Here is a 51,699-nt window from a genome sequence, read left to right as displayed (position 1 = left end):
GGCGGCGTGGAGAGTTCAGAGTTCGTACTCGCCGTTGCGGATGGCGGAGACGAGGTCACGCCACTCGCCGGGGGTGAGGTGGGCGACGGCGTCGGGCACGAGGGAGCTGCGGACGTAGACGGCCTCCGAGGTGATGGCCACCTCAGGGCAGCTCGCACCCTCGCCGCATGCCTCGGGGCGCTTCCAGCGAAGTATCTCCATGGCCCTAGATCTCTTTCTTGATGGCCCTGATGGCGTCGCGAGACTGGCTCTCGGTGAGCGATCCCTCGGTCATCCTGTCGATGATGTGGCGGTAGTTCTAGGACCCGGGCGGCGTGGAGAGTTCAGAGTTCGTACTCGCCGTTGCGGATGGCGGAGACGAGGTCACGCCACTCGCCGGGGGTGAGGTGGGCGACGGCGTCGGGCCGGAGGCTGCTGCGGACGTAGACGGCGTCGGGGGCGATGGCTACCTCCGGGCAGTTGCCCGCGTTGGAGCATGCACTCGGCCGGATCCAGGAGCGGTTCTTCATCGGCTATATCTCCTTCTTGATCTTCGCGATCAGATCGCGGGAGTCCTCAACCGAGAGAGACCTGGCAGTCATCTGTGCAACGACCGCGCGGTACTCCTCCAGATGCCCGGCCAGGTGGAGGAAGACGGGCCCCTCCATGGAGTCGTAACTGACGGTGTCGAGCCTGGGCACGGGCCCGTTCGCGTAGTAGATCGCCTGGCCGGGCCCCTTGAAGCCTCCAGCTGCGAAGCTGATCACTCGAAGCGTGACATGTGGCAGCTGGGACAACTCGACCATCCAGTCCAGTTGTTCCCGCGCGACGTCACGGCCGCCGAACTGCATGCGGAGAGCTGCCTCGTGGACGATCGCCGTGTAGGAGTGCGTGCCTTTCGCCATCAACATCTCGGATCGCCGCATCCGTTGCTCGACACGCGTCTCCACGATGCGCGGAGTCAGCGGGACCTGGCTGTCCTGGAAGATCGCGCGACTGTAGCGCTCCGACTGCATGGGGCCCGGCGGATGGCAGATCTGGTACGAGTACATGCCCTTCGCGTGGTGCTCGAACTCGCAGATGTCGAGGAAGCCCTGCGGAACGAAGCCCCGGTACTCGTCCCACCAACCCCTGCGCCTGTCCTCGGCCATGGCTGCGAGAGCCTCGACGTACGCGGCATCGGTCTCGCCGAAGGCTTCGGCGAGGGTGCGGACCCGCTCCGCCGTGATCGGGTAGTGCCCCTTCTCAACCTGAGTGATCTTCGTCCGATCGAGTCCGAAGACGGCTGCGGCCTGGGCAGTCGTTTGACGGGCGTCGTCGCGCATCTTCCGCAGCTCGATGCCCAACCGTTCCTGCCGGGCCGTCGGGGTGGTACGTGGTGGCATGGCCCAAGCATCTACGTCTGCCCGTGATTGGTCCAGCGGCCACAGGTGGACCATGTTTCCTGATCTGGTGGCACATGTGAGTCGCAATGCCCTACAGTCTGTGATGCACCGATTACCGAACGGATCGTCAGTAGCGCCGCTCGGGCACCGCAGAACACCCATGCCCAGTGGACTCGTTCACGGCGACGCATCCGCCGGTCTCACCCTTCCCCCTTCGGGAGACCCCTGTGCGCAACCTCAACTCCCCCTCCCTCACGCTCTCCCGCGAAGCCCTCCGCGACGCGATGACCCGCGCCGGCTGGGCGCCCCCGATCATCGCCGATGCCGAGCTCGCCCTCGTCGAACTCATCGTCAACGCCTGGCGCCACGGCGGGACCGCCGCCCCCGTCGTCCTCATCCTCTTCCTCGACAACACCCTGCGGGTCACCGTCGCGGACCGCTCCTCCGCCCTCCCCGAACAGCGAACGGCCTCCGCGCTCGCCGAATCCGGCCGGGGCCTCCAGCTCGTCGACGGTCTCACGCACCGCTGGGGCGTCGACCCGCAGACGCTCGGCAAGGCCGTCTGGTTCGAGCTGGACGGTGCCGCGTGAGCGCCCACCACCCGATCCACCCGGCCGATCCGGCGCTCCTCCACCTCACCGTCCGCGAGCTCACCGAACTCGTCGTCGAACTCCGGACCGAGGGGCGCGAGTTCGGTCTCCTCTGGCCGTCCGCCAGGGCCGGTGACGCCGATCTCCGCGGCCGCCGCCTGGTCTCCGTCGGCAGCATCCCGGCCAGCACCCTGATCAACCTCCTCGCACTCCTCCGCGAGTACAAGCGAAGCCGGGACGCGCCCCACTGATGCTCGGACTCCTGACGTTCGACCTCGTGGCCTTCAACCTCCTCGCCGCCCTTCTCGGTGCTCTCTGCGAGGCCCGGGCCGGTCGCCTCGACCGCTACCGGAAGTCCTCCGCGTGGTCACGGACCCAGGAGCGGAAGGTTCGTGAGGGCCGGCCGAGCACCCGTTCCACGGTGTCGGTGACCCGTTCGGGTTGGTGCGTGAACGACTCCCAGGCGCGCAGGCTGGAGTCCACGAAGGCGGCGTCGCCCCAGGCCGCGGTCAACTGCTCGCGGGCGGCCGCGGGGGCGAGCTCCTCCCAGCGCAGCTCGATGCCGAGTTCCTCGCCGATGAGCCGTACCAGCTCGGCGTGGGCGATCGACTCGGGACCGGTGACCACGTGCCGGGCACCGTCGTGGCCGTCCTCGGTGAGGGCCCGCACGGCGACGTCCGCGATGTCGCGTTCGTGGACGAGTGATCGGCGGGCCCGGCCGTAGGGCCAGCGGACGACTCCCTGCCGGACCTGGTCGGCCCAGCCGAGGGTGTTGCCGGCGAAGTCGATCGCGCGCACGAAGGTCCAGCGGACGCCCGACTTCCTGATCAGCCGCTCGATCTCCTGGTGGAAGATCACGGCCGGTTCGTCGTCGGCGAGGTCGGCCACGTCCGCCGAGAGGTACACGACCCGCTCGGCGTGCGAGGCGATCAGTTCGACCACCCGCGGTTCCACCGGGAGCCCCGGCCACATCAGGTAGACCCGGTCCACCCCGCGCAGCGCCGCCGCCAGCGTCTCCGGCGCCGACAGGTCACCCCGGACGGCCTCGACCCCCTCGGGCAGCGGGACCCTCCCGGGATCCCGCACCAGCGCCCTCACCCCGTACCCGCCCTCCGCCAGGGCGGACACCACGTGCCGCCCCACACTGCCGGTGGCGCCGATCACCAGAATCACGGTCATGCCGCACCCAACGCCCCTGCCGTCCGAACCATGCCGCCCGGGTCGCCCGGGTCGCCCGAGCCGACCGCCCGTCACGCCATGTGCGGGAAGGGCTGGTCGAACCGCCGGTGGGCCCCGCACGAGAAGTCGGCCGGGCCGACTTCACGCGCGGAGTCCGGGCGTCGGCCCGGTCGCGGGGTCAGAGAACCTCGATCTCCTGCGGGGTCACGCTGCGGGTGCATCCGTCCACGTCGACGGTGTAGCCCTTCGGGGGTTCAAGGGCGGTGGTCCACCAGAGGCCGGTGATCCGTCCGATCCGTCCGACGGCTTCGACGGCTTCGACGGCTTCGGCGGGCCCGCCTGGCCGCTCGGGCTCGTCGCGGATCCGCACCCGGGTGCCTTCGGGCAGGTCGCTGCGGTGGCGGGGCGGCATGCCGGGGTGCAGCCGCCCCAGGGAGGAGAGGAACTCCGGCCGCAGGCGCCAGGGGCTCCCGTCCTCGGTCTCCACCGAGTAGACCGGGCCGGGTCGGCCGTCGTGGTCGTCCCGTTCGACGAGGCACTCGACGACGACCCCCCGGGTGCCCAGCAGGTCCGGACCGAGGAAGCCCAGCTCGGGGACCGGCGGCTCCGGGGTGGTCAGCTCCACCATCTCGCCGTGCGCCAGCGTCGCCTCGGCGGGCCAGGGGGTCTCGTCCAGCGGCCACCGGTGCCCGGCCGTCATGTGTGCGCTCCTGTCCCCGGCCTCCGTGGATCAGTCCACGGTATCTCGGCCCCGAGGCTGCCGGCCGGGGCGGCCCTGGCAGGCCGGGCCCGCCCCGGCCTGCGGGGGTGGTCAACCCGCCACGCGCACCACGTACTTGCCCAGGGCGCGGCCCTGTTCCATGGCGTCGTGGGCGGCCGCGACGGAGTCCAGGCCGGGGAGTTCGGTGACGGGCAGGGCGAGGCCTCCGCCGGACATCAGGCCGAGCACCTTGCCGATCGCCCGGCCGAGCCGCTCGGGGGCGGTGGCGGCCAGTCCGCGGTGGCTGAAGCCGGTGACGGTGAGGTTGCCGGCCATCAGGCGGGCGAGCGGCGGCAGGTCGGCGACGGCGCCGCCGCCCGCGTTGCCGAACAGGACGATCCGGCCGCCGGGCGCGGCCACGTCGAGGTCGAGCTCCAGGGCGTCGGTGCCGAGCGGGTCGAGGACGAGGTCGACACCCCGGCCGCCGGCGGCGGCCCGGACGGCCTCGGCCAGGCCCTCGCCGCGGGCGAAGGCGGCGTCGTACCCGGCGGCGACGGCAGCCTCCGCCTTCTCCGGGCGCCCCACCGTGCCGATCAGCCGGCCGCCGCCGAGCAGCGGGACGAGCCGGGCGATCGCACTGCCGATGCCGCCGCCGGCGGAGTGCACCAGGACGGTGTCCCCGGCGGTGAACCGGCCCGCGTCGTCCAGCAGCAGCATCGCGGTGGCCAGGCCGAGCGGGACGGCGGCGGCCTCGGCGAGGGCGACCCCGTCCGGCACGGGTGCGGTGAGCGCCGCCTCGGCGAGGACCACCTCGGCCAGCCCGGCACCGACCGGTGCGGCGGCCACCCGGTCGCCCACGGCCAGACCGGTGACGCCCTCGCCGACCGCCCGGACGGTGCCCGACACCTCCTTGCCCGGCCGGTACGGCCAGTCGGCGGCGTAGGCGCTGTCGCCGCGCCGGGTCATCACGTCCACGAAGTTCAGGCCGGCGTAGGCCACGTCGACGGAGACCTGCCCGGGGCCGGGGAGCGGTGCCCCGACCTCCCGGATCTCCGTGTGCTCGGCTCCGCCGGGTGCGGTCATCACCAGTGCGCGCATGTCGGTCCCCCTCGACTACGATGTTCGACGAACGACGAAATTGTCGTGGGTCAGTGGTACCACGCCGTTTCGAGACCTGTCGAACATCGCAGATCAGAGAGGCTGGACCGTGCCCCGAAGCACCCGGCGCCGACCGGCGCTCGCCCACCCCGAAACCCAGGAGATCGACCTCCTCGACGTCCTGCACGCGCTCGCCGACCCGACCCGGATGACCATCGTGCGGGTCCTGCGCACCGAGCCCGAACGGGCCTGCGGCACCTTCCCGGTGGACGTCGCGCCCTCCACCCTCAGCCACCACTTCAAGGTGCTGCGCGAGTCCGGCGTGATCCGCCAGCGCGAGGAGGCCAACCGCCGGTTCTCCGCCCTTCGCGCCACCGACCTCGAACAGCGCTTCCCCGGACTCCTCGACACCGTCCTCGCCGCGTACGCGCGCACCGCCGCCGAGGCGTAGCCGGGGCTCGGTTCACCGCCTGGTCGGTGTCGGTGTCGGCGGAGGCGTCCGCGTCGGGGTCGTCGGCGCTGGTTCGGGCGTCGGGGCCGAGGGCGGGAACGTCCACCACGCCGCGAACGGCGTCCACAGGCAGACCAGCCCCGTACCCGCCGCGCCAGCCCGCGACCAGTGCCAGGCGCCACAGGCCCGACGGCAGTGCGGTCACCGCGGCGGCGTGCGCGGCGCCGCCGACTCCCCCGGGCGGGGGAGCGGCGCGTGCTCCGGAGTGCGGAGCGGCGGCCCGGTGGCCATGCGTCCGGTGGCCGGCAACCCGACCGTCGGTCCGGCGTCCGGTGGCCGGCAACCCGACCTTTGGTCCGGCGTCCGTCGGCCCGTCCGCCCGTCAGCCCGTCCGTCGGCCCGTCAGCGCAGGCGTGAGGAGGACAGGATCGACGCGAGGTGAGCCACCACCATGCCCCAGGTGATCACCGCGATGCCCGCGACCGTCGCCCGCGTCGCGTCCAGGTTGCCGAGCGCCGCGTCCACCACGGCCGCCGCCAGCAGGACCAGCGAGGCCTCGATGCCGTTCGTCACCCGGTGGATCTTGAACACGGAGGCGAGCCGGCGCGCGGTCGCGATGCCCTGCGACCGGGGCTGCGTGGACTCCTCGTCCGCCGGGGCCTGCCCGCTGCGGGCACGGGCCACGTCCACCAGGTCCGTCGAGGCCTTGAGGAGCACCACGCCCAGCGCCGCCGCCAGACCCACCGAGATCCACAGCTCCGAACCGCCGCGGGCCGCCCGGACCCCGGCGCCGATCATCAGCGCGGCGTCGGCCAGGTAGGCGCCCAGCCGGTCCACGTACACCCCGGCCATGCTGAACTGGCGCTTCCAGCGCGCCACCTCGCCGTCGACGCAGTCGAAGAGCAGGAACAGCTGGAACAGCACCGCGGCCAGCACGGCACCGGTCAGGCCCGGGATCAGCAGGGCCGCCCCGCCGCCGACCCCGCAGACCACCATCACCCAGGTCAGGGTGTTCGGCGACACCGAGGTCCGCACCAGTTGCCGGGTCGTCCGCAGCGAGAGGCGCCGCATGTACATCCGCCCCGCCCAGTGCTCACCGTTGCGGCTCTGCAGCTTGGCCTGCGGCTGGCACACCTCGCGCAGATCCGCGAGTGCCGGAGCAGCCACCATGACGACATCCCTCCACCTGTCCCGGAACGATCACCACAGGATCGATCACCACAGGCTAACGGCCCTCCGCGGACCGCTCCGACCGGCCCTTCCCCCGGCCGGCGCGGGCGAAAACCGGTGGGCCCGCGAACAGCCCGTGGATAGGCTGCGCGGGTTCGCCGGAACCGGAAGCGCCGGGCCCGATCACCCTCCCCCGCAAGCCGGTTGAGGCGGCCCGGAGCAGAACGAGGAGTGCTGATCATGGTGACCACGGGCGGCCTGCCGCAGAGCCCCGACCTGCCCCGACTGCTGGCCGACCACCTGCCCCAGGGCGCGGCGGAGACGGCCGACCACGAGCGGGTCCGCCGCCTCGTGGCGGCCGCCGGAGAGGGCGCCGGTGCCGCCGAGACCGGCGCGACCGGCACGACCGGCGCGGCGCCTGCCGCGGGCCTCTGGGACCGCAGCACCCCGCTCCACCTCACCGCCTCCGCGCTGATCGTCCACCCGCCCACCCGCCGCGTCCTGCTGCGCTGGCACGTCCGCCAGCAGGCCTGGCTGCAGATCGGCGGGCACGGCGACCCGGGGGAGACCGTCCCGCTGGACATCGCCCTGCGCGAGGGCCGCGAGGAGACCGGGCTCACCGACCTCGCGCCCTGGCCCGACGCCGCCCTCCTCCACCTCGTCGTCGTCCCCGTCGCGGCGTCCGCCACCGAACCGGCCCACCAGCACGCCGACCTGCGGTTCCTGCTCGCCACCGCCGAGCCGGACCGGGCCCGACCGGAGAACCCCGCCTCCCCGCTGGATTGGCTCACCCTCGCCGAGGCCCGGCAGCGGACCAGCGAGGAGAACCTGCGCGAGACCCTCGACCGGGCCGCCCGCCTGCTCGACGCGGCGCCCGCGCCCCGCGCCTGACCACCGCCCCGCGCCCGGCCGTCGGACCGCGCCCGGCCGTCGCCTCCGGCCCCCTCCCGCCCGTGTTCTCAGACCACGTCTTCAGACCCCGTTGGAGCAGACCCGATGCACACCGACCAGACCCTGATCTTCGACGCCGACGACACCCTCTGGGAGAACAACGTCCTCTTCGAGCGGGTCATCGACGGCTTCCTGGACTGGGTCGCCGCCCCGGCCGACCGGGACGGCGCCAGGGCCGTCCTCGACCGCATCGAGGCCGAGAACTCCGCGGCCCTCGGCTACGGCGCGACGGTGTTCCGGCAGAGCCTCGCCGACTGCGTGCGCGTCCTCAACGGCGACCGCGCCCTCACCGAGGCCGAGGACGCCCGGATCACCGAGCTCCTCACCCCGCTCACCGCCCGCGACGTCGAACTCATCGCCGGCGTCGCCACCACCGTCGCCGCCCTCGCCGACCGCCACCACCTGCTGCTGCTCACCAAGGGCGACCTCGACGAGCAGCAGCGGAAGGTGGCGGCCTCCACGATCGACCACCACTTCCGCGGCGTCCACATCGTGGCCGAGAAGTCCGTCGACACCTACCTGCAGCTCGTCGCCGACCTCGGCCTCGACCCCGACCGGACGTGGATGATCGGCAACTCGCCCAAGTCCGACATCGCCCCCGCCCGCGGGGCCGGGCTGCGGACCGTCTTCATCCCGCACGAGCACACCTGGGTGCTGGAGCACCAGGACCTCGGCCCGGACGAGGCCACCCTGCAGCTCAGGACCTTCCCCGAGCTGCTCGAGCACTTCTGACCGGCGGCGGCCGGCGGCGCCCGGGGCTACGGTGCCCGGCCGGGCACCCGGTGGCCGGCCGAACGGCTGGCCGACCGGGCGCCCCGCACCCCCGCGTCCCCCGGGCGTCAGAGCGCCAGCGCCGTCGCCGGCGCCGGCATACCGTCCCGGTGCAGCCAGGCCCGCTCCGCCGCCGACCAGACGCTCGTGGTCACCAGGTAGAGCGCGGCCGCCACCGGCACCAGCATCGCGAACAGCACCGAACCGAAGGACAGGTACGGCAGCAGGCCCGCCCCCGGCTGCGGGGTGGTCTGCGCCGCCGCCGCACGCCGCGCCCGGCGGAAGTTGACGTACCCGACGGCCGCCAGCCCGGCGTACAGCAGCCCGAACACCGCGAGCTGCCCGGCACCGTGCGCGCCCCCCACGTGCAGGCCGAGCGGCACGCCGAACAGGGTGTGGTCCAGCAGGCCGTTCGGGGTGGTGAAGAGCCGGTACATCACGGAGAAGAACGGGATCTGCACCAGCAGCGGCAGGCACCCGGCGAACGGCGAGGCCTGCTCCTCCCGGTACAGCTCGGCCAGCGCCTCCCGGAGCTTCTCCGGTCGGTCCTTGAACTTCTTGTTCAGCGCGGCGACCTTCGGCGCCAGCCGGGCACGGGACTTCTCCCCGCGCGCCGCGGCCCGCGCCAGCGGGTGCAGCGCCAGCCGGACGGCGACGGTGAACAGGACGATCGCCAGCGCGGTCGGCAGGACCTCGGCGAGTGCGGCGACGGCGGCGTGGGCGACGGCGACGGCCGGGTCGAGAACAGCGAGAACGGACATGGTGAAGCGAGCCCTCCGGGGTCTCAGAACATGAGTGATCGGCGGAGGACGGCCGCGTCGTACGGCGGAACGGAAGGACTACGCGGCCGCCGGGGCCGCACCCGGTGCCCTCGGGCGTCGCCTGCCCCGGGCATCCGGATCACGCTGCGGCAGGAAGGCCGTGCCGAACGCACGACGCCGCAACACCCCGCTGCGCACCGCGGCGGGCGCCCGCGCCCCGAGCAGCCGCGCCCCGGCCAGCGTCCCGGCGACCGCACCGGCCACCAGCACCACGGCCGCGACCGCCGCCACCGAGGCGAACGACCCGCCCTCGGTGACCAGCTCCCCGGTCAGCACCCGGAGCAGCCCGATCAACATCGCCACGATGCCCACGCGCCACTCCTCTCGATGCTCCGGACCCACCTGACGTACAGGAGCCCGATCCTACGGCCTGCACCCACCCGCCCGACAGCCGCTCGGGGAATCTCCCTCGCGGACACCCGCACCCGATCCGTGCCGTCCTGCCCGGGGAGGTGGGTCCGGGGTGTTCGGGGTGTAGCGAGTGGGGCTACGCGGGGCTACCTTGGGGAGCATGAAGACGATTACCCAGCGGGAGTTCCGGAACAACTCCGCCGCGGTGATGGACGCGGTGGAGGCGGGGGAGACCTTCCACATCACCAGGAACGGGGTCGAGGTCGCGGAGCTGCGGCCGGTGGCGGGGCGGCGGCGGCTCACGGCGGAGGAGCTGGTGGCGCGGCACGTGAAGCTGCCGCGGGTGGACTACCAGGAGATGCGCAAGGAGGCCGAGGAGTACTTCGGTCCGGAGGAGCTGGTGGGGGACGACGGCGACGACCCGTTCGAGCGGCCGCGTGGCTGAGCGCCGACGGGCGTCCCGGCGGCGGCCGGCCGGGGTGCTGGACACCTGCGTGTACATCGATCTGGCGCTGCTCTCCCCGGCGGACCTGCCGGCCGTGCCGGAGCTGACCGCGATCACCTTCGCCGAGCTGCAGCAGGGCGTGTCGATGGCGCGCGACCCGGTCAGCCGGGCGGCCCGGCTGGAGGTGCTGGGCGCGGCGATGGCCGACTTCGACCCGCTGCCGTTCGACGCGGCGGCCGCGGCCCGGTACGGGACGCTGGTGACCCTGACGATCGCCGCCGGGCGCCAGCCCCGGCCGCGACGGATCGATCTGATGATCGCCGCCGTCGCCTCCGCGCACGGCCTGCCGCTCTACACCCGCAACGTCGCCGACTTCCGGGGCCTGGGCTCGGCGGTCGAGGTCATCGGGGTGTGAGGGCCGCGACCCCGTCGCGTTCGACCCGGTCGGCCAGCGCCGCCGCGGCCAGCAGGGCCGGCCGCCGGCTCGGGGTGCGCCGCAGGACGAGGTTGCGCCCGCGGGTGCCGATGTCGGGGCCCGCGGCGGCGGCGACGGCCCAGCAGGGGCGGCCCGTCAGCCGCAGGAACGACCAGCGGACCGCGAAGTCCAAAAGGACGAGGAGGGCGAACGGGACGAGCAGGAGGAGTCCGTCCCCGCCGTCCGGCTGGACGTGCCGCAGCGGGTTGTAGTCGTTCAGCGGCCTGGTGGTGGCCCGGAAGCGGCCGAGCCACACCACCGCGATCCGCACCGGGACGCCGTCCGGCCCGGTCACGTCGAGGTGGCCGACCTGCCCGGCCCGTCTGCCCCGGGTCCAGGCCGCCCGTTCCGACTCCGCGGCGCGGGCGGCCTGGCGCTCGCGCTCCTGTGCCTGCCAGGCCTTCTGCTGCGCCTCGTGCCGGGCGTTCCAGGCGGCTTCCCGCTCCTGCTGCCCGGCCGACCAGGCCCGTTCGCGCTGCAGTCGTTCCTCGCCGCTGACCGGTCGCCCCCGCCGACTGTCCATCCGGCCACTCTAGGGTCCGCGGGGTGGGGGCGACAGTCTCGGGGACGTGCGGGGGCGACGGGCCCGGCGCGGGTTCAGTCCAGCCGGACGGTGGTGCCGGTGGCGGCGGAGGTGCGTGCGGCCTCCAGGACGGTCAGGGTGGCCACCGCGTCGTGCGGGTCGACCGGCGGCGGGGTGCCGGGGGAGGCCAGCGAGGCGGCGATGCCGGCGTAGTAGGCGGGGTAGTCGCCGGGGTCGGTGGGCAGGGTGATCAGGGACTCGTCGGTGCCGAGGGTGCCGTACTGCGCGGGCTGGTCGGCGCCCCAGGGCCGGCTGCCGTCCGGCCGGTGCCCCGCGCGCAGGTCGGCCTCCTGCGGGTCCATGCCGGGCTTTACGTACCCGGCGGTGTCGCCGAGGACGCGCAGCCGGGGGCCGATCAGCGGGGCGATGGCGCTGGTCCACAGGTGCGAGCGGGTGCCGGAGGCGTGGGTGAGGGCGAGGAAGGCGTCGTCGTCGACGACCGCGCCGTCCCGGCGGACGTCGATCTCCGCATACACGGTCTCGACCGGTCCGAACAGGGTGAGCGCCTGGTCGACGAGGTGGCTGCCGAGGTCGTACAGGGTGCCGCCGACCTCGGCCGGGTCGGCGAGTTCGCGCCAGCCGGGCTTGGGCTTGGGCCGGAAGCGCTCGAAGCGGGACTCGAAGCGGTGCACCCGGCCGAGCGCGCCGCCCCGCACGAGCCGGGCGGTGGTGAGGAAGTCGCCGTCCCAGCGCCGGTTCTGGAACACGGAGAGCAGGGTGCCGCGGGACTCGGCGAGGCGGCAGAGCTCCAGCGCCTCGGCGGCGGTGCCGGCCAGCGGCTTGTCGACGACGGTGGCGAGCCCGGCGCGCAGGGCGGCGCGGGCGAGCGGGGCGTGGGTGCGGTTGGGGGAGGCGATGACGACGAGGTCGAGCGCGTCCGGGTCGGCGAGCAGGTGTTCCGGGGTGTCCACGGCGCGGGCGCCGGGGTGTTCGCGCTGCAGCTGCTCGCGGCGCTCGGGGTTGGCGGTGACCACGGCGTCCAGGCGCAGCCCCGGGGTGGTGGCGATGAGCGGGGCGTGGAAGGCGGAACCGGCCAGGCCGTAGCCGATCAGGCCGACGCGGAACGGGCGGGAGGTCTCGGGGCTCATGGGGCCCACTCAATCATGAGGCGCCCGGTTGCTCCTGGTTTGCTGCGGGGCCACCCGCCCGGGCCGGTGGGTCACGCCGGAGGGGACGGCAGCGGGGACGGGGGCTGCGGCGGAGTTCCGCTGCGCGGGACGTGCTGCCGTCGGGCAGGCGTGCGGATTAGGCTGTGCCGCGTCAGGGCCCACCGCACGACGTTGCAACACTCGGGAGACACGCACGTGGCAGACCGCAAGCCCATCGAGTCCTGGCTGACCGACATGGACGGTGTCCTCATCCACGAGGGCACGCCGATCCCCGGGGCGGAGGAGTTCCTGCGCAGGCTGCGGGAGTCCGGCAAGCCGTTCCTGGTGCTCACCAACAACTCCATCTACACCCCGCGCGACCTCAGCGCCCGCCTGGCCGGCATGGGCCTGGAGGTGCCCGAGGAGTGCATCTGGACCTCCGCCCTGGCCACCGCCAAGTTCCTCAAGGGCCAGCGCCCCGGCGGCACCGCGTACGTGATCGGCGAGGCGGGCCTGACCACCGCGCTGTACCAGGCCGGCTACGTGCTGACCGACAACAACCCGGACTACGTCGTCCTCGGCGAGACCCGCACCTACAGCTTCGAGGCGCTCACCAAGGCGATCCGCCTGATCAACCAGGGCGCCCGGTTCATCTGCACCAACCCGGACGAGACCGGCCCCTCCACCGAGGGCGTGCTGCCGGCCACCGGTTCGGTCGCGGCGCTGATCACCAAGGCGACCGGCGTCGAGCCGTACTTCGTCGGCAAGCCCAACCCGCTGATGATGCGGGAGGCGCTGAACACCGCGGGCGCCCACTCCGAGACGGCCGTGATGATCGGCGACCGGATGGACACCGACATCGTCGCGGGCATGGAGGCGGGCATGGAGACCATCCTTGTCCTCACCGGTCTCACCGCCGCCGCCGACGTGGAGCGCTTCCCGTACCGGCCGACCCGGGTGGTCAAGTCGATCGCGGACCTGGTCGACCTGGTCTAGCCTCTGCGGTGCTGTCGTGGGCCCCGTTCCGGCCGGTCGCCGGGGCGGGGCCCGCTTCGTACCTGGGGAGAGGCAACGGCGGGATGAGTGCGACGGGGGACGTCGGAGCGGTGGTTGCCGCGGCAGGGGACGTCAGGGCGGTCGACGTCGGAACGGTGGACGTCGGAACGGTGGACGTCGGGGCGGTGGACGTCGGGGCGGTGGACGTCGGAACGCCGGACGGCGGCGCGGCGGGAGGCGGCGGGGCGGCCGAGGAGAAGCGGGTCACCTGGGCCGAGCTCTACTTCGACCTGGTCTTCGTCTTCGCGATCACCCAGGTCTCCGGGCTGCTGCACCACCACCACGACGGGGCCGGCCTCGTCCGGGCGCTCGTGGTGTTCGTGCCGGTCTACTGGTGCTGGGTGGGCACCACGGTGCAGGCCAACATCCGGGACGTGGACAACCCGCGGGACCGCCTCGGCATCCTGTCGGTGGGGCTGGCCGGCCTGTTCATGGCGCTGGCCGTCCCGGGCGCGTACGGCGGCCGGGGCGTGCTGCTCGGCCTCGGGTACTGGCTGGCCAGGGTGGTGCTGCTGCTCCTGCTGATCCGGGTGCCGGGGGTCTGGCGCGGCCCGTACGGCGCGGGCGTGCTGGTCAGCGGACCGCTGCTGGTGCTGGGCGGGTTGCTGCCGGACGGCCCGCGGCTGGGGCTGTGGGCGGCGGCGGCGTTCTGCGACCTCGCGGCCCCGCTGGTGTTCCGGCGGCGGCTGGCCGCGGTGGCCTACCACCCCTCGCACATGCCCGAGCGGTTCGCGCTGTTCCTGCTGGTGGCGCTCGGCGAGTCGATCGTCGGGATCGGCGGGACGGCGGCCGGCGCGCGGCTGGACGCGGCCGAACTGGTCGTCGTGGCGGCCGCGTTCACCATCTCGGCGGGCCTGTGGTGGCAGTACTTCGTCTACGCGGCGGACGCGATGCGGCACGCCGTCGAGGTCGCCGACTCCCGGCGCGACGTCATCCGGCGGATCTTCCAGTACGGGCACCTGGCGCTGGTCGCCGGGGTGATCGGGGTGGCGGTCGGCTTCGGGGAGACGGTCGCGGACCCGTGGCGGGCGCTCGGCCCGGGAGCGGTGGCGTTGCTGTACGGCGGATGCGGGCTCTACCTGCTGACCTTCGGGTACACCCGCTGGATGATGTTCCGGCAGGTGGCGAGCACCCGGATCGGCGCCGCGGCGCTGGTGCTGGGGCTGGCGCCCGCGATGGTGCGGCTGCCGGCGCTGGCGGTGCTGGTGACGTTGGCGGTGCTGCTGGTGGGGCTCAACGTGCTGGAGCACGTGCGGGTGGCGCGGGCGGCCGCCGCGGCCGCTCCGGCTCCGGGGGAGTGAGTTGTCGGTGGGGCTGTGTAGCGTTCGGGGTGAAAGAGGGCGTGCGGCGCAACAGCCGCGGTGTGGGAGGTGGATGTCGTGACGGACACTGTCGAGGCGGGCGTCGTCGAGGCCGGTGCGGGCGGCGGGCTGGAGCTGCCCGAGTCCTGGCGCGCGGTGCTGGGTGCCGAGACGGAGAAGCCGTACTTCGGCGAGCTGGCGGCCTTCGTGGCGGCCCAGCGCGCGGAGCACGAGGTGTTCCCGCCGAGCGGCCAGGAGTTCGCCGCGCTGGAGGCCACCCCGTACGACAAGGTCCGGGTGCTCGTCCTCGGCCAGGACCCGTACCACGACAACGGCCAGGCGCACGGCATGAGCTTCTCGGTGCTGCCCGGCACCAGGACGCCGCCGTCGCTGCGCAACATCTTCAAGGAGCTGGACGCCGACCTCGGCATCCCCGCCCCGGACAACGGCTACCTGATGCACTGGGCCGAGCAGGGCGTGCTGCTGCTCAACGCGGTGCTCACGGTGCGCGCGCACGAGGCCAACTCGCACAAGGCCAAGGGCTGGGAGAAGTTCACCGACGCCGTGATCAAGGCGGTGAGCGAGCGCGAGGAGCCGGTGGTCTTCGTGCTGTGGGGGAACTACGCGAAGAAGAAGCTGCCGCTGATCGACACCTCCAAGCACGTGGTGGTGCAGGGCGCGCACCCGTCGCCGCTGTCGGCCAAGCTGTTCTTCGGGAGCCGGCCGTTCTCGCAGATCAACGCGGCGCTGGACGGCTTCGGCGGCGAGCCGATCGACTGGCAGGTGCCCGACCTCAAGCAGGGCTGAGCGCCCGGGGGTTGAGCGCCCGAGGGCGTTCGGGCTCGAACGCCGGGGGCGTCGGGGTGGGGCCCCCGGCGGCGTCGGGGTGGCTCGGCGGACGGTCCGGGCGGGCGGTCGCCCGCTGGCCGCTCCACGGCCACCCTCCGTTCACCGGGCGTGGCGGGCGGTCGGTACCCGGTGTGCTTAGCTGGTGCCGACCGGTCGCCGGACCGGCTCTGGGGAGGGGCGGAACGTGCGCCGGGTGGGACGGGTAGGGGCATTCCGACGGGTCGCGGGGGCGGCCCTGGTGGGACTGTTGGTGGGGGCCGCGGCAGGCTGCGGCGGTTCGACCGGGGGGTCGGGGGGATCGACCGGCCGGACGCCCGGCGCCGCGCCGACCGCCGTGCCCACCGCCCCGAGCCCGGGTGCCGCGAGCGGGGGTGCCGGTACGGGAGGTGCGGGAGGCATCGGCCCCGGCGGGCTCGCCCAACTCCCCGGCCAGGCCTTCTACGTGTCCGACCGGACCAACGCCGCCCGCCAGGTGACCGCCCTGCGCGGCCAGGGCCGGACGGCGGAGGCCGACACCCTGCTGCGGATCGCCGCCCAGCCCTCCGCGCAGTGGCTCGGCGAGCAGGGCGCCAGGGAGATCGCCGAACAGGTCAGCAAGCGTGCCGCCGAAGCCGACCGGACGGCCGTCTTCGTCGCCTACAACATCCCGCACCGTGACTGCGGCCTCTACTCGGCCGGCGGCGCCACCGACGCCGCGGCCTACCGGGCCTGGATCAGCGGCGTCGCGGAGGCCCTCGGCGACCGCAGGGCCTGGGTGGTGCTGGAGCCGGACGCCGTCGCGCACACCCTCGACACCTGTGGGATCAAGGGCGACGTCGCGGCCGAGCGCTACGGTCTGCTGGCCTTCGCCGTCCAGGAGTTGAAGAAGCGCCCACAGGTGCGGGTCTACCTGGACGCGGGCAACCCCGGCTGGTCACAGGACCCGGCCGAACTGTCCACCGCCCTGCGCAAGTCCGGGATCGCCGCGGCCGACGGGTTCGCCGTGAACGTCGCCAACTTCTACGCCACCGACCGGAACGCGGCGTACGGCGCCCAGCTCTCCGCCGCCCTCGGCGGCAAACCCTTCGTGATCGACACCAGCCGCAACGGCAACGGCCCGCTGGGCGGCGACGCCTGGTGCAACCCGCCGGGCCGCGCGCTCGGCGAACGGCCGTCCGCCGACACCGGCCGGCCCGGGGTCGACGCCTACCTGTGGATCAAGAACCCTGGGGAGTCCGACGGCGAGTGCGGGCGCGGCGAGCCCCGGGCGGGCGAGTTCTGGCTGCCCTACGCGCTGGGTCTGGCGCAGGCCGCGCCCTGACGGGCCGGGCGGTGGCGGCCTCCCGCTGAGGGGGCGGCTGCCGACGGGCCGGGCGGCGAGGGACCGCCCAGGGCTCGCCGGTTCGGGTTCGGGCCCTCCGGGGGGGGCGAGCCGGCGAGGCCTTGGCCGTCGAGGGCCCCGGTCAGCGCGTCACCTGGATCCAGCGGGCGACCGACGGCGTGCCGGCGGTGTCCGTCACGAAGAGCATGTACCAGCCGGGTGGCAGCAGGTCGGGGTTGGCGGGGAGGGTGAGGGCGAGGCCGTCGGCCGTGCGCGCGCCGATGTCCAGGGCCACCGACCGCTGCTCGACGTCGGTCACGTGGGTGACGGAGCTGGGCCGGATCAGCTTGGCGGTGGTGACCGCCTCCGGCCGGGTGCTGCCGATCCGGACGGTGCCGCCGAGCTTCGCCCGCTCCGGCGCGGCGCCGACCTGCGGACGCTCGCCGCGGAACAGGTAGGGCGGCGTGTACACCTCGATGCGCTGCTCGAAACCGCCCGGGGTGGTCTCGGCCTTGTCCGCGAACAGGGGGTTCGAGCCGAGCACGGCCACCCGGCCGTCCGGCAGCAGCAGCGCCTCGGAGTGGTAGTCGCGGCCGACGGTGGGCTCGGCCGCGGCCGTGAAGGTGTTGCTGTCCGGGTGGTACACCTGCGCCCTGAGCAGGTCGCTGCCGCCCCGGCCGCGGTACCCGCTGGAGCCGCCGGTGGTGAGGACGGTGTCGTCCGGGAGGATCACGCTGTTGAGGTAGCGGGTGCCGCCGGCCGGCAGGTCCGGGCCCGGGGTGAAGGCGGGTGTGGCGGCGGACAGGTCGGCGATGTCGGTGCGCGCGGTGGACGACGGGGACTCGCCGACGCCCCCGCCGCCGAGCACCATCACCTTCTGCGCCTGCGCGGGCGGCAGCAGCACCGAGGAGGACGTCTCGGTGAGGTCCGGGTCGCGCAGGCCGGGGACGGGCTGGAAGCCGTTGGTGGCGAGGTCCCAGACCCCGGGCTCGCGGCCCTTGTCGGCCGGGCCGTAGCCGGCGTTGGAGCCGGAGTAGAAGAGCTTGCCGGCGGCGGTCAGGAAGATCGACGGGTACGTCGGGAAGTAGCGGTCCGGGCCCTTGGACCAGGTCCTGCTCCCCGGGTCGTAGATCTCGTTGTCGTTGCCGTTGAGGATCTCCCCGGTGTCGTCCAGGCCGGAGACGGTGAGCACCCGGCCGTCGCCGAGTCCGGTGAGCGTCGGGTACCAGCGGGCCGAGGCCATGTCGGTGACCTGCTCGTAGAGCTCGGTGTCCGGGTTGAACTCGAAGGCCGAGCGGATGCCCTGGTACTCCTGCTTGTCCAGGGTCAGCTTGGCGCTCTGCCCGTACAGGTCGTGCGCGTCGGCCCCGTCCAGGCCCTTGATCCGGTACTGGGCGGGGGAGCCGGCGACCCAGTCGGGGCCCTCGCCGACCGCCTCGACGAACACGTGCTGCTCGCCGGCGGTGACGACGGTCTGCCGGCCGGAGCCGCTCTTCACCGCGGCCGGGACGGTCACCGGGGCGGTGGAGGTGTACTCGCGTCCGTTCGGGCCGACGAAGACGGTGCCCCTGGGGAACGTCCGGGCGCCGGCCGGGCTCTCGTTGCGCACCCGCATGACGCCGGCCGCCCGCTTCACCGCGCCCACCAGCTTCTCGTACCGCTGGGTGCCGCCGGCGAGCAGCAGCCGACCGTCCGGCAGGGAGGCGTGGCCGCCGCAGAACATGTCGGCGGGGGTGGGCACCAGCTTGTAGGTGTTGTCGGCGGGGTTCCAGAGCAGGCTCCGGAAGGTGCCCGCGTCGAAGTGCTTCTCGTCGTTGCCCGAGCCGGCCACGATGAGCACCTTGCCGGTGCGCAGCAGGGAGGCGTGGACGGCGTTGACCCGGAACCCGGCGGGCAGGGTGAGGGTCTGCCAGTGCCCGTACTCCGCCTTGTACTCGGGGCGGTTGATCACGTACTGGTGGTACTGGTGGGTGGCGAACCCGAGGACGGCCGGCGCGTTCATCCCGGCGACGGCCAGGGCCACGGTGCTGCCGAGGGCGAAGCGCTTGGTCCGGCCGGTCTTGTGGATCTTCACGGTGGTTGGTCCCCTCGGGAAGCTCTGCCTGGTCTGCTCGGTCGTCCTGGTCTTCGTGGTCTTCGTGGTCGTCTCGGGCTGGTCGGGCTGGTCGGGCTGCCGGCTCCGTCGGTTCCGGCGGGTTCCGACCGGGTTCTGCCGGGGCGGGTTCAGCGCCCGGTGGTGCTCCCCCTCCGGTCCGGCGCGGCCCGGGGGAACGGTGCCGGCGGGGGGAACAGCGCGGGCGGGCCCCCTTCCGGGCCGCCGCCCCCCGGCCGGCGGGCGTGCCGGGGGCGGCGCTTCTCCAGCAGCACCTTCGGTGTCGCCGCAGGGCCGCCGGTGACGGTGAGGGTGGCCGTGGGGCGGGTGCGACGGCGGCGGACGGCGTCACCGGCCAGCACCAGCACCGGCAGCAGGGTCAGGAGCAGGGCGATCCAGGCCCAGGTGCGCATCGCGACGTGGTCGTGCCCGGTGACGAAGGAGGCGGCGATCGCCCCGCCGAACACCAGTGCCCAGAAGAGGTGGAAGCGGAAGGTGCCGACCCGGTCCGTACTGGCCGAACGGCCCTTCGGCGTCACCACGAACCGGCTGCGCCGCCGCAGCAGCGCCTGCACCAGGGAGGCGGCGTAGACCGGGCCGCAGAGCGCCGACATCAGCATGCCCGCCACCCCGGAGGAACCGGCCGGCTCGTGCGGGCTCACGTTGTGCTTGCGGTTCCAGGTGTAGAGCAGCAGCTGGAGGGCGGCGGCGTCGCTGTACAGCATCATCCAGATCTCGGAGGACACGTGCACGCCCGAGGCGCCGAACACCAGGTAGAGGACGCTGGACGCACCGCCGAGCAGCCAGGTGAGCGCCGCCATCGGGTAGAAGCCCACCATCAGCGAGTAGTTGAGCAGACGGCCGGGCGACAGCTGCCAGAGCACCCGCCAGTACCGGGTGAGCAGGGTCTCGTAGGTGCCGCGGCTCCAGCGGAGTTGCTGGGAGAAGAAGTCGGTCCAGGAGGACGGGCCCTCGCCGACCGCGAGCACGTCCGGCGTGTACACGGACTTCCAGCGTTCACCGGTCCCGGGGTTCCGGCTCCGGTGGAACTCCAGGCCGGTCGCCATGTCCTCCGTGACGGAGTCGGACAGTCCGCCGATCGACTGGAGCGCACAGATCCTGACGGCGTTGTTGGTGCCGACGAACATGGGCGCGCCGTACCGGTTCCCGGCGCGCTGGACGAGGGCGTGGAAGAGGTACTGCTGGCTCTCGGAGAACCTGGTGACGGCCGATCCCGAGCTCCGGTAGTTCCCGTACACCTGGGGGCCGACCACGAACGCCACGTCCGGGTCGCGGAAGTAGCCGAGCATCCGCTCGCAGAAGTCGGGCAGCGGGGCGTGGTCGGTGTCGACCGAGACCCAGAAGTCGTAGTCGTCGCCGTGCGCCTGCAGCCAGGCGTTGTAGTTGCCGTGCTTGGTGTGGGCGCGGAACCGGCCCTCGGGCCGGTTCCAGTGCGGTTGGCCGGACCGGCTGAAGTGGCGCACGCCCAGCTCGGCGCAGAGGGCCCGCATCGCCGGGTCGTTCCCCTCGTCCAGCAGCCACAGGTCGTACGGTCCGTCGTGCCGCACGGCGCGCGCCGCGACGAGCGTGGCCCGGACCATCTCCGGCGGCTCCTTGCCCGGCACGCAGGTGGTCAGGAAGGCGACCCGGGTGCCCGGTTGCGGTGTCACCGGCACCGGGTCGCGGGCGACCAGGGTCGCGTGGGTGTTGGAGACCACGTTGACCAGCCGGAAGAGCTCGACCACGGCGATGATCCCGATCATCACCCTGTCGCCGAGCAGCACCAGCGTGTCCGTCTCGCCGGGGCGCTCGGGCCAGTGCTCCGGCAGGAGCAGCCAGACCAGCAGCACGGCCTCCACCAACGGGGCCGCCACCAGCAGCAGCACCGCGCGGACCCGGTGCGGCTCGCGGCGCAACAGGCTGCGGTACTGCACCCGGTAGGGGGCGGGGGCGGTCGGCTCCGCCGTGCGGTCCGGAGGCAGGTCCCCGGGGAGGTCCCCGGGCAGGTCCGCGAGCCGCGCCCCGGGGGGAGCGCCGTGGTCCGGCCCGTGGGGGGCGGGCTCGGGCCAGTGGGGAACGGACTCGGGCCGGTAGACGCCACCGCCGAGGTCGTCTTCCTCGTCCGGGTCGTGGGCCGGGCCGGCGAGCCGGCTGAAGTGGCCGTAGTCGTAGGGGGCTTCGGGAGCCGGGACGGAGGCCAGTTCCTCGTCGAGCCGCCGTCGGGCGCCCCGCCCGCGGGCCGTTCCGGCATCCCTCTGCCGTGCGAACGGCGTGGTCATCGTCAGCTCCCCCCAGCGGGGCCGGCCGTGTCGGCGGGCCTGTTGGTGCGTGTCCGGAACGGGAGTATGCGACCTGCCGCGTCGTGCTGCGCCCCGGTGCGCCGGCGGTCGCGTTCGGCGGGGCCGGTCCGCGCCCCCCGGAGCCTTGCTGCGCTCCGTGTCCCGCTCTGTGCTTGGTTACGCCCTGCTGCGTCGTGCTTCGTCCTGCTGCGTCGTGCTGCGCCCGAAACCCGGTCCGGTGGAAGTCCGCCGGGTGAACTGCGGCGTTCCGGGCCGATCTCCGGCCGCCACGCGCGCCATGCGTCCGCGCGCCGAGCGTCCCCGGGTCAGCTGTCCGCGGGTCATGCGGCCGCGGGTCGTCTGTCCGCGGGTCATGCGTCCGCGAGCGGAATTCGTCGAGCGCCTGCAGGGGAGTCCACGTGCGGATCCCGTGACGCGTCCCGGCTTCCCCTCCCGGGTGCGGGATCCACTGCGCCCCAACTCTCCCGGAGCGCAACCGTGATCGCAACCGATCCGGGGGATGAGCGCCGTGCCCGGGTGAGGATCCCACGGTTCTCGGCCATTCCGGGCCTCGCCGGTGCCGATGCGGTGAATCCGGCGTGTGCGCCGGCACGAGGGGCGGCCGGCGGTGCTACGGGCCGGGCGAACGGCCGGAGCACCGCGAGGCGTCCGGCCGTCCCGTCGGGCTCTCCTGTTCCTCGTTCCGCTTCTCCGTTCCCCTTCTCCGCTCGGGCTCGCCGTGCCGGTGCCCCGGCAGCCTCAGAGCGGGGGCAGCAGGGTCGCGGCCGTCGCGGCCCTGACCGCCGCGAACTCCACACCCGGGGCGGTCTCCACCAGCCGCAGCCCGTCCGGGGTCACGTCGATCACGGCCAGATCGGTCACGATGCGGTCCACCACCGCCCGCCCGGTGGCGGGGAGCGAGAGCTCCTCGACGATCTTCGGAGACCCGTCCCGGGCGGTGTGCTCCATCACGACGATCAGTCGGCGGGCGCCGTGCACGAGGTCCATCGCGCCGCCCATGCCCTTGACCATCCGGCCGGGGATCGTCCAGTTGGCGAGGTCGCCGCCGGCCGACACCTGCATCGCGCCGAGCACCGAGACGTCGATCCGGCCGGCCCGGACCATGCCGAAGGAGAAGGCCGAGTCGAAGTACGAGGCACCGGGGGCGACCGTCACCGTCTCCTTCCCGGCGTTGACCAGGTCGGCGTGCTCGGCGCCCCCGACCGGGTACGGCCCCACGCCCAGGACGCCGTTCTCCGAGTGCAGCACCACCTGGACGCCCGGCGGGAGGTGACCGGGGATCAGGGTGGGCAGGCCGATGCCCAGGTTCACGTACTGTCCGTCGCGCAGCTCCCGGGCGGCGCGGGCCGCCAGGGCGTTGCGCGCGTCGAGGACGGGCGGCGGCCCCGCGGGGCCGGCCGGTCCGGCGTTCGCCGGGGAGGGCGCGGCCGGTTCGGGGCGGACGGTCCGGCGCTCGATGCGGCGGTCCCCGGGGTCGGCGGCCACCACCCGGTCCACGTGGACCCCGGGCAGGTGCACGGCGTCCGGGGCGAGCTCGCCCGGTTCGACGATCCGGTCGGCCTCGACCACGGTGATCCGGCCGGCCGCCGCGCACAGCGGGTTGAAGTTGCGGGCGGCCGCGTGGAACACGCAGTTGCCGTGCCGGTCCGCCACCTCGGCCCGGATCAGTGCGAAGTCGGCCGTGATCGCCTCCTCCAGCAGGTACCGGCGACCGCCGAACTCCCGGACCTCCTTGGCCGGGGAGGCCAGGGCCACCGAGCCGTCCGCCGCGTAGCGCCAGGGCAGCCCGCCCTCCTCGACCTGGGTGCCCACACCGGCGGGGGTGTAGAAGGCGGGGACGCCGGCGCCGCCCGCCCTCAGCCGTTCGGCCAGGGTGCCCTGCGGGGTCAGCTCCACCTCCAGCTCACCGGCCAGGTACTGCCGGGCGAACTCCTTGTTCTCGCCGACGTAGGAGGAGGTCATCCGGGCGATCCGGCCCGCCCGCAGCAGCAGGCCCAGCCCCCAGTCGTCCACTCCGCAGTTGTTGGAGACCACGCGCAGGCCGGTGGTGCCGGTGTCCACCAGGGCGCCGATCAGCGTGCTCGGGATGCCGCAGAGGCCGAAGCCGCCGACGGCCAGCACCGCGCCGTCGGGGATGTCCCCGACGGCGTCGGCGGGGGAGTCCAGGACCTTGTCCAAGGGATCACCTCGTGAGGAGTGGGAGAGGGAGGAAGGGGTCGCTCCGGGGGGAGGTGGTGGTGCGCGTCGGAGGGGGTAGGGGAGACGGAGCGGCACCCTGAGGGGAGGGACGCGCAGCCGCGACGGGCCGGGTGGCCGGCCGTGCCCGGTCGGCCGACGTGCCGCCTCCACCGTCACCGGGCGCGGGCCGCCGCAGCCATGGCCGCCGCCGCCATGCCCGGGTGCCGGGGCGTGGCGCGCGGCCACACCCCGGCACCCGGGGAGCCGCGCGGACCGGGCGGTATGGCGGCCGCAGCCACATCGCGGTGGGCCGATGCGTCGCCCGGTCACATGTCGCCCGGCCCACCGCACACCTACGGTTCCGGCATCCAGCCGCCGCACCCCCAGGAGTCGGCCACCATGCGCAGCTCGACAGCACCCACCGGGACCGCCTCCGGTGCCCGCCCGGGTGCGGGCCCGACCGGTGGCCCCGCCCGGCGGCTCGCCGTCCTCGCGGTGGTCCACCTGCTGCCCGGCGGCCTCGCCCGTCGTCCGGGGCGCGTCCGCGCCGCCCGGTTCGCCCGCCCGGTCCGGACGCCGACCGGTGTCCGGCCCGCCCGCCCCTTCGGAGGTACCCCCGCATGAGCCAGTCCCCCCTGCACCCGGAGGAGGCGGCCGTCCCCGTGCCCGGCGGTGAGCTGGCGGTGCTGCGCTGGCCGGCCGACCGCCCGGACGCCCCGACCGTCGTGGCGGTGCACGGCATCACCGCCAACGGCCTCGCCTGGTACGAGGTCGCCCGCCGGCTCGCCGGGCGGGTCACCCTGCTCGCGCCCGACCTGCGGGGGCGCGGTGGAAGCCGGGCGGTCGCCGGGCCGTACGGGCTGGCCCGGCACGCCGACGACGTGGCCGCGGTGATCTCGGCGCTCGGCGCGGGGCCCGTCACCGTGGTCGGCCACTCGATGGGGGCCTGGGTCACCGCCCTGGCCGCGGTGCGGCATCCGGACCTCGTCCGCCGGGTGCTGCTGGTGGACGGTGCGCTGACCTTCCCGCTGCCGGAGGGCGTCCGCGAGGAGGACGCCCTGGCCGCGGTACTCGGCCCGGCCCTGGCGCGGCTGTCGATGACCTTCCCGGACCGGGCCGCCTACCGGGAGTTCTGGCAGCGCCACCCGGCCTTCGGGAAGGTCTGGTCGGCGGAGCTCGACGCCTACACCGGGCGCGACCTGGTCGGGGTGGAGCCCGACCTCCGCTCATCCTGCGTGCTGGAGGCCGTGCAGGCCGACGGCGCCCAGGTGCTGCTGGACCGGGAGGCGGCGGCCGCCGTGCACCGGCTTTCCTGCCCGGCCGAACTCATCTGGGCCGAGCGCGGTCTGCTCGACGAGCCGCAGGGGCTCTACGACCACCGGCGGATCGGGCTCGCCGGGCTCGATCCGGCCCGGGTGCCCGCCTCGCCGGTGCCGGGCACCAATCACTACTCGATCCTCTGGGGCGAGCGGGGGGCCGAGCGCATCGTCCGCGGCCTGCTCGCGGACGCCGGCGTCGGGTGACCGACCGGGCGGCACCGGCCCGGTCGCCGCAACGGGTGCCCGCCGACGGGGCCGCCGGCGCCCGGGTCGGCCGTCCGGCCGGGACTCAGCCCGCCGCGCCGAGGAACGTCTCCCAGCCCCCGGCCGGCGCCTGGCCGACGTTGAGGGTGCGCAGCTTGCGCAGGGTGGACTGGTCCTGGACCTCGAGCCATTCGACGAGCTGCCGGAAGGAGACCAGCCGGACGTCCGGCTTGCCTGCGATCGTCTTGAGGGTCTCCTCGACGGCGTCCATGTAGATGCCGCCGTTCCACTGCTCGAAGTGGTTCCCGATGAAGAACGGTGCGCGGTTGCTGTTGTAGGCGCGGTCGAAGCCGGCGAGGTAGGCGTCCTTGGCCTGGGTGCGCCAGTCGTTGTACTTGGCCGGGTCGCCCTTGGTGCTGCCGGCGGACTGGTTGGCCAGGATGTTGTAGTCCATCGAGAGCACCTGGAAGGTGTGCCCGGGGAACGGGATGGACTGCAGCGGGAAGTCCCAGACCTTGCCGTCCTGCACCTTCTGCGGCCATATCTGGAGGCCACCGGAGGAGCTGGCGTCGTACTTCCAGCCCAGCTTCGCGGCCGTGGGCAGCAGTGCCTTCTGGCCCTCCAGGCAGGGGGTGCGGCCGCCGATGAGCTCCTTCTTGTAGTCGAAGGGGAGCGGGTCGACGTCGGTGAAGCCGGTGTTGGTCCGCCACTGGGTGACGAAGCCGATCGCCTGGTCGATCTCGCTCTGCCAGTCGTCGGGGGTCCACATGTTGACCCCGTTCTTGTCGGGGCGGCTGGAGCAGAAGTGCCCGTTGAAGTGGGTGCCGATCTCGTGCCCGGCCAGCCAGGCCTGGCTGACGAGCTTGAGCGTGGCCTTGACCGCGCCGTCCGACAGGTACGGGATGTCGGAGGCCCCCACCGAGTGCTTCGGCGGGTGGTACAGGTCGGCCTTGCCCTTGGGCAGGGCGTATATACCGGAGAGGAAGAAGGTCATGGTGGCCTTGTACTGCTCCGCCAGCTTGAGGAAGCGGGGGAACTGGCCGTCGTCGGTGCCGCCCGCGCCGTCCCAGGAGAAGACCACGAACTGCGGGGGCCGCTCGCCGGGCTTGAGCTTCTCGGGCTTGGGCTGGTTCGGCTGCGGACCGGTGTCGGCGGTGGAGCCGTCACCGATCGGGGTGCCCTTGGGGACGGTGGTCCTGGTCGGGTCGGCGGTGTCGGCCGAGGTGGTGCCCGGGCTGCCGCCGGCACCGGGGGAGGACGTGGAGCCGTGGCTCGAACCGGATCCGCCGCTGGAACAGGCCGCGACCGCGCCGAGGGCCGCGGTCGCAGCGGTCGCACTGAGCACCGTCCTGCGCGAGATGCTGGTCATGGTCTCCCCTGGGTGCCGATGCCGGTGGTGAGGGCGGGTCGGGTCCGCAGCCGGTCAAATCGGGCAATTGATGTATTTTCCGCTGTAAGCATGTCATGTGGTCGCAGCGGCGACCAAGGCCGCCGATGTCCGACGTAGGACAACACGTCGACCGCACCGAGCCGGGCTGCAGGAATTTCTCATCTGTTGCCGTCCTGTGACGCTTCGCACCTCGCGCCGTCGGGGCAGTACGGTACCCCCGGTTCGGCCGTGTGATCGGAGTTCGTCAGCGCGCGGTCCGGCCGGTCGCCCGTCCGGGCGGACGGCACTCGCCGAGGGGTCGGTCCGGCCGGGTCGGGGGTCGGAGGGGGGCGCGCTCGCCGGGAGACTTCGGCGAGCGGTCAGAGCGCGGCCAGCCGCCGGTTGCGGCGGACTATTCGGGCGATCGCGGTGCTGACGAAGGTGGCGGCGGTGCAGGAGACCGCCAGGCTCAGCCAGGCGGTGTCGAACCAGTGGCTGTTCAGCCAGCCCAGCGTCACGATGTAGGCGGCCCAGACCAGCGCGGCCAGCGCCGACCAGTGCAGGAAGCGGTGCGGATGGGCGGGCGAGTGGCCGATGGCCACGTCCAGGACGGTCCGGCCGGCCGGGACGAACCGGGCGATCACCACCATCGCCGCGGCCGCCCCGTGGGGGCGTTCGACCAGGGCCTGCTGGACCCTCGCCACGCTGGCGGCCAGCTTCGGCCGCCGGGCGAGCCGCCGTTGCAGGACGGGCGCACCGCGCCGGGCGAGGTGGAGCAGCAGCAGGTCGCCCAGGAACGAGGCGACGGCCACGCCCAGGCCGAGCAGTATCGGGGCGCCGTCGATCCGCGCCGTCTTGAGGACGGCCAGGATGACCAGCGTGCCGCTGGGGATGAAGGGGAGGAGGGCGTCTCCGAGTACGGCGAAGAGCGCCAGGGCGCAGATCCACGAGGATCCGATCGCCGCCACGAAGTTCAAGGCCCGTACTCCCTCCACGCCGCCCGGGGGAGCAGGTGGCTGCTGGGGTCAACGCTAGCGCCTCGACTTTTCATGCCATGAAGCACCCCGGTATGCCGCGGATCACAGGAGGTGGGCGGTTTGCCGGGAATTGGCGCGAGCCCCCGGAGCGGTGTGCCGCTCCGGGGGCTCGCTGGGATCGGTCGGCACTGGTCCAGCCCGCCGATCTTGTTCGCGGAGGACGGATCCCGTCGGGTCGTCCGCTCCTGATCACCAGCCTGCCGGAGGCCGCCGCCGATCGCGAGCCCTGGGCCTGGCGACTTCCGGCTCTGGCGTGAAGTCGCCATCCGGGCAGCGGTGCTGTCCCTCCGTCAGGTGACCGGACGGGTGGGCCCGGGGCGGCTCCGGCGGCAGCGCCGGGGCGGATCCCGCCGGAGCACGGGAACAGCAGGCCCGGCGGCGTGGTTGACCCCGGTCGGCAACAGCGATCGCCGGGCGTTCGACACCGGCGGTCGACCACGACGGGCCGGCTCAGGGAAGGCCAGGAGGGCGGACGGCATGACCACCGAGGACCAGCAGGAGCACGGGGCCGGACCGGGGCCCGGCGCGGCGGTCCGCGGCACCGCCCGCGGTACCGCACCCGCCCCGCTCTCCATCCTCGACCTCGCGACCGTGGGCGTCGGCTACACGCCCGCCGAGGCCCTGGCCGCGACCACCGCGCTGGCCCGCAGCGCCGAGCAGTGGGGGTACCACCGCTTCTGGGTCGCCGAGCACCACGGCATGCCCGGCGTCGCCAGCTCCACCCCGGCCGTCCTGCTCGCCCACCTCGGGGCCCACACCACGACGCTGCGGCTCGGCTCGGGCGGCGTCATGCTCCCCAACCACGCCCCGCTCGCCGTCGCCGAGCAGTTCGGCCTGCTGGAGGCACTGCACCCGGGCCGGATCGACCTCGGGCTCGGCCGCGCCCCCGGGACGGACCCGGCCACGGCCCGGGCACTGCGCCGGGGCCTCTCCGAGGGGGCGGACGACTTCCCGCAGCAGCTCGCCGAGCTGACCCACTTCCTCGACGCGGACTTCCCCGACGGGCACCCGTACGCGCGGCTGACCGCCGTCCCCCGCGGGGACGGCCGCCCGCCGGTCTGGCTGCTCGGGTCCTCCGGCTTCAGCGCCCGGCTGGCCGGTCGGCTCGGTCTGCCGTTCGCCTTCGCGCACCACTTCAGCAGCGTCAACACCGTTCCGGCCCTCGACCTCTACCGGGAGTCCTTCCGGCCCTCGGAGGTGCTCGCCGAGCCGTACGCGCTGATCGGGGTGAGCGCGGTCGCCGCCGACGACCGGGCCTCGGCCCGCCGCCTCGCGCGCTCCGCGGCCCTCGGGATGCTCCGGCTGCGGCGGGGCAACCCCGGCCCGATCCCCACCCCGGAGGAGGCCGAGGCCCACCCGTACAGCCCGGCCGAGGCGGAGTTCATCGACGGCTGGCTCGAGAACGTGGTGCTGGGCGCGCCGGGCGAGGTCGCGGACGGCCTGGAGGCCCTGCGCAAGCGGACCGGGGTGGACGAGCTGATGGTGACCTCGCACATCCACGGCCACGAGGCTCGGCTGCGCTCCTACGGTCTGATCGCCGAGGCCTACGGCCTGACCGCCAGCGCCTGACCGCCGGGGCCCGACCGCCGAGGTGACCGTCGGGGCCTGACGGCCCCGGCCCACCGCCCGAGCCCGCCCCGGGTCAGCGGCCGGCGCCCCGGCCGGTGCGGCCCTCGCGCAGTATGGCCGCGACCAGCTCGGCCTCCCCGGGCCGGGCGAAGTACCAGCCCTGAGCCGTGTCGCAGCCGGTCAGCCGCAGCCGCTCGGCCTGGGCGGCGCTCTCGATGCCCTCAGCGGTGACGGTCAGGCCGAGCGTGTGGGCCAGCTGCACCATCGCGCCGACGATCTGCTCGTCGGCGTCGCTGCGGCGGGAGCCGAGCTCCGGGCGCTCCGGGCGGCCGCCGCCGGCCGGGGCCGGGTCGCGGAAGCCCTCGATGAAGGTGCCGTCGAGCTTCAGCACGTGCACCGGCAGCCGGGAGAGGTAGGCCAGGTTGGAGTAGCCGGTGCCGAAGTCGTCGATCGCGATCCGCACGCCCATGTCGGCCAGGGCCTGCAGGGCCTGCAGCGGTCGGCCGCCGGGGCCGAGCAGGGCGCTCTCGGTGATCTCCAGCTGGAGCAGCCGGGCCGGCAGTCCGGTGCGTTCGAGCGCCCGGGCGACGTCCGCGACCACGTCGGAGTCCCAGATCTGGCGGGCCGCCAGGTTGACGCTCACGAAGGTCTCGGTCTCGGGGAACTCGGTGAGCCACCGCTTGGCCTGGCGGCAGGACTCCTCCAGGACCCAGGTGCCGAGCGGCACGATCGCACCGGACTCCTCGGCGAGCGGGATGAAACGGTCCGGCGAGAGCTTCCCGTACCGCGGGTGGTGCCAGCGGACGAGGGCCTCGGCGCCGTGCACGGCGCCGTCGGCCAGGCCGACCAGCGGCTGGTACTCGATGGTGAACTCGCCGCGCTCCAGGGCGGGCCGCAGTGCGGTGGCGAGCAGCTGGCGGGTCAGCTGGTGGGCGCCGCGGTCCGGGTCGTAGAGGGTCCAGCGGGCGCGGCCGTCGGCCTTGGACCAGTAGAGGGTGGCGTCGGCGTCCTTGACCAGGTCGGTCGGGGTGGTCTCGTGCACGGACCGCTCGACGACGCCCACGCTGGCGGTGACCACCAGGCGGTGCCCGGCGACGTCGAAGGGGCGTTCCAGCTCCCGGAGGATCCGGGCGGCCAGCTCGGTCAGCTGCTCGCTGCCCCGGCTGTCGGTGACCAGGACGGCGAACTCGTCGCCGCCCATCCGGGCGACCAGGTGGGCGTCGCGACCGGAGAACCCGCGGCGCAGCCGGGTGGCGACGGCGATCAGCAGCTGGTCCCCGATGTGGTGGCCGAGCGTCTCGTTGATCGCCGCGAAGCCGTCGAGGTCCAGGTAGCAGACGCCCACCCGGCGCCCGTCCGCCGGCGGGAGGGCCGCCTCGGCGGCCTGGAGGACGTCGGCGGCCTGCACGGCGGCGTCGAGGGCGAGGGCGGCGGAGGGGGTGACGGTGGCGGTGGCCGTGAGGCAGGCGGCGTCGAGCCGCTCGAAGAAGAGGGTCCGGTTGGGGAGCCGGGTCAGCGGGTCGTGCAGGGCCTGGTACTCGAGGCGGTCGCCGAGCCGGCGCTGCTCGGTGATGTCCTCCACCAGCGCCAGGGTGTAGAGCGGTCGCCCGGCGCCGTCCCGGATCAGCGAGACGGTGACCTTGCTCCACACCGTGCGGCCCTCACGGTGCTTGAGCTGCTTCTCCACGCGGAACCGCTCGCGGCCGCCGTGGACGAGTTCGGGGAAGAGCCGGTGCGGCATGCCCTCGGGGTCGATGATCTCGTGCAGGTGGGTGCGGACCAGCTCGCCGACGCCGCGTCCGATGAGGGCCGCGAAGGCGGGGTTGACCTCGATGATCCGGTCCTCGGGGTCGATCAGGGCCATGCCGATGACCGCGTCGCAGAAGGCGGCCCGGAACCGGGACTCGCTGGCCCGCAGGGCGGCGAGCGGACGGTCCGTCCCGCCGTCCTCCGGGTCGGCGCCGCCGGTGGGGCCCCGGTGCGCGCCGTCGTTCAGCGGCTTCGAGCAGGTGGGGCAGAGGAGCGCGCCGGGGTCGGCCGGGGAGATGCCCGCCGGTCCCGCCGTTCCGGACGGGTCGATCGGACCGGCGGAAGCGACCGACCCGACCGGGTCGACGGTGCCGACCGCCGCGCCGACCGCCGTGCCGACGGAGCCGACGGCCGGCCGCCGGGCCGGTGCCGTGAGGTGACGGTGGTGCGGTGAGTCCTCGTGCCGCACGCCCGGGTGGTGTGCGTCGGCCCCCTCGTTCTGGCCCGGCACGGCATGCTCCCGTCCGCTGCTGACGCCTGATGCTGGTCCGGCCGGCCACTCGGGACTCCGGCGGCCGGCTCCGCACTCTGTCGCGGTCCTCGGAGTCGGTCCGGTGCGGGGCGCCCGGCGTGGGGCGCTGTCGCGCGGAGACCCGCGTGAAGGACAGGGCGCTGCGGCCGATCATAGGCCGCGGTGACAACGGGCGGTGACCGCCGCCAGGGTGATTCGCCCGCTTCGTGGCCATGAGTGGCGGTACGGGTGGACGCCCCGGGTGTACATCACATGAGGTGTGCCGGGGGCGTGTGAGCCGAATCCGCGCCCCCGGGCGCTGGTTGCGCGCCGGGAGCGGGAACGAGCTGACGCCGCGCCGGATCCGGCGGGGCGTCAGGCCAGCGTGGCGGTCAGGGTGATGGTGGTGCCGGTGAGCGCCTTGCTGACGGGGCAGTTGGCCTTGGCGTCCTCGGCGGCCTTGACGAAGCCGGCCTCGTCCAGGCCGGGCACCTGTCCGGTGACGGTCAGGTGGATGCCGGTGATCCCGGTGCCGGGCTGGAAGGTGACGTCGGCCTGGGTGTCCAGGGTGGTCGGCGGGGTGCCGGCGCCGGCGAGGCCGTGCGAGAGGGCCATCGAGAAACAGGCCGAGTGCGCGGCGGCGATCAGTTCCTCCGGGCTGGTCTTGCCGTTGGGCTGTTCGGCCCGGGCCGGCCAGGAGACCGGGTACTCGCCGATCCCGGAGGAGGCGAAGGTCACCTGCCCCTTGCCGTCGACCAGGTTGCCTTCCCAGGCGGTGCGGGCGGTGCGGGTGGTTGCCACGATCGGTACCTCCATCACTGAGGGACTGCTGTGTCGTCACTTCCGGTCATGCACGCACCAGCCTACGGGCCGCGCCCCCGGGGCCCGGGAGGGTCGGGGCGGCGGGTGGCGCGGGTCGTGGGACGGCGCGGGCCCGCCCGGGTCCGGCGGGGGAACGCGGGGGACTGCCGGGTGACCACCGGGGCCGCCGGGGTCGGCCGGGGCCGCCGGGTGACCACCGGGGCCGCCGGGGGTCGGCCGGGGGTCCGGGGGATGTCCGGATCGTGGACGGAACCCCTTCGGCGTGCGGTTCCGGCACGGGGGCCCTGTTAGATTTGCCCGGGCCCGAGCCCGGCCGCCCCGCGCGCCGGGTGCCCAACCCAGACACCGGGAGCCGCCCCGATGACGGACCACCCCACGACCCCCGACGCCGGCCTGCCCCAGGGGGTCGACGACGCCGTGCGGGCGGAGCTGACCAGCCTGCGCGAGAGCATCGACAACATCGACGCCGCGGTGGTCCACATGCTGGCCGAGCGGTTCAAGGCGACCCAGCGGGTCGGCCGGCTCAAGGCCGAGCACAAGCTGCCCCCGGCCGACCCGGCGCGCGAGCGGGACCAGATCAAGCGGCTGCGGGAGCTGGCCGCCGGGGCGAAGCTGGACCCGGTCTTCGCCGAGAAGTTCCTGAACTTCATCATCGCCGAGGTCATCCGGCACCACGAGGCCATCGCCCGCGCCTGAGCGCCCCGCGTCTGAGCGCCCCCCGGCGGGGTGGCTCCCCGGGGCCGTCCGGTCCGGGGTAGCCCGGGGAGATGTCGGGGACGGCTAAACGCCCGATTTCGTGAGGCTCCACGGTTGGCGTAGCGTGCAGGTTTCCCCAGCCGGAGAGGTGGAGCAGCGACGATGGCGGTGAACCTGCCCGAAACGCCGAGCGATGCCGGGTCCGGCCCGGCCCCTGCTGCCGGCCGCGGTCCCGGGGCGTCCGACGCCCCCGGCGGCCGCGCCGAGGCCCGCCGCCGGGCCCGGGGCTCGCGCGTCCGCAAGGCCCGCCGGGCGGGGCGCCGACCGCGGCCCTGGTGGATCGAGGTGCCCGCGATGGCGGCGGTCGGCCTGGTGGTCGCCCTGCTGATCAAGACCTGTCTGTTCCAGGTGTTCACCATCCCGTCCGGTTCGATGGAGAACACGCTGCGGATCGGCGACCGGGTCGGCGTGAACAAGTTCGCTCCGCTGACGGGCTGGAAGCCGGAACCCGGGCAGCCGGTGGTGTTCAAGGATCCGGGCGGCTGGCTCCCGCCGCAGCCGACCGACTCGAACCCCCTCACCAACGCGGTGACCTCGGTGCTGAGCTTCGTCGGGCTGGTCCCGCCGAAGGACGACAACTACCTGGTCAAGCGGGTCGTCGCGACCGGCGGCCAGACCGTGCAGTGCGCGGGCAGCACGCTGACCGTCGACGGGAAGAAGGTCGACGAGCCGTACCTGCACCCGGGCGACGACTCCTGCGCCGGCCTGAACTTCGGCCCGGTGACGGTGCCCTCGGGCTCCGTCTGGGTCGAGGGCGACCACCGGAGCGACTCGGCGGACTCCCGCTACCACCAGCGCGGCCCGGGCGGCGGGGCCGTGCCGGTGGCCAACGTGGTCGGGCCGGTGGCGGCCGTCGTGTGGCCGCTCAACCACCTCGACTGGTTCGGCTGGGTCGGTCGCTGACCCCCCGCTCGGCGGCCACCCGCTCCCGGTCGGCCCGAGGACCCCGGTCGACCGGGGAGTCCCCGGCGACCCGCGAGCCGCTCTGCGCGCCAGGCCCGCCCGGCCCGTCCGGCCGGTGCAGCTCGTCGAGCCCGTCCGGGACGCCCGGGACGGCGGCGCCGGCGACGGCTGCGGCCACCGTCTCCGGGTCGGCCGGCGGCTTGCTGGCCTGCGCCGCGAACGCGCCCGCCAGCACCAGCAGACCACCGGCGATCTGCGGCAGGCCGAGGTGCTCGCCGAGCAGGACCCAGGCCAGCACGGTGGCGACGACCGCCTCGAGGTTGGCCACCACCCCGGCGATGGGCGGCGAGAGGTAGCCCACGGAGATCACGCCGGTCAGGTAGGCGAGCACGGTCGCGACCAGGATCATCCAGGCGGCCGGGAGCAGCGCGGGCACCGTGTGCCCGTTCATCAGCACGGATCCGCCGAGCGGGCTCCAGTCGGCCTCCCACGGCCGAGTGAAGGCGGTGAGCAGGACGGCGCCGATCAGCAGGCCGTAGGCGCTGACCGCCATCGGGTCGACGGGCCGCTCGCCCCGGCGGCCGGCGTCGGCGAGCAGGAAGTAGCCGACCTGGCAGCAGGCAGCGCCCAGGGCGAAGAGCACGCCGAGCGCGTCGAAGCCGAGGCCGTTCCAGACCTCCACCACGCAGGCCAGTCCGCTCACCGCGACCCCGGCGCCGATCGCCGCGCCCCGGCTGATCGGCTTGCGCTGGACGAACTTGACGTAGCCGATGAGCAGCGGCGGGCCGAGGTACTCGATGAGCAGGGCGACGCCGACCGGGATGCGGGAGATCGCCGCGAAGTAGCAGGCCTGGACGCCGGCGACGGCGAGCAGGCCGAAGCCGAGCAGCAGGCCGGGGCGGCGCAGGACGGCGTCCCGGTGCCGGTAGGCGATCGGGAGCAGGGCCACGGCCGCGCCGGTGACCCGGAGCCACACCACGTGCAGCGGTGAGAGGCCGGCCTCGATCAGCGGCTTCGCGGCGGTGCCGGAGCCTCCGAAGGCGAAGGCGGAGACCAGGGCGAGGCTGAGGCCGAGGGTCCTGCCGGTGGGGCGGGTGGATGGGGCTGTTGATCCGTGCACCGACGCATTGTGACAGTCATACCGGAGCTTCGGTAAGGCGCCATTCCGGCATTTGGTCCTGCACGGAACTGTGCGCAGCGGCGCAATCACCTGCGCCGCCCCGCACCCGCCCGCGCACCCGCCCCGCAGGCCGCCCGAGGCACCGCGAACCCCCTGGCCGGCGCCCCGCGCCCGCGCCCCGGGTTCGGGGCCCGAACCGGAACCCCCGCTACTGACCGGAGGACGTCCCCGCCCCGGCCAGCGCGTCCGTCCCGCCGGTGGGCTGGGTGGTCGGCTGGGTGGTCGGGGCCGTGGTCGGGCCGGTGGTCGGCGTCGGCCTCGTGGTGGGCTTGGTCGTGGGCTTCGTCGTCGGCTGGGTGGTCGGCGGCGCGGTCGGCTGCCCGGTGGCGGGGTCGGTGGGCGCGGTGGTGGCACCGCCGCCCGGGTTCGGCCCGCCCGACGGCGTCGACGCACCGGAGCCGTTGCCGTTGCCGTTCCCGGAGCCGGTCCGGGACCCGTCGCCGGGCTGGGCGCCCGGTGCGGTGGTGGCGCCCGAGCCGGTGCCGGTCGACGGCGTGGCGCTGGGCGAGAACGGCGCGGTCGGCAGGTCGCCGGGGTCGGCGGAGTCGCCGCCGTCGGCCGGGTCCGGGAAGTCGGAGACCGGCAGCCCCTTGAGCGCGGCCTTCATGTAGCCGGTCCAGATCTGCGCCGGGTACTGGCCCCCCGCCGCGCCGTCGATCCCGCCGACGCCGCTCAGGCTGACCTGCGCGCCGGTGCCCGGCTCCTGGCCGAACAGGGCGACGGAGGTGACCAGCTCGGGGGTGTAGCCGACGAACCACACCGACTTCTGGTCGTCGGTGGTGCCGGTCTTGCCGGCCACCGGGCGCCCGAGCGCCTTGGCCCGCCAGCCGGTGCCGCCCGGGTCGCTCACCACGCCCTGGAGCATCGAGGTGACCTCGTTCGCTGTGTCCGAGCTGATCGCCTGGGTGGTCTTGTGGGCGGGCAGCGGGACGGCCTCGCCCTCGCGGTCGACCGACTGGACCAGCCACGGGGTGATCTGCTTGCCGCCGTTGTCCAGCGTGGCGTACACGCCGGCCATGTCGAGGACGCTGGGGGTGGCCGCACCCAGCGGGATGGACGGGACCGGATCGAGCCCCGGGGTGTTGCCGGGCAGGCCCAGCGCGACGCCGGTGTCCTTGACCTTCTGCAACCCGGTGTCCTGGGCCAGCTGCGCGAAGGCCGAGTTGACCGACCAGTCGGTGGCCTGCTGCAGGGAGATCTGGCCGTAGCTCTTGTCGCCCTCGTTCGGCGGCGCGTACGGGGTGCCCTTGCCGCCGCGGACCTTGCGGCCGCTGGTGCCGTCGTAGACGGTGCGCGGGGTGACGGTCCGGCCGTCCTGGGTCTTGGCGTCGTTCTCGAACGCGGCGGCCAGGGCGATCGCCTTGAAGGTGGAGCCGGCCTGGTAGTCCCGCCGGGTCGCGTTGTCGACGTAGTGCTTGACGTAGTCCACGCCGCCGTAGAGGGCGACGACCGCCCCGGTCTTCGGGTCCACCGAGACGGCGCCGGCCTGGGCGGCCGCGTCCTTCTTCCGCTTGTCCGGGTTCAGGGTGTCGTGCAGCTGCGTCTGGACGGAGTCCTGCAGGGCCTGCTGGCGGCCCGGGTCGATGCTCAGCTTGATCGTGTAGCCGCCCTTGGCCAGCTCGCTCTCGCTGATGATCTGGTTGGCGGTGAGGTACTGGGTGGCCTCGTTGACCAGGTAGCCGGACTGGCCGGACAGGCCGGGGTTGGGCTGCGGGTCCCTGACGTCGGGGAAGGTGGTGGCGGCGCGGTCGGCGGCGGAGAGCCAGCCCTCCTTGACCATGCCGTCCAGCACGTAGTTCCAGCGGTTGACGGCGTTCTGCTTGCCGGCCGGGGTCGCGGTGGCCACGTCGTAGGCGCTCGGCGCGTTCAGCAGGGTGGCCAGGTAGGCGCCCTGGGCGGGGGTGAGCGCGGAGGCGTCGACGCCGAAGTACGCCTGGGCGGCGGCCTGGATGCCGTAGGCGCCGCGGCCGTAGTAGGAGGTGTTCAGGTAGCCGGAGAGGACCTCGTCCTTGCTCTCGGTGGCGTCCACCTTGATGGCTATGAACAGCTCCTTCACCTTGCGGGTGACGGACTGCTTCTGGTTCAGGTACGTGTTCTTCACGTACTGCTGGGTGATCGTGGAGCCGCCCTGGGTGCCCTCTCCCTTGGCGGTGTTGACCGCGGCCCGGAGCAGGCCCTGCACGTTGACGGCGCCCTCGTGGTAGAAGTTGCGGTCCTCGGCGGCCAGCGCGGCGTGCTGCGCGGCGGGGGACACCTTGTCCAGCCCGACGTTCTGCCGGTTGGTCTGCCCGGTGCGGGTGATCACCGAGCCGTCCGCGTAGAGCCAGGTGTTGCTCTGCGCGGTGGCGGCGGCGTGCGCGTCGGGGACCTTCACCAGCGCGACGCCCAGGGCGAACAGGCCGACGCCGAGCAGCAGCGCCACGGCGAGGCCGAGCAGGCTCATCCGCCAGGTGGGGAGCAGCCGGCGCCAGCCGGTCCGCTTCGGACGGCGGGGCTTCTTGCCCCCGGGCGCGGGGGCGGTGCGCTTGAGGCGCTCGACCGGCCGGAGGCCGGCCAGCAGCGCGCGACGGCCGCTCTGGGCGTTCTCGGACAAGGCGCGGCCTTTCCTGCGGGCGGACGGACCGGCCTGCACAGACGGGGACATCGACGGTTGGGGACCTTTGCCCCGATTCCGGTTTACTGCCCAGGACGAGCCGGGCGGGCCGGATGGCTCCGCCGGAACGGCAATCGAGACCGACATCACACGCAAAACGGACGTCGAGGGCCAAAAAATCGGGGAGCCTCTCGCTGTTGCGAGAGGCTCCCCAACTGTCTGTGCGCCGCCAGGGACTCGAACCCCGGACCCGCTGATTAAGAGTCAGCTGCTCTAACCAACTGAGCTAGCGGCGCCTGCTGACCTGGAAAACAATACACGGTTCCGGGGGGTGCTTCGAACCGGCCTCCGGGGGCCGCCCGGGCGCCCCGCCGGTGCCGCCGCCGAGGTGTCCGTTTCCGCCCGGTTGGGGTGCAGTTCGCCGCCGGTTAGGGTGGAACCGTGCCCAGCTCCCAGCCCGGACACCCGAACGTGCGGACGGCGACCGCCGCGCTGCTGCTGCTCAGTGCCGTGGCGTACACGGCCTGGGTGCTGGAGGTCGTGCTGAGCACCGGACTCGACCCGGTGCAGGCCTACATCAGCGAACTCGCGGCCGAGGACCAGCCGCTGGGCGGCCTGTTCCGGGCCACCGACCTGGTCGCCGGGCTCAGCGTGCTCGCCGCCGCCGTCACCGCGCTCGCCGGAGGCCGGGCCCGGCCCCGCGCTCCCCGCCCGGGGCGCCGACAGGCCCTGGTCGGCTGGTCCGCCCTGGCCCTGTTCGGTGCGGCGACGGCCGCCGACTCCCGGTTGCCGCTCAGCTGCGCCCCCACCAGCGACGAGATGTGCGCCGCCCGGGAGACCGCCGGGCTCGTCCCGGCGACCCACACCGCGCACGCCGTCACCAGCAGCCTGGCCATGCTCGGCGCGCTCACCGGAATGGCCGTGCTCACCCTCGCCGCCCGCCGGTACGGGTGGTGGCCGCCGGTGCGCAGGGCCGGGCCGTGGCTGCTCGGCGCCGAGCTGCTCGCCACCGGCTGGAGCCTCGCCGCGATCGCCGCCTTCGAGGCCGGTCGCGGCACCTGGGCGCTCGGGGCCGGGCAGCGGCTCCAGGTGCTGTTGGTCGCGTGCTGGCTGGCCGTGCTGGCCCGCGGCCTGGCCCGCCCGGACGGTGCGGCGGAGAACGCGAGGGTCGGGGCGACGGGCGACGTGACGGTCGGCGCGGCGGCGAACCGGGCACCCGGGGCGGCGGCGACACCTGAGCCCGGCGCGGACCGGCGGGCCGGTCGGCCCGGGGGCCGGGGCCCCACATGACCGCACCCGCCGCCCCCCGCACCCGGGCGCGCTTCCTGCGCGTGGACGGCGTCCCGCTGCACGTCCGCGTCGAGGGCGGCGGCCCGGTCTGCCTGCTCACCGGCGGCCTCGGCAGCAGCTGGTTCGACTGGGACCTCGTCGTGCCCTTCCTCACGCCGTACCGCACCGTCGTCCGCTTCGACCGTCCCGGTTACGGGCTGAGCGCTCCGGAGCCCGCCGCGGGGCGGCCCGTGCCGACGCTGGCCGGCGAGGCCGAGCGGATCCGCGCGGTGCTGGACGGGCTCGGGCTGGCCGGCCCCTGCACCGCCGTGGGCCACTCGCTGGCCGCCTTCCACGTCGAGGCGTTCGCCCGGGTGCACCCGGACCGGGCCGCCGGGCTGGTCCTGGTCGACGGCAGCGTCGAGCCGGCGGCCCGGCCGTACCCGGCCCCCGCCGCCCGCGACCTGGCGGCCAGGGCGCTCGCCGGGGCCGCCACCGCCGTGGCCGTGCCGTACCTGTTCGGTCCGGCCGCCCGCCGGGCGGTGGCCCGGCTCTGCACCGTCCGCCGCGAGGACCTCGCCCCGCCGCCGCTGGTCCGGCGCTGCTACCGCACGGGCCGGTCGCTGCGCGCCCTGCTCCGGGAGAACACGAGCTACCTCGACATGGCCGCCGAACTGGACGTGCTGCGTGCCGCCCGGCCGTTGCCCGAGGGGCTGCCGGTCACGGTGCTGGCCGCCGACGACGGGTGCCGGACCCGCCGGACGGAGGCCTGGCTGGCCGGGCAGCGGGAGCTGGCAGCGCTGCTCGGGGCCGACTACCGCCCCACCGCCCCCGCCGGACACCTGGTGATGTTCGACCGCCCGGACGCGGTGGCCTCGGCCGTCCTCGACACCGGCTGACGCCCCGGGGCTCCGGTGCCACCCGGCCCGGAAACGCCTCAGGCCGCCCACCGGAGTGGACGGCCTGAGACCTTGCCATGTGCGCCGCCAGGGACTCGAACCCCGGACCCGCTGATTAAGAGTCAGCTGCTCTAACCAACTGAGCTAGCGGCGCCTGCTGACCTGGAGAACATTACACGGCGCCGGGCCGATCCGCCGAATCGCTTTCGAGTGGTCACCCACCGTGACGATCCGCGGTCGGCCCGGCCGGCCTACGCCGCCGGGAAGTGGCACGCCGCCTGGTGGTCCGACGCCCCGGCCGCAGCCCCCGGCCGCTCCCCGAGGCCCGGCCCGTCCCCGAGGCCCGGCCCGTCCCCGAGGCCCGGCCGCTCCTGCTCGCACCGCGCCCGCTCGGCGGAGCCGGTGAGCCCGGCGTACACCGGGCAGCGGGTCCGGAAGGCGCAGCCCGTGCGGCGCTCGGTGGGGGAAGGAGGGTCCCCGGCGAGCAGGATGCGCTCCCGGGCGCGTTCGGCGGCCGGGTCGGGCAGCGGGACGGCGGAGAGCAGGGCCCGGGTGTAGGGGTGCCGGGGGCGTTCGAAGACGGCGGAGACCTCGCCCTGTTCGACGGTCCGTCCGAGGTACATGACGCTGACCCGGTCGGCGAGGTGCCGGATCACCGAGAGGTCGTGGGAGACGAACAGGTAGGAGAGGCCGAGCTCGGCCTTGAGCGACTGGAGGAGGTTGAGCACCCCGGCCTGGATGGAGACGTCCAGTGCGGAGACCGGTTCGTCCAGCACCAGGAGCTTCGGCCGGACGGCCAGGGCCCGGGCGATGGAGACGCGTTGGCGCTGCCCGCCGGAGAACTGGTGCGGGTAGCGGACGGCGTGCGCCGGGTCGAGGCCGACCTGGCGCAGCAGCTCGGGCACCCGGCGGGCGATCTCGCCGGCGGCGGCGTGCTGGGCGCGCAGCGGCTCGGCGACGATGTCGCCGATCGGCATCCGGGGGTCGAGGCTGGCCATCGGGTCCTGGAAGACGATCTGCAGTTCGGCGCGGAGCCGGTGGGCCTCGGCCCGGGTGAGCTCGGCCGTGTCGCGGCCGAGCACCTCGATCCGGCCGGTCTCCGGGGCGGCGAGGTTCAGCAGTTCGAACAGGGTGGTGGACTTGCCGGAGCCGGACTCGCCGACCAGGCCGAGGGTCTCGCCCTCCCGCAGGTCGAGGTCGACGCCGTCGACCGCGTAGACCTCGCCGACCCGGCGCTTGAACACCGTCCCCTTGAGGAGGGGAAAGGTCTTTCCGAGGCCGCTGACCGAGAGCACCGGGGCCCGCGAGCCGCGGTCCGCCGGGGCGGCGGCGGCCGGCGGCAGCGCCGGCACCGGGTAGACCTCGGCGGGTGCGGGCCGGCGCCCGGCCAGCTCCGCCGAGCGCACGCAGGCCGCCAGGTGCTCCCCGTCCCCGTCCCCGGCTCCGCCCCCGGTCAGCGGCGGCTCCGCGGTCGTGCAGCGCTCCTCGGCCATCGGGCAGCGGGCGGCGAACGGGCAGCCCGGCGGCAGGTCGGCCATCGGCGCGGGGGTGCCGGGGATCGGCACGAGGGCGCCGCTGCGCCCGTCCAGCCGGGGCACCGCACCGATCAGCCCGAGGGTGTAGGGGTGCTGAGGGGCCGTGAACAGCTCGTCCACCCCCGCCGACTCGACCACCCGGCCCGCGTACATCACCGCGACCCGGTCGGCCATGCCGGCGATCACCCCGAGGTCGTGGCTGACCAGGACCAGGGCCGCGCCGGTCTCCCGCCGCGCGGTGCGCAGCACGTCCAGCACCTGGGCCTGGATGGTGACGTCCAGGGCGGTGGTGGGTTCGTCGGCGAGCAGGACGTCGGGGTCGTTGGCGATCGCCATGGCGATCATGGCGCGCTGGCGCATGCCGCCGGAGAACTCGTGCGGGAAGCTGTCCAGGGCCCGTCCGGGGTCGGGGATCCCCACCAGTTCGAGGAGTTCGGCGGCCCGGCGGCGGGCGGCGGCCCGGTCGACCCGCTGGTGGATGCGGACCGCCTCGGCGATCTGGTCGCCGATCCGGTAGACCGGGGTGAAGGCGGACAGCGGGTCCTGGAAGACCATCGCGACCCGGCGGCCGCGGATCGCGGCGAGCTCCCGGCCGGGCAGTCCGACCAGCTCCCGCCCGTCCAGTCGCACCGAGCCGCGGAGTTCGGCGGTACCGGGCAGCAGGCCGAGCACGGACAGCGCGGTGACGGACTTGCCGGAGCCGGACTCGCCGACGATGCCGAGGGTCTCGCCGCGCCGCAGCGTGAGGTCCACCCCGCGGACGGCGGGGACCGGGCCGTGCGGCCCGGCGAAGTCCACCCGGAGGTCCCGGACGGCGAGCAGGGGGGTGTCGACGGTGGTGGTCACGGGCGCTTCCTACGGGCGGAGCGGCGGCGGGGCGCGCTCCCGGCGGTGGGGTCGAGGGCGTCGCGCAGCCCGTCGCCGATCAGGTTGACGGCGAGGACGAACAGCACCAGCAGTCCGGCGGCGAAGTAGAACATCCAGGGGAAGACCGGGGCCTCGCTGGTGCCGGCGGCGAGCAGGGTGCCGAGCGAGACGTCCGGCGGTTTGACGCCGAACCCGAAGTAGGAGAGCGCGGTCTCGCTCATCACGGCGCCGCCGACGGCGATGGTCGCGTCGATGATGAGGAAGGAGGCGACGTTCGGCAGGACGTGCCGGGTGATGATCCGCAGCGGCCGGACGCCCATGAACCGTGCGGCGCGGACGAACTCGCGCTCGCGCAGGGAGATGGTCATCGAGCGGACCACCCGGGCGGTGATCATCCAGTTGAACAGGGCGAGCAGCAGCACGAAGGCGATCCAGCCGGCGCTGCGCAGCCGGGGCGAGACGACGGTGATGATCAGGAAGCTCGGGAAGACCAGCAGGAGGTCCACCAGGAACATCAGCACCCGGTCGGTCCAGCCGCCGAAGTAGCCGGCGCAGGCGCCGACCAGGGAGGCCAGCACGGTGGAGAACAGCGCCACCAGCAGGCCGATCACCAGGGACTTCTGCAGGCCCCGGACGGTCTGCGCGAACACGTCCTGGCCGATCCCGTTGGTGCCGAACCAGTGCTCGGCGGAGGGGGGTCGGTGCAGCGCGGTGAAGTCGGGGGTGGCGTAGTCCCAGGGCGTGAGGTACGGCCCGCCGAAGGCGAGCACGAACAGCAGCAGGACGACGACGGCTCCGGCGAGGGCTCCGCGGGCGGCGAGCAGCCGGGTGAGGACGAGCCGCCCGCGGCCGGTGGTCCGCGGCGCGGGGGCGGGGGCGGGCGCGGCCGGCTCCGCGGCGATGGTGGTCACGTCAGGTCACCTCCGGTCAGGACCGCACGCGCGGGTCGAGGGCGGCGTGCAGGGTGTCGGCGAGGAAGCCGGAGGCGAGGACGACCACGGCGGTGAACAGGTTGACCGCCACCACGGAGTTGACGTCCTGTTCGTTGATGGACTGGATCAGCCATTCGCCCATGCCGTGCCAGCCGAAGATGGTCTCGGTGAAGATCGCGCCGGTGAAGACGCCCAGGAAGCTGTAGGCGAACATCGTCGACATCGGGATCACGGCGGTCCGCAGCCCGTGCTTGAGCAGCGCCCGGCGCCGGGTGAGGCCCTTGGCCTCGGCGGTGCGCAGGTAGTCGGAGCCGAGCACGTCGAGCATGGTGCCGCGCTGGTAGCGGCTGTAGGTGGCGAGGCCGCCGAGGGCGAGCGAGACGGTGGGCAGCAGCAGGTGCAGCGCCCAGTCGGCGAGGTGGGCGCCGAGTCCGCCGGTCAGCCCGGGGGTCTCGTAGCCGGTGAACGGGACGACGTCGTGGCCGGCCGCGTCCTTGGCGGCGATGGCGCCGTTCTTGAGGAACAGGGCGACCAGGAAGACGGGGGTCGAGAGCAGGACGAAGGAGGTCACGGTGAGCAGCCGGTCGGAGAACCGGTACTGCCGGACGGCGCCCCACGCCCCGACGGCGACGCCGAGGAGCATGCCGAGCAGGCTGCCGACCAGCAGCAGGCGCAGCGAGACCCAGACCCGGCGGCCGAAGTCGTCGGTGACCGGGGTGTCGTGGATGGTCCGGCCGAGGTCGCCCCGGAGCAGGCCGCCGGCCCAGTGGCCGAAGCGTTCGACGACCGGCGTGCGGTCGTTCAGGTTGAGCGCGGTGAGCTGGCGCTCCACCGACTCGGCGGCGGGGCGCGGGACCTTGGCGTCGAAGTAGGTGCGCGGTTGCAGGGCGGTCGCGGATATCGCGTACGCCAGGAACACGGCGGCGATCAGGAGCACGGCGTAGTAGCTCAGCCGCTTCGCCAGGTAACGGAGCATCAGCGTCCGCCCGGGGTGGCGGGGGCGGGGCCGACGCGTCTGGTGGGCATCGGGTGGTGGCCTTCGGTCGGAGGCCCGTTCCGGGCCCTCTGGGAAACAGCAGGTCAGAGTCTTGCACCGGCGCACGGCCGGGGTGTTGCGGTGGTGTTGCCGCGTGTGACGTCTGGATCAGGTGTGCGTTCCTCCCCCTGGTGGCGGATCTGATCCGCTGTTACGTTCTGCTGGCCCGGTGCCGAATTGGCTGCCCACGCTCAAGCCCCGCCACACCTCGCGCGGCCCAACTCCCGCTCTGAAGAACTCAGAAGAACTCACCAGGGGGACTCCCATGGACGCTTCCACCACGGCCCGCCGTCTCGGCCGGGCCACCGCCCTCGCGGCCGCCGTCGCGCTGGCGGTCACCGCGTGCACCTCGGGCGGGGGCGGGTCGGCCGACACCGTGGCCAAGAGCGAGCCGCCGAGACAGGACTCCCAGGACATCAACGCCAAGCCGCTGGACCAGGTCAAGGACGGCGGCGAGCTGCGCCTGCCGCTCTACCAGTGGATCAGCCAGTGGAACCCGTTCCAGGTGGACGGCACCTACGGCGACGCGGTCTCGATCATGCGCGCGCTGGAGCCGTCGCTGTTCAACACCGACCCCTCCGGCAGCTTCCTGCCGAACACCGACTACCTGCTGGATGCCAAGGTCACCTCGACCTCGCCGCAGGTGATCACCTACAAGCTCAACCCCAAGGCCAAGTGGTCGGACGGGAAGCCGCTGAGCTACCTGGACTTCAAGGCGGACTGGCAGACCAGCAACGGCAAGGACCCGGCGTACAACATCTCCGACCCCTCCGGCTACGAGCAGATCTCCGCCGTCGAGCAGGGCGCGGACCCGTCCGAGGTGAAGGTGACCTTCTCGGAGCCGTACGCGGACTGGCAGAACCTGTTCCGCCCGCTGATCCCGGCGGCCGGCATCGCCACCCCGGACGACTTCAACAAGGGCTGGGTGGACAGGATCCCGATCACCGCCGGCGCGCTGAAGGTCGGGTCGGCGGACAAGACCGCGCAGACCCTGACCCTCGTCCCGGACCCGGCCTGGTGGGGCACCCGGGCCAAGCTCGACCGGATCACCTTCCGGGTGATGTCCCAGTCGGCGACCACCCAGGCGTACCTCAACAACGAGATCGACCTCGCCACGGCCGGCACCGCGACCGCGTACGGGCAGCTCAAGGACGCCAAGGACACCGTGATCCGCAGCGCGAGCCCGTGGGACGAGGTGCACATATCCTTCGGCGGCGGCGGCGCGCTGGCCGACCAGAAGGTCCGCCAGGCGCTCGGCAAGGCGCTCGACCGGTCCGCGTTGATCAAGATCGCCAACAACGGGGTGCCGGTGGAGTTCAAGCCGCTCGGCAACCACATCCTCATGCCCAACCAGGCCGGCTACCAGGACAACTCCGGCGAGTGGGCCAGGTTCGACCTCGCCGCGGCCAGGAAGCTGCTGGACGAGGCCGGCTGGAAGGACGCCGGCAGCGGTCAGCCGCGCACCCGGGACGGCAAGCCGCTGGAGCTGCACTGGGTGGTCAACGACGCCACCCCGCAGGCCCAGATCGACCTGGCCACCGCGGCGGCGGCGATGTGGCAGGCGGCCGGCGTCAAGGTCGACCTGGACAAGGTGCCGTCCAACGACTTCTTCACCAAGTACGTGAACCCGGGCAAGTTCGAGATCGCGAGCTGGCGCAACACCGACTCCTTCCCGCTCTCCAAGAGCCTGCCCAACTTCCGCCTGCCGGTGGGCGACAACACCTTCAACAACCCGTCCCGGCTGGGCAGTCAGGAGATCGACGGCCTGCTGAAGAAGGCGGCCGGGACGGTCGACGCGGCGGAGGCCGCGAAGCTGTACAACCAGGCGGACGCGAAGATCTGGGAGCTCGGCCACACCGTCGAGCTCTACCAGCGGCCGGTGGTGCTGGCGACGCGCAAGGGCCTCGCCAACTACGGCGCCTTCGGGCTCGCGGGGGAGGACTACGCCAAGGTCGGCTGGGAGAAGTAGCCCCCGTCGCGGGTGCGGCGGCACCGGCCGCACGGCAGGCGCTGGCGAGCAGCGCGGTGATCACGAGGCCGGTGGTGCGGACACGGCTGGGTCGGCTGCGCCGCCCCCGCTGTCCTGCCACCGGCCTTGACCTTCCGCGTTGCCCGCAGGCCGCCCGTGTCGTGGGGCCCCGCAGGGCCCGCGCTCTTCCAACCGGGGACGAATCTAGCCGGACGGTCCGGCGGGTCGCGCGCGCAGCGCGCGGGCGCGCCCGGAAACCCGTCGCGCTGTCACCCGGTTCGCGCACCCGGACGTCAACTACGGCTGACGGCAAGGAAAAAAGGGGCGAACTGGCGCATCGTGCCCAGGTGTACGAACGGCCGGACCCGTCGCGCCGGTGCGTGCGCCGGGCCCGGGCCGCTGCCAGGATGCGCGGGAGAGCCCGCCCCTCCCACCCCGGAGCAGCACCGATGGCCAGCGATTCCGCCGCAGCCCCCCACCCGCGTCCCGCCGATCCGCGCCCGGTGCGCCGGATGGTCCCGCGCGACCGCAACGAGCCGCACCGGGTCGCCACCCCGCTGGAGCTCTTCTTCGACCTCTGCTTCGTGGTCGCGGTCGGGCAGGCCGGGCGCGAGCTCGCCCACGACCTGGCGGCCGGCCACTACGGCGAGGGCCTGCGCGGCTACGTCCTCGCCTTCTTCGCGATCTGGTGGGCCTGGATGAACTTCACCTGGTTCGCCTCCGCGTACGACTGCGACGACGTGCCGTACCGGCTCACCACGCTGGTGCAGATCGCCGGCGTGCTGATCCTCGCGGCCGGGGTGCCGCGCCTGTTCGCCACCCAGGACCTGACGCTGGCGGTCACCGGGTACGTGGTGATGCGCCTGGCGATGGTCACCCAGTGGCTGCGCGCGGCGGCCAGCGAGCAGGGCGAGGCGAGGCGGGTCGCACTGCGGTACGCGCTGGGGATCACGCTGTGCCAGATCGCCTGGGTGGTGCTGCTCTTCCTGCCGGACGCCGCCCGGCCGTACGTCATCCCGATCGGCGTGCTGGCCGAACTGGCCGTGCCGGTGGTGGCCGAGCTGCGGATGCAGACCACCTGGCACCCGCACCACATCGCCGAGCGGTACGGGCTGTTCACCCTGATCGTGCTCGGCGAGACGGTGGCGGCGGCGACCATCGCGGTGCAGTCGGCGGTGGACGAGCACGAGGGGCTGGGCCGGCTGCTGCCGGTGGCGGCCGGCGGCCTGCTGATCTGCTTCTCCGCCTGGTGGATCTACTTCGCCCGGTCGGTGCACGAGCACCTGCGCTCCAACCGGCAGGCCTTCGCCTGGGGCTACGGCCACTACCTGGTGTTCGGCGCGGCCGCCGCGATCGGCACCGGGCTGGAGGTGGCGGTGGAGTCGGCCGTGCACAAGGCGGAGATCTCGGCGACGGCGGCCACCGCGACCGTCACCGTGCCCACCGCGCTCTACCTGTTCACCGTCTGGCTGCTGCACTCCCGGCACACCAAGACCGGCCTGGCGCAGGCGCTCGCCCCGGCGGGGGCGGTGCTGGTGCTGGCCTGCACCGCGCTCGGCGGCTCCGGGGTGCTCGCGGCGGGCCTGGTCTGCGCGCTGACCGTGGCGGTCGGGGTGGTGCTGCACACCCGCGAGGGCTGACCGCGCCGCCGGGAGGCCGGCCGCACCGGGCCGGGCCGGGCGGGGCGGGACCGGCCGGGTCGGGCGCTCCGGCGGGACCCGGCCGGTCCGGTCAGGCGCACTCCAGCAGGACCGGCTCGTGCCGGGCCAGCCAGTCCAGGTACGCCGGGTTGACCCTGGCCAGGTCCAGGTAGGCGGCGCGCAGTTCGTCGTACAGCGTGTCCAGGGCGGGTGGGCTGAGCGAGCGCGCCCGCCAGGTGAACAGCAGCCGGACGGCCAGCGGGTCCCCGTGCACGGGGCGCACCACGGTGCCCGGCCCGGGGGCGGAGGTCGGCTGGCACGGCCGGACGGCCTCGCCGGAGGCGACCAGTTCGGCGGCGGTCGCGTTGTCCCGGACCTGGACGACCCGGGGGTTGAGCCCGGCCTCGCTGAACACCCGGCGCATCGCCGCGTACTCGTGGTCGGCGGTCGGGTCGACCATCCAGGTGTCCTCGGCGAGGTCGGCGAGGTGGACGACCGTCCGGGCGGCGGCCGGGTGGCCGGTGGCGAGCGCGACGAACTGCGGCTCCCGGGCCATCAGCACCCGGTGCTCGGCGTCCGGCGGCACCCGCAGCGGGAAGCCCTCGCTCTCGTTCACGAAGGCCACGTCCAGCTGGTCGGCGGCGACCAGCCGCAGCAGCGCGCTGGCGGAGACGTCGACGTGGATGGTGGTGTCGGTCTCCGGAAGCCGTTCGTGGACCCGGCGCAGCCAGGCGGCGACCGCCCGGCTGCCCACGCTGCCGATGCGCAGCCGCCGCTGCCGCCCGGGCCCGGCCGCGTCGCGGGCCTCCTGGCGGGCGGCGGCGACCAGGGCGGCCATCTCGGCGATCACCGGCCGGGCCCGGGACAGCACCGAGTGGCCGAGCGCGGTGGGCCGGCTGCCGGTCTGCTCGCGGGTGAACAGGGCACCGCCGACGGCCCGTTCGATGCGGTGCAGCTGGGTGGTGAGGGAGGGCTGGGTCATGCCGAGTTGGAGCGCGGCCTTGCGGAGGCTGCCGGCGTCGGCGACCGCGCACAGCACCCGGAGGTGTCTCACGTCGAGCTCCACCCGGGGAGCATAGACGTCGACGGCCTTTCTCGCCAAGGACATGACAGAGGGTCAAGCGGCGGGGACCGGCGGTATGCGGCCGCGCTATCGCCGGTTGACATCATCCGCGCCGGGCGCGGACGGGTCGAAGCTCGGGTGCAGCGAATCCGCCCCGGCCCCGGTCGGGGCGCCCCACCGTCCGCCGCCGCCGCGTCCGGCCCCCACCGGTCCGGCGGTCGGCGCACCGCGAATCCGGAGCCCCCACATGAATCGATCCGTGCTGTCCGCCGCCCTCGGCCTGGCCCTCGCCGCGGGCCTCGCCGGCCTGCCCGCCACCGCCGTCGCCGCACCCGCCACCGCCCCGCCCGCCGCGGCCGTCCAGGGCTACACCGCCCCGGCGTACGCCGGTTCGGCCGCCGAGGCCGCGGACAACCAGGCGTTCTTCCGGGCCGTGACGGCCTCCGTCCGGGCCAAACGCGCCGCCAACCCGTGGCTGCAGACCGTCACCGTCACCTACGACACCGCCAACGCGCCCTCCTTCACCGGCCAGATAGCCCAGGCCGCGCAGATCTGGAACAGCTCGGTGCGCAACGTCCAGCTCCAGGAGACCGGCGGTGGCGGCGACTTCTCCTACTACGAGGGCAGCGACAGCCGCGGCTCCTACGCCAGCACCGACGGCCACGGCCACGGCTACGTCTTCCTCGACTACCAGCAGAACCAGGAGTACGACTCGCTCCGCGTCACCGCGCACGAGACCGGTCACGTGCTCGGCCTGCCCGACGACTACTCGGGCCCGTGCAGCGAGTTGATGTCCGGCGGCGGCCCCGGCCCGTCCTGCACCAATCCCTACCCCGACGGCAACGAGCGCGGCCAGGTCGACGCCCTCTGGGCGAACGGCGTCGCGCCCGCGAACTGACCGCCACCGCCGGCGAACACGCGCCCCGGCAGCCGAGTCGGCGCCGGCCTCGGGAGCAGCGGGCCGCCCGGCCGGAATCGGGCGGCCCGCCGCTTCGGTTACTTCCCCGCGCCGAGCCTAGCCCCCGGCGGAACCGAAAGCCAGGGGCACGCGCGGGTCAAGGCGAGGAAAAGGACGTTCCAAATCCCGCCGCCCGAAGGGGTATTGGGTCGGGCTATCACCGGTTGACATCATCCGCCCGCCCGCCGGGCTGCCCGAAGCTCTGGGACATCACCCGCTGACCAGGTGTCCCCCCAAGCCGGCCCCCAACCCGGCCGGACACCACCGGAATCGGAGCCCCCACATGAAGCGATCCGTGCTGTCCGCCACCCTGGGCCTCGCCCTCGCCGCCGGCCTCGCCGTGCTGCCCACCACCGCCGCGGCCGCCGCCACCCCCGCCGCGGCCGTCCAGGGCTACACCGCCTCGACGTACGCCGGCTCGGCCGCCGAGACCGCGGACAACCAGGCGTTCTTCCAGGCCGTGATGGCCTCCGCCAAGGCCAAGCAGGCCGCCAACCCGAACCTGGCCACCGTGGTCGTCACCTACGACGCCAGCTCGGCGCCGAGCTTCCGGAACCAGATCTCCCAGGCCGCACAGATCTGGAACAGCTCGGTCAGCAACGTCCAGCTGCGCTCCGGCTCGGCCGCCGACTTCCGCTACTACGAGGGCAACGACAGCCGCGGCTCCTACGCCAGCACCGACGGCCACGGGCGCGGCTACATCTTCCTCGACTACCAGCAGAACCGGCAGTACAACTCGGTGCGGGTGACCGCGCACGAGACCGGGCACGTGCTCGGCCTGCCGGACCACTACTCGGGCCCGTGCAGCGAGCTGATGTCCGGTGGCGGCCCCGGCACCTCCTGCACCAACCCCTACCCGAACAGCACCGAGCGCAGCCGCGTCAACTCCCTCTGGGCGCGCGGCTGATCCCCCGGTGACCGCCCCGGCCCGGCCGCCGTCCGCAGCGGCCGGGCCGGGGCGCCCGCGCGTCACGGCCCGTCTCCTGCCCGTCTCCTGCCCGACGGCGCGGCCGGCGTCGCGGTCCCGCGCGTCGCCCGGGCCGGGCGCCCGGCGTGCTCCGGGGCGTTGTCGGTGCCGCGTGCGAGCATGCGGACGAGATCCGTCCGACCGCCGCGACGGCTCCGGCCGGCGCCGACCGCTCCGGTCGTCCGTGCCGCCCGACCGTGAGGTGCCCGCCATGCCGCGCTCCGTCCCCGACCAGCTCGCCGACCTGCCCTACGCGGAGCTGCTCAGCCCGCACACGGGGGCGCTGCGCAGCGACGAGCACTACGACACCGTGCACTTCGACGGTGGCGAGCACACCGACGAGTCGGCCGCCGGGGCGGCCTTCCTGGAGTGCGCCTTCACCGGGGTCGCGCTCAGCGGGGTCAAGCTGCGCCAGGCCCGGTTCAACGAGGTCTGGGTGCAGGCCGGCCGCTGGGTGGCCTGCGACCTGAGCGACTCCGAGTGGCAGGACACCGCCGTCCTGGGCGGGGTGCTCGCCGGGGTGGCCGCGCACGGCTCGGCGCTGCGCCGGGTGGTGTTCCGGGGCTGCAAGCTGGAGGCGGTCAACCTGCGGGCCGCTGTCCTGCGGGACGTCGTCTTCGAGGACTGCCTGCTGCGCGACGTGGACTTCGGCGGGGCCAGGCTGACGGAGGTCTCCTTCCCCGGCTCGACGCTGGAGGAGGTCCGGCTGCGCGGCGCCACCCTGAGCGGGGCCGACCTGCGCGACGCCGCCCGGCTCGGCCTGGCGGACGGCCACGAGGGTCTGCGCGGGGCGGTCATCAGTTCCACCCAGCTGCTGGAGCTGGCGCCGCAGTTCGCCCACGCCCTGGGGATCACGGTGCGGGACCGCTGACCCCGGCCCCGCCGTCCCTCCGGCCCCGGCCCCCGCCGTCCCTCCCCGGGGTTTCCGCCGCCCGTTCAGCCCGCCGTCGTTCGGTGACGGCCGGACGAACAGTCCACCAACCCTGCCGCGGGCATCTGGTGGGCCGCTCGGGCCGCGGTGGAAGATGCTGCGCGATCGATGAGCCCCGACTTGTGTACACAACATCGCCAGCGAAGGGACGGGCCGGACTGATGGCCGAGCTGAGTCGTAGGAAGTTCGTCACGCTGTCCGGAGCCGCGGCGGCGGGCCTCGCCGTGGCCGGCAGCGGGGCGGCGGGGGCCGCCCCGAGCACCGCGGGAACCACCGCCACCACCGCCACCGCCACCACCGCCACCACCGCCACCGCCGGCCTCCGGCAGAGCGGCACCATCGCCGACGCGCAGCACGTGGTGATCCTGATGCAGGAGAACCGCAGCTTCGACCACTACTTCGGCACCCTGCGCGGCGTGCGCGGCTTCGCCGACCGCAGCGCCATCCAGATCTCCGGCGGCTACAGCGTCTTCAACCAGCCCAACGGGCTCGGCCGCCAGTACCCGTG

The 51,699-nt window shown here is 74.1% G+C and carries 48 protein-coding genes, 2 tRNA genes and 1 pseudogene (1 of these 51 cut by a window edge); 24 read left to right on the top strand and 27 right to left on the bottom strand.

Going from position 1 to position 51,699, the window contains the following annotated elements; translation table 11 throughout:
• Window positions 1-15: 15 nt before the first annotated feature.
• The 3 genes from ACIRS1_RS17905 to ACIRS1_RS17895 all read right to left on the bottom strand — a co-directional run bounded on the left by ACIRS1_RS17905 (window position 16) and on the right by ACIRS1_RS17895 (window position 1,364).
• On the bottom strand, window positions 16-201 hold the full coding sequence (locus ACIRS1_RS17905) for a DUF397 domain-containing protein (RefSeq protein WP_387901459.1): 186 nt from the start codon (window positions 199-201) through the stop codon (window positions 16-18).
• 122 nt (window positions 202-323) lie between these two features.
• The gene (locus tag ACIRS1_RS17900; protein WP_402840643.1) at window positions 324-509 is read right to left on the bottom strand and encodes a DUF397 domain-containing protein; all 186 of its coding nucleotides are present in this window, start codon (window positions 507-509) and stop codon (window positions 324-326) included.
• A gap of 3 nt (window positions 510-512) precedes the next feature.
• Window positions 513-1,364 carry a DUF5753 domain-containing protein gene (locus tag ACIRS1_RS17895; RefSeq protein WP_402840640.1) on the bottom strand — a complete coding sequence of 284 codons (852 nt, stop codon included), beginning with the start codon at window positions 1,362-1,364 and terminating at the stop codon, window positions 513-515.
• 227 nt (window positions 1,365-1,591) lie between these two features.
• Between ACIRS1_RS17895 and ACIRS1_RS17890 the strand changes: the two genes are divergently transcribed.
• A complete protein-coding gene (locus tag ACIRS1_RS17890; RefSeq protein ID WP_387901454.1) occupies window positions 1,592-1,954 on the top strand; it encodes an ATP-binding protein in 363 nt (120 codons plus the stop codon).
• The gene (locus ACIRS1_RS17885; RefSeq protein ID WP_360209435.1) at window positions 1,951-2,205 is read left to right on the top strand and encodes a hypothetical protein; all 255 of its coding nucleotides are present in this window, start codon (window positions 1,951-1,953) and stop codon (window positions 2,203-2,205) included. The genes ACIRS1_RS17890 and ACIRS1_RS17885 overlap by 4 nt, the downstream gene beginning before the upstream one ends.
• A gap of 94 nt (window positions 2,206-2,299) precedes the next feature.
• On the opposite strand, the gene ACIRS1_RS17880 is transcribed toward ACIRS1_RS17885, so the two are convergent.
• The 3 genes from ACIRS1_RS17880 to ACIRS1_RS17870 form a co-directional block, all read right to left on the bottom strand.
• Window positions 2,300-3,133 (bottom strand): NmrA family NAD(P)-binding protein, encoded by an 834-nt coding sequence (locus tag ACIRS1_RS17880; protein ID WP_402840635.1) that lies wholly within the window; start codon window positions 3,131-3,133, stop codon window positions 2,300-2,302.
• Between the two features lie 178 nt (window positions 3,134-3,311).
• On the bottom strand, window positions 3,312-3,833 hold the full coding sequence (locus tag ACIRS1_RS17875) for a hypothetical protein (protein ID WP_402840632.1): 522 nt from the start codon (window positions 3,831-3,833) through the stop codon (window positions 3,312-3,314).
• A 111-nt stretch (window positions 3,834-3,944) separates the two neighbouring features.
• On the bottom strand, window positions 3,945-4,931 hold the full coding sequence (locus ACIRS1_RS17870; protein ID WP_396317420.1) for a zinc-binding alcohol dehydrogenase family protein: 987 nt from the start codon (window positions 4,929-4,931) through the stop codon (window positions 3,945-3,947).
• A 109-nt stretch (window positions 4,932-5,040) separates the two neighbouring features.
• Between ACIRS1_RS17870 and ACIRS1_RS17865 the strand changes: the two genes are divergently transcribed.
• The gene (locus ACIRS1_RS17865; protein WP_402840629.1) at window positions 5,041-5,382 is read left to right on the top strand and encodes an ArsR/SmtB family transcription factor; all 342 of its coding nucleotides are present in this window, start codon (window positions 5,041-5,043) and stop codon (window positions 5,380-5,382) included.
• A gap of 402 nt (window positions 5,383-5,784) precedes the next feature.
• Here the strand turns inward: ACIRS1_RS17865 and ACIRS1_RS17860 are convergent, their stop codons facing one another.
• Window positions 5,785-6,552, bottom strand: a complete 768-nt coding sequence (locus tag ACIRS1_RS17860) for a CDP-alcohol phosphatidyltransferase family protein (RefSeq protein WP_360209418.1) — start codon at window positions 6,550-6,552, stop codon at window positions 5,785-5,787.
• 240 nt (window positions 6,553-6,792) lie between these two features.
• Between ACIRS1_RS17860 and ACIRS1_RS17855 the strand changes: the two genes are divergently transcribed.
• Both ACIRS1_RS17855 and ACIRS1_RS17850 read left to right on the top strand, forming a co-directional pair.
• Window positions 6,793-7,443, top strand: a complete 651-nt coding sequence (locus tag ACIRS1_RS17855; RefSeq protein WP_402840626.1) for an NUDIX hydrolase — start codon at window positions 6,793-6,795, stop codon at window positions 7,441-7,443.
• Between the two features lie 105 nt (window positions 7,444-7,548).
• Complete coding sequence (locus ACIRS1_RS17850) at window positions 7,549-8,235, top strand: HAD family hydrolase (protein WP_402840623.1); 687 nt, start codon at window positions 7,549-7,551, stop codon at window positions 8,233-8,235.
• A gap of 107 nt (window positions 8,236-8,342) precedes the next feature.
• On the opposite strand, the gene ACIRS1_RS17845 is transcribed toward ACIRS1_RS17850, so the two are convergent.
• Window positions 8,343-9,035 (bottom strand): YidC/Oxa1 family membrane protein insertase, encoded by a 693-nt coding sequence (locus tag ACIRS1_RS17845; RefSeq protein ID WP_402840621.1) that lies wholly within the window; start codon window positions 9,033-9,035, stop codon window positions 8,343-8,345.
• Window positions 9,036-9,113: 78 nt separating this feature from the next.
• Window positions 9,114-9,407 carry a DUF6412 domain-containing protein gene (locus ACIRS1_RS17840; RefSeq protein WP_360209408.1) on the bottom strand — a complete coding sequence of 98 codons (294 nt, stop codon included), beginning with the start codon at window positions 9,405-9,407 and terminating at the stop codon, window positions 9,114-9,116.
• A gap of 199 nt (window positions 9,408-9,606) precedes the next feature.
• On the opposite strand from ACIRS1_RS17840, the gene ACIRS1_RS17835 reads away from it, so the two are divergent.
• Window positions 9,607-9,891, top strand: a complete 285-nt coding sequence (locus tag ACIRS1_RS17835) for a type II toxin-antitoxin system prevent-host-death family antitoxin (RefSeq protein WP_360209406.1) — start codon at window positions 9,607-9,609, stop codon at window positions 9,889-9,891.
• Window positions 9,884-10,306 (top strand): type II toxin-antitoxin system VapC family toxin, encoded by a 423-nt coding sequence (locus tag ACIRS1_RS17830; protein WP_033333624.1) that lies wholly within the window; start codon window positions 9,884-9,886, stop codon window positions 10,304-10,306. The genes ACIRS1_RS17835 and ACIRS1_RS17830 overlap by 8 nt, the downstream gene beginning before the upstream one ends.
• On the opposite strand, the gene ACIRS1_RS17825 is transcribed toward ACIRS1_RS17830, so the two are convergent.
• Both ACIRS1_RS17825 and ACIRS1_RS17820 read right to left on the bottom strand, forming a co-directional pair.
• Complete coding sequence (locus ACIRS1_RS17825; RefSeq protein WP_402840616.1) at window positions 10,293-10,889, bottom strand: hypothetical protein; 597 nt, start codon at window positions 10,887-10,889, stop codon at window positions 10,293-10,295. The genes ACIRS1_RS17830 and ACIRS1_RS17825 overlap by 14 nt on opposite strands.
• A gap of 74 nt (window positions 10,890-10,963) precedes the next feature.
• Window positions 10,964-12,037: a Gfo/Idh/MocA family oxidoreductase gene (locus tag ACIRS1_RS17820; protein WP_402840614.1), complete on the bottom strand. Its 1,074-nt coding sequence runs from the start codon at window positions 12,035-12,037 to the stop codon at window positions 10,964-10,966.
• 216 nt (window positions 12,038-12,253) lie between these two features.
• Between ACIRS1_RS17820 and ACIRS1_RS17815 the strand changes: the two genes are divergently transcribed.
• The 4 genes from ACIRS1_RS17815 to ACIRS1_RS17800 all read left to right on the top strand — a co-directional run bounded on the left by ACIRS1_RS17815 (window position 12,254) and on the right by ACIRS1_RS17800 (window position 16,543).
• Window positions 12,254-13,033, top strand: a complete 780-nt coding sequence (locus tag ACIRS1_RS17815) for an HAD-IIA family hydrolase (RefSeq protein WP_360209399.1) — start codon at window positions 12,254-12,256, stop codon at window positions 13,031-13,033.
• A gap of 155 nt (window positions 13,034-13,188) precedes the next feature.
• Window positions 13,189-14,394 (top strand): low temperature requirement protein A, encoded by a 1,206-nt coding sequence (locus ACIRS1_RS17810; protein WP_402840611.1) that lies wholly within the window; start codon window positions 13,189-13,191, stop codon window positions 14,392-14,394.
• A gap of 78 nt (window positions 14,395-14,472) precedes the next feature.
• On the top strand, window positions 14,473-15,201 hold the full coding sequence (locus tag ACIRS1_RS17805; protein ID WP_387901423.1) for a uracil-DNA glycosylase: 729 nt from the start codon (window positions 14,473-14,475) through the stop codon (window positions 15,199-15,201).
• Between the two features lie 376 nt (window positions 15,202-15,577).
• Complete coding sequence (locus ACIRS1_RS17800) at window positions 15,578-16,543, top strand: glycoside hydrolase family 6 protein (RefSeq protein ID WP_402840608.1); 966 nt, start codon at window positions 15,578-15,580, stop codon at window positions 16,541-16,543.
• Window positions 16,544-16,685: 142 nt separating this feature from the next.
• On the opposite strand, the gene ACIRS1_RS17795 is transcribed toward ACIRS1_RS17800, so the two are convergent.
• From ACIRS1_RS17795 to ACIRS1_RS17780, 4 genes and pseudogenes are all read right to left on the bottom strand, one after another.
• Complete coding sequence (locus tag ACIRS1_RS17795) at window positions 16,686-18,617, bottom strand: galactose oxidase-like domain-containing protein (protein ID WP_402840605.1); 1,932 nt, start codon at window positions 18,615-18,617, stop codon at window positions 16,686-16,688.
• A 149-nt stretch (window positions 18,618-18,766) separates the two neighbouring features.
• Complete coding sequence (locus ACIRS1_RS17790; protein WP_402840602.1) at window positions 18,767-20,914, bottom strand: glycosyltransferase family 2 protein; 2,148 nt, start codon at window positions 20,912-20,914, stop codon at window positions 18,767-18,769.
• 759 nt (window positions 20,915-21,673) lie between these two features.
• Window positions 21,674-22,288 (bottom strand): 3-oxoacid CoA-transferase subunit B, encoded by a 615-nt coding sequence (locus ACIRS1_RS17785; protein WP_360209523.1) that lies wholly within the window; start codon window positions 22,286-22,288, stop codon window positions 21,674-21,676.
• Window positions 22,289-22,357: 69 nt separating this feature from the next.
• A pseudogene (locus ACIRS1_RS17780) lies at window positions 22,358-23,113 on the bottom strand (CoA transferase subunit A); the annotation flags it as partial.
• A gap of 399 nt (window positions 23,114-23,512) precedes the next feature.
• On the opposite strand from ACIRS1_RS17780, the gene ACIRS1_RS17775 reads away from it, so the two are divergent.
• Window positions 23,513-23,737: a hypothetical protein gene (locus tag ACIRS1_RS17775; RefSeq protein ID WP_402840599.1), complete on the top strand. Its 225-nt coding sequence runs from the start codon at window positions 23,513-23,515 to the stop codon at window positions 23,735-23,737.
• Window positions 23,734-24,636 (top strand): alpha/beta fold hydrolase, encoded by a 903-nt coding sequence (locus tag ACIRS1_RS17770; RefSeq protein ID WP_402840596.1) that lies wholly within the window; start codon window positions 23,734-23,736, stop codon window positions 24,634-24,636. Before ACIRS1_RS17775 ends, ACIRS1_RS17770 begins: the two co-directional genes overlap by 4 nt.
• Before the next feature lie 85 nt (window positions 24,637-24,721).
• Here the strand turns inward: ACIRS1_RS17770 and ACIRS1_RS17765 are convergent, their stop codons facing one another.
• Window positions 24,722-26,005, bottom strand: coding sequence for a hypothetical protein (locus ACIRS1_RS17765; RefSeq protein WP_360209382.1), 1,284 nt, complete (start codon window positions 26,003-26,005; stop codon window positions 24,722-24,724).
• A gap of 380 nt (window positions 26,006-26,385) precedes the next feature.
• A complete protein-coding gene (locus ACIRS1_RS17760) occupies window positions 26,386-26,973 on the bottom strand; it encodes a VTT domain-containing protein (protein WP_360209521.1) in 588 nt (195 codons plus the stop codon).
• Window positions 26,974-27,519: 546 nt separating this feature from the next.
• Between ACIRS1_RS17760 and ACIRS1_RS17755 the strand changes: the two genes are divergently transcribed.
• The gene (locus ACIRS1_RS17755) at window positions 27,520-28,611 is read left to right on the top strand and encodes an LLM class flavin-dependent oxidoreductase (protein ID WP_402840593.1); all 1,092 of its coding nucleotides are present in this window, start codon (window positions 27,520-27,522) and stop codon (window positions 28,609-28,611) included.
• Window positions 28,612-28,684: 73 nt separating this feature from the next.
• On the opposite strand, the gene ACIRS1_RS17750 is transcribed toward ACIRS1_RS17755, so the two are convergent.
• Together ACIRS1_RS17750 and ACIRS1_RS17745 are read right to left on the bottom strand one after the other, a co-directional pair.
• Complete coding sequence (locus ACIRS1_RS17750) at window positions 28,685-30,871, bottom strand: putative bifunctional diguanylate cyclase/phosphodiesterase (protein WP_402840590.1); 2,187 nt, start codon at window positions 30,869-30,871, stop codon at window positions 28,685-28,687.
• 375 nt (window positions 30,872-31,246) lie between these two features.
• Window positions 31,247-31,672: an OsmC family protein gene (locus tag ACIRS1_RS17745; RefSeq protein WP_360209373.1), complete on the bottom strand. Its 426-nt coding sequence runs from the start codon at window positions 31,670-31,672 to the stop codon at window positions 31,247-31,249.
• A gap of 381 nt (window positions 31,673-32,053) precedes the next feature.
• Here ACIRS1_RS17745 and ACIRS1_RS17740 point away from each other — a divergent pair, with 381 nt between their 5' ends.
• Together ACIRS1_RS17740 and lepB are read left to right on the top strand one after the other, a co-directional pair.
• Entirely contained in the window at window positions 32,054-32,389 is a 336-nt protein-coding gene (locus ACIRS1_RS17740; RefSeq protein WP_360209370.1) for a chorismate mutase, read from the top strand.
• A 162-nt stretch (window positions 32,390-32,551) separates the two neighbouring features.
• Entirely contained in the window at window positions 32,552-33,352 is an 801-nt protein-coding gene (lepB, locus tag ACIRS1_RS17735; RefSeq protein WP_360209367.1) for a signal peptidase I, read from the top strand.
• Here the strand turns inward: lepB and ACIRS1_RS17730 are convergent.
• The 3 genes from ACIRS1_RS17730 to ACIRS1_RS17720 all read right to left on the bottom strand — a co-directional run bounded on the left by ACIRS1_RS17730 (window position 33,315) and on the right by ACIRS1_RS17720 (window position 37,421).
• On the bottom strand, window positions 33,315-34,472 hold the full coding sequence (locus tag ACIRS1_RS17730; RefSeq protein WP_402840586.1) for an EamA family transporter: 1,158 nt from the start codon (window positions 34,470-34,472) through the stop codon (window positions 33,315-33,317). The genes lepB and ACIRS1_RS17730 overlap by 38 nt on opposite strands.
• A gap of 208 nt (window positions 34,473-34,680) precedes the next feature.
• Window positions 34,681-37,125: a transglycosylase domain-containing protein gene (locus tag ACIRS1_RS17725; protein WP_402840584.1), complete on the bottom strand. Its 2,445-nt coding sequence runs from the start codon at window positions 37,123-37,125 to the stop codon at window positions 34,681-34,683.
• Window positions 37,126-37,347: 222 nt separating this feature from the next.
• Window positions 37,348-37,421 (bottom strand) — tRNA-Lys (locus ACIRS1_RS17720).
• 175 nt (window positions 37,422-37,596) lie between these two features.
• Between ACIRS1_RS17720 and ACIRS1_RS17715 the strand changes: the two genes are divergently transcribed.
• Entirely contained in the window at window positions 37,597-38,415 is an 819-nt protein-coding gene (locus tag ACIRS1_RS17715) for a DUF998 domain-containing protein (protein ID WP_402840791.1), read from the top strand.
• Window positions 38,412-39,293: an alpha/beta fold hydrolase gene (locus ACIRS1_RS17710; RefSeq protein ID WP_402840582.1), complete on the top strand. Its 882-nt coding sequence runs from the start codon at window positions 38,412-38,414 to the stop codon at window positions 39,291-39,293. Before ACIRS1_RS17715 ends, ACIRS1_RS17710 begins: the two co-directional genes overlap by 4 nt.
• Before the next feature lie 80 nt (window positions 39,294-39,373).
• On the opposite strand, the gene ACIRS1_RS17705 is transcribed toward ACIRS1_RS17710, so the two are convergent.
• The 4 genes from ACIRS1_RS17705 to ACIRS1_RS17690 form a co-directional block, all read right to left on the bottom strand.
• A tRNA-Lys gene (locus tag ACIRS1_RS17705) sits at window positions 39,374-39,447 on the bottom strand.
• 97 nt (window positions 39,448-39,544) lie between these two features.
• Complete coding sequence (locus ACIRS1_RS17700) at window positions 39,545-41,674, bottom strand: dipeptide ABC transporter ATP-binding protein (RefSeq protein WP_402840579.1); 2,130 nt, start codon at window positions 41,672-41,674, stop codon at window positions 39,545-39,547.
• On the bottom strand, window positions 41,671-42,606 hold the full coding sequence (locus ACIRS1_RS17695; protein WP_402840578.1) for an ABC transporter permease: 936 nt from the start codon (window positions 42,604-42,606) through the stop codon (window positions 41,671-41,673). The genes ACIRS1_RS17700 and ACIRS1_RS17695 overlap by 4 nt, the downstream gene beginning before the upstream one ends.
• A 16-nt stretch (window positions 42,607-42,622) precedes the next feature.
• Window positions 42,623-43,603, bottom strand: coding sequence for an ABC transporter permease (locus ACIRS1_RS17690; RefSeq protein ID WP_360209354.1), 981 nt, complete (start codon window positions 43,601-43,603; stop codon window positions 42,623-42,625).
• Window positions 43,604-43,928: 325 nt separating this feature from the next.
• On the opposite strand from ACIRS1_RS17690, the gene ACIRS1_RS17685 reads away from it, so the two are divergent.
• Window positions 43,929-45,632: an ABC transporter family substrate-binding protein gene (locus ACIRS1_RS17685; RefSeq protein WP_402840574.1), complete on the top strand. Its 1,704-nt coding sequence runs from the start codon at window positions 43,929-43,931 to the stop codon at window positions 45,630-45,632.
• 449 nt (window positions 45,633-46,081) lie between these two features.
• A complete protein-coding gene (locus ACIRS1_RS17680; RefSeq protein WP_402840571.1) occupies window positions 46,082-47,272 on the top strand; it encodes a low temperature requirement protein A in 1,191 nt (396 codons plus the stop codon).
• A 91-nt stretch (window positions 47,273-47,363) separates the two neighbouring features.
• Here the strand turns inward: ACIRS1_RS17680 and ACIRS1_RS17675 are convergent, their stop codons facing one another.
• Window positions 47,364-48,338 carry a LysR family transcriptional regulator gene (locus ACIRS1_RS17675; protein WP_360209345.1) on the bottom strand — a complete coding sequence of 325 codons (975 nt, stop codon included), beginning with the start codon at window positions 48,336-48,338 and terminating at the stop codon, window positions 47,364-47,366.
• Window positions 48,339-48,582: 244 nt separating this feature from the next.
• On the opposite strand from ACIRS1_RS17675, the gene snpA (ACIRS1_RS17670) reads away from it, so the two are divergent.
• The 4 genes from snpA (ACIRS1_RS17670) to ACIRS1_RS17655 all read left to right on the top strand — a co-directional run.
• Complete coding sequence (snpA, locus tag ACIRS1_RS17670; protein ID WP_402840568.1) at window positions 48,583-49,233, top strand: snapalysin; 651 nt, start codon at window positions 48,583-48,585, stop codon at window positions 49,231-49,233.
• 343 nt (window positions 49,234-49,576) lie between these two features.
• Complete coding sequence (gene snpA / locus ACIRS1_RS17665) at window positions 49,577-50,200, top strand: snapalysin (RefSeq protein ID WP_360209339.1); 624 nt, start codon at window positions 49,577-49,579, stop codon at window positions 50,198-50,200.
• Window positions 50,201-50,471: 271 nt separating this feature from the next.
• Window positions 50,472-51,131, top strand: a complete 660-nt coding sequence (locus ACIRS1_RS17660; RefSeq protein ID WP_360209337.1) for a pentapeptide repeat-containing protein — start codon at window positions 50,472-50,474, stop codon at window positions 51,129-51,131.
• Window positions 51,132-51,352: 221 nt separating this feature from the next.
• Window positions 51,353-51,699: the 5' portion of a phosphocholine-specific phospholipase C gene (locus ACIRS1_RS17655; protein ID WP_402840565.1), read on the top strand. 1,759 nt of this gene lie beyond the right edge of the window; only the first 347 of its 2,106 coding nucleotides appear in the window; the start codon lies at window positions 51,353-51,355; the stop codon falls past the right edge of the window.

Origin of the sequence: Kitasatospora sp. NPDC101176 (genome assembly GCF_044768035.1) — a bacterium.
Classification (GTDB): domain Bacteria; phylum Actinomycetota; class Actinomycetes; order Streptomycetales; family Streptomycetaceae; genus Kitasatospora.
The sequence above is the reverse complement of the archived record's forward strand: the minus strand, read 5'-3'. Positions and strand labels throughout refer to the sequence as shown.

Coding starts and splice junctions, on each gene's coding strand:
- ACIRS1_RS17905 (WP_387901459.1), bottom strand. CDS start 201: ATGGAGATACTTCGCTGGAAGCGCCCCGAGGCATGCGGCGAGGGTGCG.
- ACIRS1_RS17900 (WP_402840643.1), bottom strand. CDS start 509: ATGAAGAACCGCTCCTGGATCCGGCCGAGTGCATGCTCCAACGCGGGC.
- ACIRS1_RS17895 (WP_402840640.1), bottom strand. CDS start 1,364: ATGCCACCACGTACCACCCCGACGGCCCGGCAGGAACGGTTGGGCATC.
- ACIRS1_RS17880 (WP_402840635.1), bottom strand. CDS start 3,133: ATGACCGTGATTCTGGTGATCGGCGCCACCGGCAGTGTGGGGCGGCAC.
- ACIRS1_RS17875 (WP_402840632.1), bottom strand. CDS start 3,833: ATGACGGCCGGGCACCGGTGGCCGCTGGACGAGACCCCCTGGCCCGCC.
- ACIRS1_RS17870 (WP_396317420.1), bottom strand. CDS start 4,931: ATGCGCGCACTGGTGATGACCGCACCCGGCGGAGCCGAGCACACGGAG.
- ACIRS1_RS17860 (WP_360209418.1), bottom strand. CDS start 6,552: ATGGTGGCTGCTCCGGCACTCGCGGATCTGCGCGAGGTGTGCCAGCCG.
- ACIRS1_RS17855 (WP_402840626.1), top strand. CDS start 6,793: ATGGTGACCACGGGCGGCCTGCCGCAGAGCCCCGACCTGCCCCGACTG.
- ACIRS1_RS17850 (WP_402840623.1), top strand. CDS start 7,549: ATGCACACCGACCAGACCCTGATCTTCGACGCCGACGACACCCTCTGG.
- ACIRS1_RS17845 (WP_402840621.1), bottom strand. CDS start 9,035: ATGTCCGTTCTCGCTGTTCTCGACCCGGCCGTCGCCGTCGCCCACGCC.
- ACIRS1_RS17835 (WP_360209406.1), top strand. CDS start 9,607: ATGAAGACGATTACCCAGCGGGAGTTCCGGAACAACTCCGCCGCGGTG.
- ACIRS1_RS17825 (WP_402840616.1), bottom strand. CDS start 10,889: ATGGACAGTCGGCGGGGGCGACCGGTCAGCGGCGAGGAACGACTGCAG.
- ACIRS1_RS17820 (WP_402840614.1), bottom strand. CDS start 12,037: ATGAGCCCCGAGACCTCCCGCCCGTTCCGCGTCGGCCTGATCGGCTAC.
- ACIRS1_RS17790 (WP_402840602.1), bottom strand. CDS start 20,914: ATGACCACGCCGTTCGCACGGCAGAGGGATGCCGGAACGGCCCGCGGG.
- ACIRS1_RS17775 (WP_402840599.1), top strand. CDS start 23,513: ATGCGCAGCTCGACAGCACCCACCGGGACCGCCTCCGGTGCCCGCCCG.
- ACIRS1_RS17770 (WP_402840596.1), top strand. CDS start 23,734: ATGAGCCAGTCCCCCCTGCACCCGGAGGAGGCGGCCGTCCCCGTGCCC.
- ACIRS1_RS17765 (WP_360209382.1), bottom strand. CDS start 26,005: ATGACCAGCATCTCGCGCAGGACGGTGCTCAGTGCGACCGCTGCGACC.
- ACIRS1_RS17755 (WP_402840593.1), top strand. CDS start 27,520: ATGACCACCGAGGACCAGCAGGAGCACGGGGCCGGACCGGGGCCCGGC.
- ACIRS1_RS17740 (WP_360209370.1), top strand. CDS start 32,054: ATGACGGACCACCCCACGACCCCCGACGCCGGCCTGCCCCAGGGGGTC.
- lepB (WP_360209367.1), top strand. CDS start 32,552: ATGGCGGTGAACCTGCCCGAAACGCCGAGCGATGCCGGGTCCGGCCCG.
- ACIRS1_RS17710 (WP_402840582.1), top strand. CDS start 38,412: ATGACCGCACCCGCCGCCCCCCGCACCCGGGCGCGCTTCCTGCGCGTG.
- ACIRS1_RS17690 (WP_360209354.1), bottom strand. CDS start 43,603: ATGCTCCGTTACCTGGCGAAGCGGCTGAGCTACTACGCCGTGCTCCTG.
- ACIRS1_RS17685 (WP_402840574.1), top strand. CDS start 43,929: ATGGACGCTTCCACCACGGCCCGCCGTCTCGGCCGGGCCACCGCCCTC.
- ACIRS1_RS17680 (WP_402840571.1), top strand. CDS start 46,082: ATGGCCAGCGATTCCGCCGCAGCCCCCCACCCGCGTCCCGCCGATCCG.
- snpA (WP_402840568.1), top strand. CDS start 48,583: ATGAATCGATCCGTGCTGTCCGCCGCCCTCGGCCTGGCCCTCGCCGCG.
- snpA (WP_360209339.1), top strand. CDS start 49,577: ATGAAGCGATCCGTGCTGTCCGCCACCCTGGGCCTCGCCCTCGCCGCC.
- ACIRS1_RS17660 (WP_360209337.1), top strand. CDS start 50,472: ATGCCGCGCTCCGTCCCCGACCAGCTCGCCGACCTGCCCTACGCGGAG.